Origin of the sequence: Methylobacter psychrophilus (genome assembly GCF_025583945.1) — a bacterium.
Taxonomy (GTDB): domain Bacteria; phylum Pseudomonadota; class Gammaproteobacteria; order Methylococcales; family Methylomonadaceae; genus Methylobacter_C; species Methylobacter_C psychrophilus.
On sequence record NZ_JAOEGU010000009.1, the window covers coordinates 57672 to 115342 of the forward strand.

39 protein-coding genes (2 of these 39 cut by a window edge) are annotated in these 57671 nt (G+C 42.9%); 14 read left to right on the forward strand and 25 right to left on the reverse strand.

Going from position 1 to position 57671, the window contains the following annotated elements; all coding sequences use genetic code 11:
- A protein-coding gene (recQ, locus tag N7974_RS06690) for a DNA helicase RecQ (RefSeq protein ID WP_262964860.1) crosses the window boundary here: on the reverse strand, window positions 1-1717 show its 5' portion. It extends 413 nt beyond the left edge of the window; the window shows 1717 of its 2130 coding nt (coding positions 1-1717); the start codon lies at window positions 1715-1717; its stop codon lies off the left edge, out of view.
- Window positions 1718-1811: 94 nt separating this feature from the next.
- Here recQ and gshA point away from each other — a divergent pair, with 94 nt between their 5' ends.
- From gshA to N7974_RS06730, 8 genes are all read left to right on the forward strand, one after another.
- Window positions 1812-3398 carry a glutamate--cysteine ligase gene (gshA, locus tag N7974_RS06695; protein WP_262964861.1) on the forward strand — a complete coding sequence of 529 codons (1587 nt, stop codon included), beginning with the start codon at window positions 1812-1814 and terminating at the stop codon, window positions 3396-3398.
- 120 nt (window positions 3399-3518) lie between these two features.
- The gene (locus tag N7974_RS06700) at window positions 3519-4256 is read left to right on the forward strand and encodes a phosphoadenylyl-sulfate reductase (protein ID WP_262964905.1); all 738 of its coding nucleotides are present in this window, start codon (window positions 3519-3521) and stop codon (window positions 4254-4256) included.
- Between the two features lie 1036 nt (window positions 4257-5292).
- Window positions 5293-6687 (forward strand): 3'-5' exonuclease family protein, encoded by a 1395-nt coding sequence (locus tag N7974_RS06705; RefSeq protein ID WP_262964862.1) that lies wholly within the window; start codon window positions 5293-5295, stop codon window positions 6685-6687.
- Between the two features lie 192 nt (window positions 6688-6879).
- Window positions 6880-7923 carry a tRNA (5-methylaminomethyl-2-thiouridylate)-methyltransferase gene (locus tag N7974_RS06710; protein WP_262964863.1) on the forward strand — a complete coding sequence of 348 codons (1044 nt, stop codon included), beginning with the start codon at window positions 6880-6882 and terminating at the stop codon, window positions 7921-7923.
- A gap of 88 nt (window positions 7924-8011) precedes the next feature.
- On the forward strand, window positions 8012-8239 hold the full coding sequence (locus N7974_RS06715) for a sulfurtransferase TusA family protein (RefSeq protein WP_243218881.1): 228 nt from the start codon (window positions 8012-8014) through the stop codon (window positions 8237-8239).
- Complete coding sequence (locus N7974_RS06720; protein ID WP_262964864.1) at window positions 8239-9393, forward strand: cation diffusion facilitator family transporter; 1155 nt, start codon at window positions 8239-8241, stop codon at window positions 9391-9393. The genes N7974_RS06715 and N7974_RS06720 overlap by 1 nt, the downstream gene beginning before the upstream one ends.
- A 3-nt stretch (window positions 9394-9396) precedes the next feature.
- Window positions 9397-10611 (forward strand): bifunctional glutamate N-acetyltransferase/amino-acid acetyltransferase ArgJ, encoded by a 1215-nt coding sequence (gene argJ / locus N7974_RS06725; protein WP_262964865.1) that lies wholly within the window; start codon window positions 9397-9399, stop codon window positions 10609-10611.
- 123 nt (window positions 10612-10734) lie between these two features.
- Window positions 10735-11688 (forward strand): Nudix family hydrolase, encoded by a 954-nt coding sequence (locus N7974_RS06730; RefSeq protein WP_262964866.1) that lies wholly within the window; start codon window positions 10735-10737, stop codon window positions 11686-11688.
- Window positions 11689-11773: 85 nt separating this feature from the next.
- Here N7974_RS06730 and ftsH read toward each other — a convergent pair whose 3' ends face one another.
- The 3 genes from ftsH to N7974_RS06745 form a co-directional block, all read right to left on the reverse strand.
- The gene (ftsH, locus tag N7974_RS06735) at window positions 11774-13690 is read right to left on the reverse strand and encodes an ATP-dependent zinc metalloprotease FtsH (RefSeq protein WP_262964867.1); all 1917 of its coding nucleotides are present in this window, start codon (window positions 13688-13690) and stop codon (window positions 11774-11776) included.
- A gap of 172 nt (window positions 13691-13862) precedes the next feature.
- On the reverse strand, window positions 13863-15242 hold the full coding sequence (locus N7974_RS06740) for a sigma-70 family RNA polymerase sigma factor (RefSeq protein WP_262964868.1): 1380 nt from the start codon (window positions 15240-15242) through the stop codon (window positions 13863-13865).
- Between the two features lie 496 nt (window positions 15243-15738).
- Window positions 15739-16134: a cupin domain-containing protein gene (locus N7974_RS06745; protein ID WP_262964869.1), complete on the reverse strand. Its 396-nt coding sequence runs from the start codon at window positions 16132-16134 to the stop codon at window positions 15739-15741.
- Between the two features lie 536 nt (window positions 16135-16670).
- On the opposite strand from N7974_RS06745, the gene arfB reads away from it, so the two are divergent.
- On the forward strand, window positions 16671-17087 hold the full coding sequence (arfB, locus tag N7974_RS06750) for an alternative ribosome rescue aminoacyl-tRNA hydrolase ArfB (protein WP_262964870.1): 417 nt from the start codon (window positions 16671-16673) through the stop codon (window positions 17085-17087).
- A gap of 40 nt (window positions 17088-17127) precedes the next feature.
- Here arfB and N7974_RS06755 read toward each other — a convergent pair whose 3' ends face one another.
- From N7974_RS06755 to N7974_RS06770, 4 genes are all read right to left on the reverse strand, one after another.
- Window positions 17128-17607, reverse strand: coding sequence for a carbohydrate-binding protein (locus N7974_RS06755; protein ID WP_262964871.1), 480 nt, complete (start codon window positions 17605-17607; stop codon window positions 17128-17130).
- 80 nt (window positions 17608-17687) lie between these two features.
- Window positions 17688-21815 carry a DEAD/DEAH box helicase gene (locus N7974_RS06760; RefSeq protein ID WP_262964872.1) on the reverse strand — a complete coding sequence of 1376 codons (4128 nt, stop codon included), beginning with the start codon at window positions 21813-21815 and terminating at the stop codon, window positions 17688-17690.
- Between the two features lie 84 nt (window positions 21816-21899).
- Window positions 21900-22334 carry a GlcG/HbpS family heme-binding protein gene (locus N7974_RS06765; RefSeq protein WP_262964873.1) on the reverse strand — a complete coding sequence of 145 codons (435 nt, stop codon included), beginning with the start codon at window positions 22332-22334 and terminating at the stop codon, window positions 21900-21902.
- Between the two features lie 114 nt (window positions 22335-22448).
- The gene (locus tag N7974_RS06770) at window positions 22449-23741 is read right to left on the reverse strand and encodes a flavohemoglobin expression-modulating QEGLA motif protein (RefSeq protein WP_262964874.1); all 1293 of its coding nucleotides are present in this window, start codon (window positions 23739-23741) and stop codon (window positions 22449-22451) included.
- A gap of 477 nt (window positions 23742-24218) precedes the next feature.
- Here N7974_RS06770 and N7974_RS06775 point away from each other — a divergent pair, with 477 nt between their 5' ends.
- On the forward strand, window positions 24219-24920 hold the full coding sequence (locus tag N7974_RS06775; protein ID WP_262964875.1) for a DUF882 domain-containing protein: 702 nt from the start codon (window positions 24219-24221) through the stop codon (window positions 24918-24920).
- 97 nt (window positions 24921-25017) lie between these two features.
- On the opposite strand, the gene N7974_RS06780 is transcribed toward N7974_RS06775, so the two are convergent.
- Entirely contained in the window at window positions 25018-26940 is a 1923-nt protein-coding gene (locus tag N7974_RS06780) for a L,D-transpeptidase family protein (RefSeq protein ID WP_262964876.1), read from the reverse strand.
- 186 nt (window positions 26941-27126) lie between these two features.
- Here N7974_RS06780 and N7974_RS06785 point away from each other — a divergent pair, with 186 nt between their 5' ends.
- The 3 genes from N7974_RS06785 to N7974_RS06795 all read left to right on the forward strand — a co-directional run bounded on the left by N7974_RS06785 (window position 27127) and on the right by N7974_RS06795 (window position 30525).
- Window positions 27127-28059: an LOG family protein gene (locus tag N7974_RS06785; protein WP_262964877.1), complete on the forward strand. Its 933-nt coding sequence runs from the start codon at window positions 27127-27129 to the stop codon at window positions 28057-28059.
- On the forward strand, window positions 28056-29456 hold the full coding sequence (locus N7974_RS06790) for an MBL fold metallo-hydrolase RNA specificity domain-containing protein (RefSeq protein ID WP_262964878.1): 1401 nt from the start codon (window positions 28056-28058) through the stop codon (window positions 29454-29456). The genes N7974_RS06785 and N7974_RS06790 overlap by 4 nt, the downstream gene beginning before the upstream one ends.
- An 874-nt stretch (window positions 29457-30330) precedes the next feature.
- Window positions 30331-30525, forward strand: coding sequence for a hypothetical protein (locus N7974_RS06795; RefSeq protein ID WP_262964879.1), 195 nt, complete (start codon window positions 30331-30333; stop codon window positions 30523-30525).
- A gap of 482 nt (window positions 30526-31007) precedes the next feature.
- On the opposite strand, the gene hypE is transcribed toward N7974_RS06795, so the two are convergent.
- Window positions 31008-32033, reverse strand: coding sequence for a hydrogenase expression/formation protein HypE (hypE, locus tag N7974_RS06800; RefSeq protein ID WP_262964880.1), 1026 nt, complete (start codon window positions 32031-32033; stop codon window positions 31008-31010).
- 221 nt (window positions 32034-32254) lie between these two features.
- On the opposite strand from hypE, the gene N7974_RS06805 reads away from it, so the two are divergent.
- Entirely contained in the window at window positions 32255-32440 is a 186-nt protein-coding gene (locus N7974_RS06805) for a hypothetical protein (RefSeq protein WP_262964881.1), read from the forward strand.
- Window positions 32441-32496: 56 nt separating this feature from the next.
- Here N7974_RS06805 and N7974_RS06810 read toward each other — a convergent pair whose 3' ends face one another.
- The 15 genes from N7974_RS06810 to N7974_RS06880 all read right to left on the reverse strand — a co-directional run.
- The gene (locus N7974_RS06810) at window positions 32497-33741 is read right to left on the reverse strand and encodes a S8 family peptidase (protein ID WP_262964882.1); all 1245 of its coding nucleotides are present in this window, start codon (window positions 33739-33741) and stop codon (window positions 32497-32499) included.
- Between the two features lie 7 nt (window positions 33742-33748).
- Window positions 33749-34474 carry a hypothetical protein gene (locus N7974_RS06815; protein WP_262964883.1) on the reverse strand — a complete coding sequence of 242 codons (726 nt, stop codon included), beginning with the start codon at window positions 34472-34474 and terminating at the stop codon, window positions 33749-33751.
- A 4-nt stretch (window positions 34475-34478) separates the two neighbouring features.
- Window positions 34479-35081, reverse strand: a complete 603-nt coding sequence (locus tag N7974_RS06820; protein ID WP_262964884.1) for an RNA polymerase sigma factor — start codon at window positions 35079-35081, stop codon at window positions 34479-34481.
- An 88-nt stretch (window positions 35082-35169) separates the two neighbouring features.
- Window positions 35170-35934 carry a TorF family putative porin gene (locus N7974_RS06825; RefSeq protein WP_262964885.1) on the reverse strand — a complete coding sequence of 255 codons (765 nt, stop codon included), beginning with the start codon at window positions 35932-35934 and terminating at the stop codon, window positions 35170-35172.
- 405 nt (window positions 35935-36339) lie between these two features.
- The gene (locus tag N7974_RS06830; protein WP_262964886.1) at window positions 36340-38802 is read right to left on the reverse strand and encodes a cytochrome-c peroxidase; all 2463 of its coding nucleotides are present in this window, start codon (window positions 38800-38802) and stop codon (window positions 36340-36342) included.
- 30 nt (window positions 38803-38832) lie between these two features.
- A complete protein-coding gene (locus N7974_RS06835) occupies window positions 38833-41172 on the reverse strand; it encodes a hypothetical protein (protein ID WP_262964887.1) in 2340 nt (779 codons plus the stop codon).
- Between the two features lie 327 nt (window positions 41173-41499).
- Window positions 41500-42150 carry an SCO family protein gene (locus tag N7974_RS06840; protein WP_262964888.1) on the reverse strand — a complete coding sequence of 217 codons (651 nt, stop codon included), beginning with the start codon at window positions 42148-42150 and terminating at the stop codon, window positions 41500-41502.
- A 35-nt stretch (window positions 42151-42185) separates the two neighbouring features.
- Complete coding sequence (locus N7974_RS06845) at window positions 42186-44159, reverse strand: multicopper oxidase family protein (RefSeq protein ID WP_262964889.1); 1974 nt, start codon at window positions 44157-44159, stop codon at window positions 42186-42188.
- Window positions 44160-45145: 986 nt separating this feature from the next.
- A complete protein-coding gene (locus N7974_RS06850; protein WP_262964890.1) occupies window positions 45146-46093 on the reverse strand; it encodes an SCO family protein in 948 nt (315 codons plus the stop codon).
- A gap of 26 nt (window positions 46094-46119) precedes the next feature.
- Complete coding sequence (locus N7974_RS06855) at window positions 46120-48897, reverse strand: multicopper oxidase family protein (RefSeq protein WP_262964891.1); 2778 nt, start codon at window positions 48895-48897, stop codon at window positions 46120-46122.
- A gap of 215 nt (window positions 48898-49112) precedes the next feature.
- Entirely contained in the window at window positions 49113-52442 is a 3330-nt protein-coding gene (locus tag N7974_RS06860; RefSeq protein ID WP_262964892.1) for an HYR domain-containing protein, read from the reverse strand.
- Between the two features lie 9 nt (window positions 52443-52451).
- A complete protein-coding gene (locus N7974_RS06865) occupies window positions 52452-53210 on the reverse strand; it encodes a hypothetical protein (RefSeq protein WP_262964893.1) in 759 nt (252 codons plus the stop codon).
- Window positions 53211-53399: 189 nt separating this feature from the next.
- Window positions 53400-55772, reverse strand: coding sequence for a hypothetical protein (locus tag N7974_RS06870; RefSeq protein ID WP_262964894.1), 2373 nt, complete (start codon window positions 55770-55772; stop codon window positions 53400-53402).
- Between the two features lie 1227 nt (window positions 55773-56999).
- Window positions 57000-57134 (reverse strand): hypothetical protein, encoded by a 135-nt coding sequence (locus N7974_RS06875; protein WP_262964895.1) that lies wholly within the window; start codon window positions 57132-57134, stop codon window positions 57000-57002.
- Between the two features lie 10 nt (window positions 57135-57144).
- A protein-coding gene (locus N7974_RS06880) for a sigma-54 interaction domain-containing protein (RefSeq protein WP_262964896.1) crosses the window boundary here: on the reverse strand, window positions 57145-57671 show its end. The gene runs 871 nt beyond the window's last position; the window shows 527 of its 1398 coding nt (coding positions 872-1398); its start codon lies beyond the right edge, outside the window; the stop codon is at window positions 57145-57147.

Here is a 57671-nt window from a genome sequence, read left to right on the forward strand (position 1 = left end):
GGTGATTGGTCGGTTTTTTCTCCATCATGGCCATCAGGGTTGCATCATTAAATATAATATAGGGCGGCACATCCTGGGCATCGGCAATCTCTCTGCGCTTGGCACGTAAAGCCTCCCATAACTCACTATTGATTTCGCCCTTGCCGACTGATTTGCCGGCACCTTTTTTGCCAAGCTTGCTTTTTTCGGGCCGTATATCTTTACGTAACATTAACTGTTGTTCGCCGCGTAAAATCGGGCGACAGACATCCGTCAGTTGCAACACGCCAAAATGATCAAAGTTAACGGAAACCAGTCCCCGCGCAACCAACTGCCTGAATACGGAAGACCATTGCTGCTCATCCAGCTCTTTACCCAGGCCAAAAGTGGCTTGTTTATCATGACCGGAACTGACAATCCGCTCGGTAATTTTGCCAAGTAACACATCAATTAAATAGCCCACACCATAACGTTGCCCGGTACGATAAATACACGATAAGGCCTGTTGTGCCGCCAGCGTACCATCCCAGGTATCGACCGCTTCCAAACAGGTATCGCAATTATTACAAGGCAGCTCCAAGTGATCACCAAAGTATTTTAATAACGCCTGCCGCCGACAATGGACTTGCTCACATAACGCCAGCATCGCATCAAGTTTGTGCATTTCCAGACGTTTATGGGCTTCATCGGCATTGGAATCAGCCAACATGCGCCGCAACGTGATAACGTCTTGTAAGCCATAAGCCATCCACGCATTAGCGGGTAAACCATCACGCCCTGCCCTGCCTGTTTCCTGATAATAGGCTTCCACACTTTTGGGCAAATCCAAATGGGCAACAAAGCGTACATTAGGCTTATCAATACCCATGCCAAAAGCGATGGTGGCAACAATCACCAGACTGTCTTCCATTAAAAACCGGTGTTGATGCTGATAGCGTAAAGCATTGGTCATGCCGGCATGATAGGCCAAGGCATTAATACCTTTTGATCTTAACCATTCGGCGGTTTCATCGACTTTTTTACGCGACAGACAATAGACAATACCAGCGTCCCCCGCATGTTCGGCCTTAATAAAATCAATTAATTGTTGCCGCGCATTTTGTTTCTGCACGATCCGGTAACGAATATTGGGACGGTCAAAACCACTGAGAAAAAGCGGCGCTTTTTCCAATTGTAGGCGCAGGATAATTTCTTGCCGGGTTTTTTCATCTGCGGTTGCGGTCAGGGCAATACGCGGAATCTGGGGAAATTGCTCATGCAGCAAGGACAATTGTAAATAATCTACCCGAAAATCATGTCCCCATTGCGATACGCAATGGGCTTCATCAATGGCAAACAGGGCAATCTGAATACGCTGAAACAGCGCGATAGTCCGGCCGGAAGTCAGTCTTTCCGGAGCAATGTATAATAAATCCAGCTCGTTATTCAATAACTGCCGCTCAATAGTTCGAACTTCTTCCTGAGATAACGTGGAATTTAAAAAAGCGGCTTTTACCCCTAACTGAAGTAAGGCGCTGACCTGATCCTGCATTAAAGCGATCAATGGTGAAATAACGATACCAACCCCAGGCCTTATTAAGGCCGGAATTTGGTAACACAATGATTTCCCGCCACCGGTGGGCATTAATACCAGCGCATCCCCTCCTGCCAAAATTTGCTCAATGACGTCTTGTTGCTGGCCTCTAAAACCATCATAGCCAAAAACGGCTTTGAGTATTTCGATGGACTTGTTCTTCACTGCCTCTCCCGTACGACGATAATACTTCTTCAATCAGGCAAACCATTTATAATGCATCAATTATACAGGACTGCAGGGAACACACGCCCACTCTATGACCTATTTTACTAATAAGCTTTCGACACGCCTTGATCAACTTCTGGCAAATGACCATCAACATCTGCTCTGCGGGGGCCTTAAAGGCATAGAAAAAGAAAGTCTGCGTATAGGCAAAGATGGTTTTATTGCCCAAACACCGCACCCGACCGTATTAGGTTCGGCACTAACGCATCCGACTATCACCACGGACTATTCTGAATCACTCATTGAATTAATTACCCCTCCGTTTGCCGATGTAAAAGACAGCCTGGACTATTTGCGCAATGTCCACCAGTTTTTTTATGACCATCTGGATAATGAAATTTTACTGGGTGCGAGTATGCCCTGCGGCATTGATGGTGATGAAAGTATTCCCATTGCCGACTATGGATCATCCAACATCGGTCACATGAAACATGTTTATCGACACGGCTTATGGCATCGTTACGGTAGAACCATGCAGGCCATTGCCGGCATTCATTTTAATTATTCGGTACCCGAAGCGCTGTGGCCGATTTTACACCAACAAGAAAACAGTCCACTGAGTCTGGAGCAATTTACCTCCGAAGCCTATTTTGGTTTGGTCAGAAACTTTCAGCGCATCGGTTGGATAATTTTATATTTATTTGGCGCATCACCGGCAATTTGTAAAAATTTCTTCAAAAGCCGCCCGGAGTTAATGGCCCAATTTGAAGAGTTTGACCAAGGCACCCTCTATCATCCTTATGCAACATCATTGCGCATGAGCGATATAGGCTATAAAAGCAAAAACCAGGCTGATCTAAAAATTGATTACAATTCTTTATCCGGCTATGTCAGTAGTTTGAGTAAGGCGATTAATACCCCCTACCCTGACTATGAAAAAATCGGCACAGTTGTTAATGGCGAATATCGTCAACTTAACAGTAATATCCTGCAAATTGAAAACGAGTTTTACAGCACTATTCGACCTAAACAAATCATCAAATCCGGCGAAAAACCCACACTGGCACTTAAAAAACGTGGCGTTCGCTATATAGAAATGCGTTCACTGGATTTGGATTTATTTAATCCCGTTGGTATAGATGAAGCCAAGGCACGGTTTATAGAAGCGCTGTTACTGACCTGTTTATTAAAAGACAGCCCCTGTATTACCGACGAAGATCACCAGATTAATAATGCCAATCAGTTGGCCGTTGCCAATTTTGGTAGAAAACCCGGCCTGCAACTGAACAAAGGCAATCAACAGATTCTGTTATCGGACTGGGCAACAGAAATACTTGAAGCCATGCAGCCCGTATGTGCCGTTCTGGATAAAGACAATACCGACAAACCTTATAGTACCGCCCTTGCCCAACAACAGTTATTAATCGAAAATCCGGATTTAACGGCATCAGCAAGGATATTAAAGGGCATGACTGAAACGCAACTGCCTTTTAGTCGTTTTGCTTTAAATAAATCTGCCGAACATGCCAGGCAATTTAGCTTGTCCAAGCTGGATAAAATCCATACCCAAGAATTTACCGAAATGGCTAAAATCTCACTGGCAGAGCAAAAAGATCTCGAAAGCCAAAAGCAAATCCCTTTCGATGATTTCCTGACACAGTATTTTTCACAACAATAAAAACTAACAGGCAGGTTGGCCTATAGCCATGGCGTAACCCAACCTGCTTTTTTCCGCTGCATAGCCATTCAAGGTACTTTACCGGTATTTGATCAAACAGAAAAAGGACTCCGCCCCCTCATGACAGCCTTTAATATTCAGCAATTACAAACCGACTTAACCAATAAAAACCCACGCACCATTCTTAAAAAAGCCCTTGAGTTATTTGATAATATCGCTATTTCTTTCAGTGGCGCAGAAGATGTCGTATTAATCGACATGGCACTTAATATCAGAAAAGATATCCGGATTTTCTCTTTGGACACCGGGCGATTGCATCCGGAAACCTACCGTTTTATAGAAAAAGTCAGAAAACATTACCAGATAGAGATTGAATTGTTAACGCCTGACCGGGATGTGCTGGATAATTTTGTAACCAACAAAGGCCTGTTCAGCTTCTATGAGGATGGCCATCAGGAATGTTGTGGTATTCGTAAAGTTGAACCCTTAAAACGTAAGCTGGCAACTGTTGATGCCTGGATTACCGGTCAACGTAAAGACCAAAGTCTGGATACCCGACAGGATATTCCTGAAGTGCAAATAGATAGCGCTTTTTCTACTGAAGGACACCCACTGATAAAATTTAATCCGTTACTCAACTGGAATTCGGCGCAAGTTTGGGATCACATCGAAGCCTATCAAGTACCCTATAATGAATTACATGAAAAAGGCTTTATCAGCATAGGTTGTGAGCCTTGTACCCGCGCTGTCCTGCCCAATCAGCATGAAAGGGTTGGCCGCTGGTGGTGGGAATCCGGAACTAAAAAAGAATGTGGCTTGCATGCCGGGAATTTAAAACAAAGTGATATCCAAGAATAAATATACCGGCTACTCACTTAAAACGGGATAATTTAAGGCTAAATCGTTCGCTGAGCGGAGTCGAAGCGAGTTGTCCGCTTCGACTCCGCTCAGCGAACGGTCTGTTTTGATGATTTATCATTAGGGAGGGTTAAGCCTTTTTGCTTGTCCCGTCAAAAGTGGGTAGCTAATATACCCAAGTGGCACAGGATTTTTGCTTATTTACAACGACTGTAAGGACAGATAGTTGATAACGCAATAAATAGATAAAAAGACCAGCAAACCGGATATATTATTCGCAGAAAATCACCTAAGGTAAATATGGACTTTTTTGCGCACCTTGGCAAACTTGCAAAATGAGCGCCATAGACTACACTTTCAGTTAGCTTCACTGTAGTTGGGTAGAAGAGAGCCGGTAATTGCGCCTTACCATCCGCTCTATTATATCCCTAAATAATTGACTACCATCCAACTACGGGTAAGTTAACAGCTCGTCCCGAATACACTGAGAAACAACAAGACCTGCTGTCTAAAGGTGACTCAATAATCGAGGCCAGTACTTTAAATAACGATCGGATGGTTGGTGAGAACCATAATAATTAGAGCAAGAGACTATAGATAGCTAACACTTTAATCGAGAAAATTCAAGTAACCTTTAATTCCCGAATAGATTGTAAAATATGTGCTACTTGTTCAAATTAATATCGATACCGCAGTGCAATAATAACGCCTTGAGATCGTTCAAAGCGAAGAGTTGTTGGTTTAAAATACGCTGTTATCGCTCTCATTAACCATCCTGATTTAAAACGGAGAGAGCCTCAATGCACCAAAAAATTCATATGCAAGATCAAGTGTTCAATAAAATTGAAGATATTATGAATCATTACAAAAAAAAGTCTGGTGGGGGAATAATACGACTATTTAAGCAGCTTATGAAAAAACAATCAGCGCATTAATGTAGTGCTAATTAATATCTGCCAAGACGTTCTTGGCACTTGGTAAATAATATAACAGGGGAAACAGATATCGGCGACATTGATTTAATGGGATTGGCATCGTGACCACTTTGTTTCCACGCTTGGCGTTTGTTGATCTGGAAACCACCGGTGCCAATGCGACAGTCGATCGTATTACTGAAATCGGTGTCGTATTGATGGATGAAAATGGCGTACGTGAGTGGAGTCGGTTAATCCAACCACAAGCACGTATCCCGGCCTTTATTGAAAAATTAACCGGCATTACCAACGCCATGGTAGCCGATGCACCACTGTTTGAAACCGTGGCAGAAGAACTGCATGCACTGTTACAGGGTTATTTGTTTATTGCACATAATGCCCGCTTTGATTACGGCTTTCTGAAAAACGAATTCAAACGTTCAGGCCTGACGTTTCAACCCTCTGTATTGTGCTCTGTCAAATTATCCAGAGCGCTGTTCCCACAATACCAGCATCACAATCTTGATAGCCTGATTGAGCGCTTCGGTTTAACCGTAAAAGCCCGACACAGGGCACTGGGTGATGCCCAACTCATTCATCAATTTTGGCAGCAAATCCATTTAAGCCAAGATGCAACGCTCATCACCGATACCGTACAAAAACTGATTGCACGTTCCAGTTTACCGTCAAATATTGATCGTCGCCTGATCGACGAACTTCCCGAGTCACCAGGCGTGTATCTGTTTTATGGCGAAAATGACTTACCGTTATATATTGGTAAAAGCATAAACATTAAGCAACGGGTATTATCACACTTTTCAGCCGATCACAGCCATGGCAAGGAAATGAGTTTATCGCAGCAGTTACGCCGCTTCGACTGGATAGAAACCGCCGGTGAATTAGGAGCTTTATTGTTGGAGGCGAAACTAATCAAGGCCATGCAACCCATACATAATCGTCGTTTACGACGCAACAACGGGTTGTGTGCCTGGCAACTCCAACAACAGACCGAGCATCTGCGTCCGGTATTGGTTTGGGCCGATGACCTTGATTTCGGTGTGCAGGACAACCTACATGGTCTTTATCGCAACCAACGCGATGCGCAAAAAGTACTCCGCAGTATCGCCGATCAAAACCAGCTTTGTTTAAGTGCGCTCGGCCTTGAAAAACCTATCAAGGGACGCCCTTGTTTTGCAAGGCAGTTAGCAAAATGTAAAGGTGCCTGCATCGGCGAGGAAGCGCCACTTAACCATGCCGCTCGTCTGATCATAGCGATGAACAAACTTAAACTGGCCTCCTGGCCTTATCCAGGAATTGTCGGCATTAAAGAAGGTGGCGATGTACATCTGATTGACCATTGGTGTTATCTCGGCACCGCGAAAAATGCCGCCGAAGTGGATGATTTATTATTATCCAGTCAACCGGTTTTTGATCGCGATACTTATATGATACTCAGTAAAGCCTTGAAAAAACCCAGGCAATTAGTTCATGTTGACAGGCAACCGGCTTACCGGTAAAAAATGCGTCAAACATTCCTCTGTTTTTTCATCACAACTTATGCTTTCTGCATAAAAATCGAAGCCTTTAACTACAAAAATCTAAAATTAACCAAGGTTTAGTCATAAGCAGAATGGCTAAAACGGCAGAAGTTGAAGCCCTATTAGAAAATACCTGAGTATAATGGTCTAATTTTTAGAAATAAAGGCGTTATGAGTAAGCAAAGAAAAGCAATAGCATTGATTTCCGGTGGTCTGGACTCAATGCTGGCGGCAAAAACAGTAATGGAACAAGGCATTCATGTTGAAGGCATTAATTTTTTTACCGGTTTTTGTGTAGAAGGCCATACTCATGCGATTCGTGAAAGTGACAAAGCAAAACCCAAGCGCAACAACGCCTTATGGGTTGCCGAACAACTAGGCATAAAACTGCATATTATCGATGTTGTCGAAGAATATAAAAAAGTGCTGATTAATCCCAAGCACGGTTATGGCGCACACATGAATCCTTGTCTGGATTGTAAGATTTTCATGGTTAATAAAGCCAAACAATGGATCGTTGAAAACGATTTTGACTTTATTATTACCGGTGAAGTGATTGGCCAAAGACCCATGTCACAAACCAAATCAAAAATGCCCATCGTATCCAAACAGTCAGGTGCTGATGATTTATTACTGCGGCCTATGTGCGCCAAGAATCTACCGGCAACCCGGCCGGAAATTGAAGGCTGGGTAGACAGGGAAAAACTGCATGATATTACCGGGCGTTCCCGCAAGCCACAAATAGCGATGGCTGAGCAATTTGGCATAGATGATTATTCGCAACCAGCGGGTGGCTGCTGTTTTCTGACGGATAAATACTATTCGGCAAGATTGGTCGATTTATGGAAATCACAGGGTAGCAAAGACTACGAACTGGATGATGTGATGTTACTAAAAGTCGGTCGACATATCAGACCACAAAAAAACTTTAAACTGATCATAGCCAGAGAAGAAGGTGAAGGACGGTTTTTGGAAGGCTATAGAAAAGAGTTTATCAGTATGAATTGCACAAGCCATACAGGGCCATTGGCGCTAATTGACGGCGAGCCTTCTGCTGAAGATTTGTATTTGGCAGCCAGCGTTGTGGCCCGTTACGGTCAGGGCCGACATGCCGAACAGGTCGATATTAAAGTCATGGAAAAAGACGGTTCAGAAAGAACCATTCAAATTAAGCCCTTAAAAAGCGAAGACATCCCCAAAGAGTGGTATGTTTGAGGTTAAAGATACAAGGCGAAAGGCAAAAGGGATTGCCCTTTGCCTTGCACCTTGAGCCTTGCCCCTTTCACCTTAAACCTACCCTTATATGATTAAAGAAACCCTAAATGCACGGCGCCTGCTTTGTCCATTGCCGGTTATACGTACCCAAGATAAAGTCAAACAACTTAAAGCGGGTGACCAACTGGAAGTTATCTGTACCGATCCTGGCGTTATGCAGGATATTCCGACCTGGTGCCGTATTAATGGTCATAAAGTACTGGAGACAAAATCCTGCAACCATGAATATAGCATTACCCTGGAAGTCGGTGTGTAATGGCTGATATTCTTGATCCGGCAAGAATCGCAAAACTCAAAGCCAGAGCCAGCTATGTCGGCGCGGCAGTTAATGTTTTTCAAACGCTGATCAAAATCAGTTTTGGCATTCTGGGGCAATCAGCAGCCTTAATCGCCGATGGGATTCATTCTTTATCCGATTTACTGAGCGATCTTTTAGTCATTATTGCCGTCAGATTGGGAAGCCGCGAAGCGGATCATGAGCATCCTTATGGTCATCGCCGTTTTGAAACGATTGCAACCGTCATTTTAGGCGTCAGTTTAATAGCCATTGGCGGTGCCATTAGCTGGTCGGTAATGAATCGAATGGCGCACCCAGAACATCTGCCAGTGCCCAATGTTCTGGGCATGGGCGTTGCAGCGGCATCCATTTTGGTTAATGAATGGCTGTACCATTACACCAAACGTATTGCTAAAAAAACCCGATCCAAGTTATTAATGGCCAATGCCTGGCATCAGCGCAGCGATGCTATTTCATCGATTGTCGTCCTGTTCGGTATAGGCGCTGTTATCTTGGGATATCCGCTGGCCGATGCAATTGCCGCCATCGTGGTGGCATTAATGGTTGCCAAAATTGGCTTGAGTCTGGTTCTTGAGAGCATCAAAGAATTGGTTGATACCTCGTTGCCACCCAAACTTATCTCCGAAATTCGCAAAACCATTATGAGTATTGATGGTGTTGAAGGTATTCATTTATTAAGAACCCGGCAAATGGGCGAAGACGCGTTGATTGATGCTCATATCGTTGTTGATCCGCGCATCACCGTTTCCGAAGGTCATAGCATCGGCGATACCGTCAGGGATGAATTAATCAGCCGTTTTGATGATGTTATGGATGTTTTGGTGCATGTAGATCCTGAAGATGATGAAGGTTTGTTTGAATCCGGCAAACCGCTAACCCGTGCAGATGTTCAGGTGTTATTGGACAAATATCTGGTAGAGTTTAAAACAGCGATAGAAGATTTTAGAATCCATTATTTAAACGGACAAATTGAAGTCGAAGTTATTTTACCGTTTACCCTTAGCCAACAACCGCTGTTATTAGCCTTGCTAAAAAAGCAATGCAAGCGCATGAAGATAAAGGTAAACAAAATTAAAAACGTTACCCTATTTTTTAAACACAACGAGGATTGATAAATGGCAGTAGGACAGTGCGATTTCCCAAACATGCTTAACGTCGCTGGAATAGCCTTGGGCACAGCTTGCGCAGGTATCAAGCAAACCATCAAAGATGATATTTTGGTTATTCAAATGGCCGAACAATCAACCTGTGCGGCCGTGTTTACCCAGAATGCCTTTTGTGCGGCACCTGTCCATGTTGCAAAAGCCAATCTCGCCCATGGACCGCGCTGGTTGCTGATTAATTCGGGTAATGCCAACGCGGGAACCGGTGAACAAGGCATGCAGGATGCTTTGCTCTCTTGCGCTGAACTGGCAAAAGTTGTGGGCGGTAATGCCAATCAGGTACTACCTTTTTCTACCGGCGTGATTGGACAACCGTTACCGGTAGCCAAACTTACAGCAGCTTTACCGGCAGCGCTAAAAAATCTGTCACTGGCTAACTGGGATAAGGCCGCTCGTGCGATTATGACCACCGACACTTTCCCTAAAGGTATTTCTAAAACCATTACCCTTTCAGGACAGCCGGTAACAGTTAACGGCATTTCCAAAGGTGCCGGTATGATTCAGCCTAATATGGCGACCATGCTGGGCTTTATGGCAACCGATGCCAAAATTAGTCAGGCGCTATTACAGAATTGTTTGGCCTTGGCTGTTGAACAATCCTTTAACCGCATTACCGTTGATGGTGATACCTCGACTAATGATGCCTGTGTATTGATGGCGAGCGGTTGTTCAGCCGCCCCGGAAATTACGGCAAACAGTGAAAATTATATGATTTTTGCCGATGCGGTAATGCACGTTTGCAAACAACTGGCAGAAGCCATTGTACGGGATGGCGAAGGCGCAACCAAGTTAATACGTATCGTTGTTAAAGAAGCCTTGCACAATGAAGAAGCCGTACGCGTCGGCAAAACGATAGCTCACTCACCGTTGGTAAAAACCGCTTTTTTTGCCAGCGACCCTAATTGGGGACGAATTCTTGCCGCTGTGGGTCGTTCTGGTGTCGAAAACATGGTACTGGAAAATGTGCAGCTTTTTTTAGACGACGTCTGTATCGTTAAAAACGGCGGCCGCGATGATAACTACACCGAAGAAGCCGGCCAGCAAGTCATGAATCAGGAAGAAATTACCGTAACAGTTAAATTAGGCCGTGGCATCGCTGTTCAGGAAGTTTTAACCTGTGACTTGTCTTATGATTATGTAAAAATTAATGCCGAATACAGGACTTAAGAGCAGGTTAGAGGTACAAGGCGAAAGAGGGATTTTTTTAAAAATCTTCTCTATCCCCTCTCTTTCAAAGAGAGGGGACTTGGACAATTACTTTTGATTTAATTCCATTCTAAACTCCCCGATATGAAAGTACTTCAAGTTGCCGTAGGTGTCGTAAAAAATACTGAAGGACAAGTTTTAATTTCCCTGCGTGATAAATCTTTGCATCAAGGTGGCTTATGGGAATTTCCCGGTGGAAAAATAGAACCGGGGGAATCGGCAAAACAGGCCTTAAGCCGAGAACTTAAAGAAGAACTGGCCATTACCGTAATAACGGCAACACCGCTGATTACCATTAAGCATCAATACCCGGATTTAGCCGTACAATTGCATGTATTTTTAGTCGAGCATTTTTCAGGTAATGCGACAAGCTGTGAAGGACAAGCCTTCAAATGGGTTAACCCCGGCGAATTGATAAATCATGCCTTCCCCGCTGCCAATCAAGCCATCATTACTGCCGCCCAATTACCACCGTATTATGCAATATTGGACGATACAGAAGAATCTTTGTTATTAATAAACCTGCAAAAAATAGTAAGTCGCGGCATTAAGCTGATCCAGTTACGGCTAAAAACCCTATCACCCCAGACCCTACAGACGTTTCTTGAACAAGCCTACCCTTTATGCCGGCAACAAGACGTCTTGTTGTTAATTAATTCTGCCGTAAACAATGCAGCCAATTTTGCCGTTGATGGCATTCATTTAACCAGTCAGCATTTAATGTCTGCAAGCAAACGACCTGCCTTCGCTGCAAACACATCAAAAAAGATAAACTGGGTTGCAGCATCCTGTCATAACCTTCAGGAATTACAACACGCGCAAAACATAGGCGTAGACTTTGCCGTTTTAGCACCTGTGTTAGTGACCAAAACACACCCGGAAACCCTGCCTTTAGGCTGGGAACAATTCAAAACACTGGTTTCTCAAGTCAATCTACCCGTTTATGCATTGGGAGGTCTTTGTGACTCGGATTTAGATAAGGCTCGACAGTCTGGAGCTCAGGGAGTTTCTGCAATCAGGGCTTTTTTGGAAGGATAAACATCAGAAATTTTTATATGGCCAATAGTGCTAATTAACAGGCAAAAAAAAGGGGAGCCTTATGGCTCCCCCGAATGAGCGCACCTCAAACTTGTCCGGCAGGTTTATTTTTGTTGATGTTGATTTTTACTGGTTTGTTATCAACTTTATCCTGCTTTGTGTACATTGATTTACTGGATTCATTATCATCTTTTGGTGGTCGTGGGTCATTACCTGCCATCAAATCATCAATCTGATCTTTATCGATAGTTTCCCATTTCAATAAAGCGTCAGCCATTTTATGAAGAATACTGATATTTTCCTGCAAAATAGCTTCTGCACGTTGATAGTTACAGTCGATGACCGCACGTATTTCTTGATCAATATGCTCGGCAACGATGCCAGATACCTTACTGCCTTGCGATCCGGGATAACCCATGAAAGCCTGACCATTTTCTTCGCCATAAACAAGAGGACCCAATTTATCGGAAAAGCCCCAGCGAGTAACCATATTCCGGGCCAATTCAGTCGCTCTTTCAATATCGTTGGATGCCCCTGTTGTGACGCGGTCACCACCATAAATCATTAATTCCGCAATTCTGCCGCCAAATAAACTGGCTATTTGACTTTCCAGTTTGCGTTTGCTGGCACTGTATTGATCTCTTTCAGGTAAAAACATGGTCACACCCAAAGCTCTGCCTCGTGGCATGATGCTCACTTTATAGACGGGATCATGATCAGGCGATGATTGACCAACAATACAATGGCCGGCTTCATGATAGGCAGTTAACAGCTTGTCATCTTCCGTCATTACCATGGTATGCCTTTCAGCACCCATCAGGATCTTGTCTTTGGCTTTTTCAAGATCGCTCATGTTGACTTGTAGTTTGTTGGATCTTGCCGCAAACAAGGCCGCTTCGTTGACTACGTTAGCTAAATCTGCACCTGAAAATCCGGGTGTGCCTCTGGCAATATCTTTTAATTTAACATCATCAGAAGCAGGTACTTTTTTGATATGTACATTCAGAATTTGCTCACGTCCACGTACATCTGGTAAGCCAACGTTTACCTGACGATCAAAGCGACCCGGTCTGAGTAATGCTTTGTCCAGAACGTCGGCACGGTTGGTTGCAGCGATAACAATAACGCCTTCATTTCCGGTAAAACCATCCATTTCGACGAGCAACTGATTGAGTGTTTGTTCACGCTCGTCATTGCCGCCACCCATGCCGGCACCACCTCTTTGGCGACCGACTGCATCTATTTCATCAATAAAAATGATACAAGGTGCGTGTTCTTTGGCCTGGGCAAACATATCCCTGACTCTGGAGGCACCGACACCGACAAACATCTCTACGAAATCTGAACCTGAGACAGTAAAGAACTTAACACCCGCTTCACCGGCAATTGCTCTGGCAATCAGGGTTTTACCTGTTCCTGGAGGCCCTACCATTAAAATACCGCGTGGTATTTGTCCACCCAGCTTTTGAAATTTCTGTGGGTCAGCCAAAAAATCAACCAGTTCAGAGACATCTTCTTTAGCCTCTTCGCAACCTGCTACATCAGCAAAAGTCGCAGTCAATTTGTCTTCTTCGAGTAACTTGGCTTTACTTTTACCAAAAGAGTTACCTCCCATACCCGCACCCTGGCTTTTACGCATGTAGATTATCCACACTGCAATCAACAACAGCATCGGAAACCAGGAAATAAACATTTGCATAAACAGCGATTGTTGCGCTGGTGGTTTGGTTCTTATTTGAACACCGGCATTTAAAAGATCATCAACCAGATGAGGGTCATTAGGATTAAATGTTTCCAGATTTTGACCATCCGAAGTTCGCAGCTTAATCGATTGACCGCTTATTTCTACACGATCAATCAGTTTATTCTTAACCTTGCCGATAAATTCCGAGTAGGCGATGGATTCATCAATTGGTGGTGTCGTGTTTACGCGGTTATATATTAAAAATGCACCTGCCAACACAACGCTCCAAAGAAGCGTGTTTAGTATATATTTTTTCATGTTTTAATCTCCTGGCCCTCTAAGTAAGGTCGATGTAAAGCGTTGCGGTTACTTACAGCTGCATTTAAAACTCGATGCTTTCGGTCACCCTGTCATCAGTCTGAAATGATTACTTACTAATCCTACCATTTCAGTAGGATTTAATATTAACTATCTTTTATACTTTTGTACATTATAAAAAACTTATTAATTGCTCGCCAAAACTACGTTTTATTTTATCAAGCGCCATTACCTGAATTTGCCTGACACGTTCTCTGGTTAGGTTAAGTTCTACGCCAATTTCCTGTAAGGTCATTTCATTATCAGTATTCACACCAAAATGGCAACAAATGACTTTAGCTTCTCTGGGATTAAGCACTTTAATCGCTTTACTGAGCAAATCTTCAAGATCAGTTTTAGCTATTGACATAAAGGAAGGCGTAAAAACCTGTTGCTCCAAAAAATCAATCGGTGCAAAAGAGTTTTCTTCGTCATCTTCAAAGCCTTCAAGGGACATAGCTGTTTGTGAAATTGATAAAATAGAATGAATTTCATCATTCGATAATTTTGCACATTCAGCCAATTCTTTAATACTCGGTTCTTTGCCTTGTTGCGTAGTCAGCTGGTCTTTGGTGCGAAAAACTTTATTAATAGTAGCAACTTGTCCGCATGGAACACGCACAACTCTCTCGCAGCGTGACAAAGACCTGGATATAGACTGCCTGATCCAGTAACCGGCATAAGTTGAGAATTGAAAACCCAACCGGTAATCAAACCTGTCAACCGCTTTTAGTAAACCAATCTGACCTTCTTGTACAAGATCATCAAAATTTAAAAAACAACCCTTATATTGATTGGCAATAAACAAAACTAATCTGGAATTTGCTGTAGCGAGTTGTTGCCTCAATTTTAACCAAAAGTGTTCGGAAATAACCACCTCGGAAAAATATTTATGCATGTCACTGCTGGACAAAAATAGAAATTGCTCATCGTAAGCCGATAATATTTTTGACCATTTAGAGGATTTATTAGTGCTACGCCGGCTTAAACCTTCCAGACGTTTAAGAATTAAATCAGAATTATTATCGATACTATGCGGAGATTGATAACAAAGGCCTCTAAATTTATGAGCATATACAATAATATCAACCAGTTTTATTAAATCATTAAAAGAGAATTGAAATGATTGCAGTGCTGTAAAAAGATTTTTTTTGTCAACGACATAGGTGGCATCTGATAATGTTTTACCAGACAGGCAATGAAAGTACTTTTTTATATCTATTAGCGTCGTGGTTAATTCTGATTCAGAGGTTGCTTCATCATCTGATTCAGTCGCATAAGATTTTTGTTCATATTCGTTAAGTAACCATAAAGCTGTTACCGGGAACTGACATAGCACATTTATGAGTCTGGATTTCTGGTCTTTTAACTTACGGGCTATTTGGAAATTACCATTCTCCACATAATCTGTTGGAGCAGCAATATTACTTTCAACTTGTTCATTTTCAATAGGAATGTTTTTAGCAACCACACCTAATTCTTGCTTTGACAACTGTGTATTTAAATAAGCCATAACACCAAATCCTCGCAAACAGAGTGTCTTAAAAACTTAAAGTTAGTTACCGCCATGCAGAAACCATCATTCACTAACTTAATCTCTTTATAACAAAATACAAACTTGCATAATTTCATCACTTACAACCACTATGAAACTAGCTATTAACGATTTGTTTACTAATCATTTCACGATAATGTAACAATTAGAAAGAATGTTGTCAAAATATAGTTTAACAAAACCTGAACAAGCTATATAAAATTTTATATATAACGAGATAAAAACCACTTATAACGACTGTTTATCCTGCTTTATGACTTATATAAAAATCCGTTAAAACCATATTTATCAAGCATTAAAGAAAGAAAAACTCTAATTAAATAAACAAAAGATAAACCTTGTACAAGGAAGTGAAGATCGATGAAAATAATCTTGTGGGAATGGCTTTAGTTGCGATTATCTTGTCTAAAGCCATGGAAAAAGACGCTGAACAAAAACTGTTCAGCAAGTTGTTTTATTTTGCAGATGCCAATTCAAAAATAATTAATTCAGCGGCCTCTTCGCCAACATTCTCAACCGACATTAAATCTCCGGATTCCCAAAAAACGTCACCGACAGAGTATGTGTTGGTTTTTCCTCCCTCAATGACTTTTAGTTTGCCCTTAACAACATAACGAGGTCCTGGCCCTTCATGGGTATGCCAAGGTGTTTTAAAAGCAACCGGAAAGATGACTCGAATTATTTTTGTGTTAACATTTTTACTGGAAAGCTCAAGCTCCTGCGCTAGCAGCACTGTTTTGTTTAGCGCTGGTTTTTCCTCAGCTGAAACCGTTTTACTCATCATAAAAAGTACCGCTGTAAACGTTACCAAAATTAATCCGGCTGATTTAATGGTTTTTATTTTTAACATCTGCTTGTTACCTTTTCTTATATTGTAAAGATCAAATCCGGCTATAAAATCAGCCGAACTCAATGTTGTCTGCGTCAAAAATCATTATCGCAAATTTCTATTTTTCTTTTCAGCATAACACTTCAAAAGATATCAAGTATTATCTATCGCTAATCCTGGATGCAGATACTTACATTTAATCAAGTCGTGATATCGAAGAATTAATATCCAAGTAGCACAGGATTTTTATTTATTGACAACAACAACTGCAAGGACAGATATTTTCTTCTGCAAACTCTGCATTCACCACATCTCTGTGAGAGATGCAAGAAGTGCGTAGCCGTCGATAACAGAAGGTAAAAGCGCATCAGAAACAGCGATTGAGAGCGCCAAAAGCAGGCACTTTAGGAAACTTAGGAAATAAAAAAAAGACCGGCAAGTCGGATATATAATTCGCAGGAAATCATCTTATGTTACTTCCCGATAATTATTATCCGGATAAGCATAGCATTAACTCAAAACACAATAATGTCATATCATCAAAAAGGCAATTAGCAATGTTACAAATATCCGGTCAATTGAGCATTCCAGACAATGAAGTTGAAGTTTATGCCATTCGTGCGCAAGGTGCTGGCGGTCAGAATGTCAATAAAGTATCCTCTGCCATTCATTTACGTTTTGATATTAATACCTCATCCTTACCTGAGTTTTATAAAGAAAAACTGTTGGCTTTAAATGACCAGCGTATATCAAAAGATGGTGTGATTGTGATCAAGGCACAACAATACCGCACCCAGGAAAAAAACAAGGAAGATGCCTATAGCCGACTACAGGATTTAATAAAAAGTGTCACGATATCCCATAAAAAACGTAAAGCAACCAAGCCGACTAAAGGATCAAAGCTAAAGCGTCTGGACAGTAAAACCAGACAAGGCCAGCTTAAGGCATTGAGAGGAAAAAGCAATATTCAATAGTTCCGGCCTTATAAACATGTAGTAGCGTCCAAATTGCTGTTTACGTTGCCGAAATTCGCAGTCGGGTAAGTTTTGCCCAAGCCTCGCCGCCACTAATATCTGGAATAATTCGTAACTCAAGTGCTTTTACCTGCTTGAGATCAACGCTAATATTCTCGATTTCCTGAGTCGTCAGTGGCTGACTAAAATTATATTGCTGGCGCAAGATTTCCCGAAAAAAATCATCCTTATCCATACGCCAAAGTAAAACAAATTCTTGCGTCCGGGACATTTCCGGCTCATCAAATAACAGGACTATTTGTTTAATAACCTGGGGTTGATCAAAAACAAGCCGTATTATTTGTTCACCAGAAGAAGCTGCCTGCCAGCCTAAGTTTGAACCTTCCACCAATGCCGATTCAATAGGATGCTCGTGACACTCCGAACTTATTTCTACCTGTGCCAGATGTTCCAAATCCAAATAAACTATATCAGAATGGACTATATTTTTTACGGATTGATCGATATGTATTTTACGCATTATTGAGCCTTTTGGATTATCGTTAACTTTTTTATTTATCGTTCCCAAGCTGGAACTTGGGGACTAACAGCCTTTAGCCTCTAATCAATGTCTTTAATCAAAGCCATCATATCTTCAGCAGACATCTTACCACTCACTTCACCGCCTTCGAGCAAGCTATTGGCTAAATCCCGTTTATGTTTATGCAAATCGACAATTTTATCTTCGATGGTATCTTTTGCGACCAACCGATAAATGGTAACAGGTCGCTTTTGTCCCATACGATGCGCTCGATCGGAAGCCTGATCTTCGACGGCCGGATTCCACCAGGGATCCATATGAATAACATAATCTGCAGCCGTTAAATTTAAACCGGTTCCACCGGCTTTCAGGCTGATTAAAAATAAATCACCGTCCCCGGCCTGAAATAAATTAACGGCTTTTTTGCGCTGTGGAACCGGGGTTGAGCCATCCAGATAATGATAAGGAATACCTTTTTTATCCAATAATTCGCGGATAAGCGTCAAGTGTCCGACAAACTGACTAAACACCAGAGCCTTATGACGATTATCCAATAATTCATCCACCAACTCTTCAAAAGCTTGTAGCTTGGAACTACCCAGCGTACTTTCTTCCATCACCAGACGAGGATGACAACAAGCACGTCGTAGCTTCATAATTTCTGCCAATATCTTCAGCTGTTTGTGTCCGGGCTGAGTAGTGTCTTCCATCATGGTCTGCATGGCATTACGGCGCAACGCTTCGTAAAATGCCCGCTCACCGGGGCTTAATTCAACGTGCAAAGTCACTTCAGTACGTGATGGCAATTCAGTGAGCACATCATTTTTAAGCCGGCGTAAAATAAATGGCCTTAACAATTTTCGCAGTCGTTGCTGAACTTCATGATCTTGTTGATTTTCGATAGCCTGCGCATAGCGCTCGTTAAATTTTTGCAAAGAACCGAGTAAGCCCGGATTAATAAAATTAAATAAATTCCATAATTCACCCAGATGATTTTCTATGGGAGTACCGGTGGTAATTAATTTAAAATCTGCCTGCAATGCCATCGCCGCTTTCGAGCGCTTGGTTAACGCATTTTTAATCGCCTGCGCTTCATCAGCAACGATGGTATGCCAGTGTTTTTGCGTCAAACGATCGGCCTCGGTTTGTAATAATCCGTAACTGCAAACAATTAAATCAAAGGGACCTGCAGCATCCAACATATCCTGCCTGCCACCCAACCCAAATTGATAAATGTTCAAGGTAGGCGCAAAACGCTGCGCTTCTTCCAGCCAGTTAATACAGACCGAAGTAGGTGCCAAAATCAAGGTAGGCCCTTTGGATGCACGGGCTAAAATCAACGCTAAGGCCTGTACGGTTTTACCCAAGCCCATGTCATCGGCCAGACAGGCACCGGCTCCCCAATGCGCCAAACGCATCATCCATTGAAAACCTTCGCGCTGATAATCGCGTAATTCACCTTGCAGGGTTGACGGCAAGGCAGGGTTTAAATCACCCATTTCATTAAGTCGCAGTAATTGATCTTTCCAGGGCTTACTGGCGGTAACAGCCATACCGTTGGTAATTTCATCCAGCGCCAGTGCAGCTAAAGGATGAAAGCGTACTTTGTCTTTTTGTACATCACCTAAACCGGATAAATCATCCAGACGTTGGCGTAATTCCTGGGTTAAGGCAATAATCTGTCCGTCTTCAAGCTTAAGAAAGCGACCTGATGAGCTGCTTAACAGGCTCATTAATCGCTGCATATCCAAAACCTGCTCAGCATCAATCTGGATACTGCCTTCCACACTAAACCAGTCTTTTTCTTTGCGTACCGAAAACTGCACTTGGGAAAGCCCTGCTTCACGACTGAGTTGAATTTTTTTACCTTTGGGCCACTCAAGTACGGCAAAATCGCCCAAAGCCTGTAAGTGTAATAGCGCTTCCAATGCCGACTCGGCATCATCCAATAACCATTTAGCCTCTTTAACGACATATAACTCAGGGCATTCATTTAAAATTTGCTTTAAATAACGGTTTTCTAGCTTAAAATCACGGGTAGTCTGTAACTGTTTGCCGTCAATTTCAGCCAGTACCGTTGTGCCGCCGACACCTGGTTTATATAGGGGCCCGCCGTCGCTAAACGGTTGCGCAAATATTTCTATTTGTATGCCCTGCCCGACTGGTTGTAAATGAATGTGTAAACGACTATCCGCTGCAACACTTTGTGCATGACTGGAGGTACCGCCAATATCGGATTGTACCGTCAGCATTGAGGAAATAGAAGCGATAGAATCTATCACTTGTTGCCGTGCGGTAGCCGGCACCGTTAAACCATTGATCCCCAAAATTTCGGCAACCTGACGATGCGACTCGTTAATGACATACACTATCAAGCCATTACTCGCAGTTTTTTGGGTAATAACTTGTTGTGTGGTAATTTGCGGTATTAATGAAATATGCAAATTTTCTTTTTGTTCCTTAACCAGCAATTGCGGCTCTGCCAGACTGATATCAACAGGGATGTTTAACGCTTCCTGATTAAGCCAATAAACATGCGGATGTCCTGATGCCTCAATAATAGCTTTACCCGGCAACACATAATACTCCTTACTTGAATAGCCGTAATAAGCCGGTTCTTTTTCAAGTTCAATGTGGGCACAAATACGGCGATCTTGCTCAGACAGGTAATCAAAGTCAGCCATATCATGGTATAGCCTTTTTAAAGCAATGGGTCGGCCTTTTGTCCAACGACCACTTTTACCCAGACTTTGTTCTTTCGGCGTTAACGTGATGTAATTATTATCCAGACTTAATGACCAAATCAGGCGTAATTTTTTTTGGACGGATGCAACAGGTTCAGCAGTTAATTGCGTTAAGGCATCCAACGCTCTTTGCCATGCTGACACTTGCGGTAATAAATCAATAATTTCAGTAAATGGCGATTGTAAATACTGCTGTGCTATCTGCCGGCAAGCATTATTTTTATACTTTAAGCGTTGCAGTAACGATGAACTGACAGCCGCATACCAAGCATAACCTAACTGCTCTGCCTGTTGACAAAACCCGGCTAATTCGGATAAAAACCCGGTATTTTTTGGATTACCCGTCATTATTTCAATTTCGCCTACCCAATACAACAGTAAGGCGTGAAACAAACGTTCGTAGGCAAAGTTATTGGTCTTAAATAAATATTCACTGTGCTCGGCAGTAGATTTACCCTGATAAATATCTACCACTTCCAGCAAAATTAAATTTAATAGATAAAACTCATTTTGCCAGCCCTGTTTAATTGACAAGAGTGTCTGTTGTTTAAGCAACTGTAGGTTGCCCGGATTACGACTACGTAGCAATGCCATATTAAAAAAATAACCGTGTATATCATCAAAACCAACATTACGTTTACCGGTTTCTTTTTTAAGCGTCTTAAGTGCAGCATTAAACAACTCAATAGCCTCATCATTGCGATTTTGCAAGAAGCGAAAAGTGGCCAGTAATTTAAGTCCTTCGACTGACAAATCGCCGGCCAACCACGATTCAGCATCTTTAAAGTCGCCACGGAAGATACGTTCTTCAACGACCGTATGTACGATAGCCGAATGTTCAGGCTTTGTTACACCAAAAAAATGCTCAAGCAGTTGAGAATACTTCGATACGTCATTAAGGCGCGCCCGGCCATCATGCAAAAAATAACGTAAGGCCAAAAATTTAATCTGGTCAGATAACGAGGTAAACCACTCGGCATCATAATCATTAAAGAAAATCCGGTTAATATTCTCTGCGAACTTTTGTGGATACTCGATATGCAAGCGTTCAATATTAGCGGCAAATGCGGAATCATTACGCTGATATAAAAAAATGCGTAATTGCTTTATGGCATGATAAATACTGATACTGGCAGGGTAATAATAGTTAGGCTCGGCAATAAGCAGTTGCGCTAATTTAGTAAACCAAGACTCATTCAATGCACGTCGTATCAACGGTTCGGCAATCTCTTCATTACAACGCCAACCATCCGAAGTAATAACAATTAATTTGGCTTTTTGTAATTTTTCCCGCAAGGGTTTATCAATTGTGGCTATTATTTTTGCTTCAAAAAGACCTGTTGTCCGTAATAAACGTTGCAGGTTGGATTGACCTATCGGGGCATAAATAACGGCTAAAACCAATAAAATATTTTGCTCATCAGTTGATAAAGCGCTAAAAAGAGTCAGTAATTTGCTTTTCATTAATATGTTGTTGCATTGTAAAATTGGAACAGCCAGATAACTGGAAACGCTATCTGGCTGCTGATAAAACCGTATTGGGTTAATTTATGTTCGCCACGGATGTGCAGGTAAGTCGGTAACTCCGATGACTTCAACGCCAGCTTTCGCAACTTGATGGTCGTTTTCAACCGAGCTGCCACTCACTCCGACTGCACCAATTAGCACACCATTTTCATCGACTATAGGCACGCCACCTGGAAAAGTAATCAAGCCGTTGTTGGAATGTTCTATGCCAAAAAGTGGTCCACCAGGTTGCGATAACGCACCGATTTGCCCCGTGTTCATGGCAAAAAAACAAGCTGTTTTGGCTTTTTTAATGGCAATATCAACGCTTCCTACCCAGGCACCGTCCATACGTACAAAAGCCTTTAAGTCAGCACCCGAATCAACCACCGCAATACACATCTGGGTGTCTATTTTTTTTGCCTCAACTATGGCTACAGCTATTGCTTTTTCGGCTTGTTCGAATGTTACATGCATAATTTAATCCTCTTCATTGTTGGTTAACTTTAAATTGATAAACTGATCGATGAAAGTATCGCTAACAGACAGGATAATAGATGCGCACACACTATACTGCCAGGTTTATGTCCATCACAAAATATTCGCGTAATCCTTCTCTAATTGCCGAAAATTCAGCGATGACATGAAGCGGCTAAAGCTCAGCCAACAAGATAAACCCATTAAATCCCTAAATTGCGGCGGTAAGAAGCGGGGCGCTATAACAGTACCCTCATCTACCAAATCAACCAGTACTTTCATATCCTCAATCATGGTTTTACCACAAAACAATAAAGGAATACGATCCGGCTTACCTTTACTAACTGCCAGACGCATGAAATTATAAGTCAGTACGAAGCCTTTAATATAAGTCAGATCTTTGGTAAACGGCAAGCCATCCGAACTACTGCCTCTAAATACACGACTACTCAGCGTATAACTTTCTTCTTCATCAAGACCTTTATCTCTGAAAAAAGTAAATATATCCATAAAATCGGCCCCCTCTTCAGCTAGCGTAATGGCCCGGACCCGATTAATCAGGCGCATAAGTCGACTGGGTGTAGAACTAAAAGTTAATATTTCCATTAATACTGCCAGGCCTTCCTGAGTGACTGTCGCGGAAGGTGGGCCTTTGCCAAGAAAGGTACAATAAGGCTGGGCAAGACCATTTAAAGTCGTCCCCAAATGCACCCATATTTCATGAACTTCAAGAACCCGCAAATCACGCATATTAAACAAGGCATCCGCGCGTAATTTGATATAGTCAGTGCCTGCTGCGGCATCAGCAACAATTCCATCGCTAAGCATTGCCCGTAGACCATCACCAGGAAATACACTTTCAATTTTTTCGTTAAGAATAGCGACCGCATCTTTTGCATTAATCGTCTTGGGTTCTTCTGCTAAAAAATCAAGTTGCACGAGTTGAGACAGTGTTGCTTCCATCATACTACCGAGATTGGCAATGGTTGGATCTCCGACATGAAAAACATCTTGGGATGAGCCATACAATTCCTGCGATATATTCGAAAAAATTGGCGTCCCCCTAGCCTCAAGCATACGGACAACATCTTGATATTCACGGCAAATCCTGCGCATGATAACGCTAAGCGGGTTGAGTTGACCCAATTTTCGCACTAAATCACGCTCAATCTGATAAAACTCGTATTTTTTCTCGGTAGGGTCAAAGCCCAACGAACGATTTTGATAATAATCAGTTGTTATTACCGGTGATTTTTGACAGTGTCCTTTAAAAAACTCCTGTTTGATACTGTCATCCCATTTAATGGCATCAAGGATACGGATCGGTTGCTGTGCCTTAACAATGCGATCAGAAAGCGATTTAACCTCAATCAGATAAGTTGATGGTTTAACAATTTTTTTACTCATATCTATGTCGTCCGTTAGCTGTGCTAAATTAGTATGGCAATAATTCTAAAAGATCAGCAATACATAGTGTAAAACCAGGCCCAGTATAGCAATAGATTAAGAAAGCCCAAGAAATTCCAATGCGGACCAATTTAAAAAAGCAGCACGTGCGCTATCAACTCAACTAATGCGCTAGACCAAGAGACTACAGTATATAACGTGTATTCCATCATTGCTGGCCTGTACTTCAATACGGCTATTCAGATAAATCCCTGTAACCAAGACTATTAAAGGTAGTTTCATTACAATCTCAATTAATCGATTAAATATTTAAACACAAGACTCCAACCAACTGTTCTATATTATTATTTATCACTTCTGAGACACTATTCATTGTTTACAAGATAATACTTAATTAACTATATAATTATTCATTTAAGATTAATTTAAGACTTAAGCGTGCACAATAGCTAAAATAAGTAGCACCTGAGATAACACATGAACGAGCAACTATTAAAAAATACTGCAATTGACGAAGACAGTGCAATAGCATCAAGACGTAAGTTTTTGAAGCAGTTAGCTTGTGGATCGCTACTGGCATTGGGTGGATCAGAGGTTGCAACTGCAGCAGTTCGACATGTTATTCATCAAGGTCGACATAACTATGCTCTACCTCGTAGAACCACCACCCAACCTATTCAGTCGCGCATTTTTACCCGGCACAGCCAAACTGACTCACTGGATATTAGTTACCCTGCATATAAAACGCTGTCTTTTGAACATGCGCACACTGGCGACAAATTAAAGTTAACTTATTTTGAGCAGGGTCGTTATATTAAAGACGCACTACAAGAAATAAATTACCTGATGCGTGATTATCATAACGATGATATTCATCCCATTGATACCGCATTACTGGATCAGTTATTTGATCTGAAGCAGACGCTTGGCGTTACCAAACCTTTTCATATCGTCTCCGGTTATCGCTCTCCGATTACTAACGCCCAGTTACGCAGACATAGCAGTGGAGTTGCAGAACATAGTTTTCATATGCAGGGAAGAGCGATAGATATACAGGTCCAAGGTGTCGCAACAAAAACAATTAAAAATGCGGCCATAGCAATGGCAAAAGGTGGCGTCGGTTACTATCCACGCAGTGGTTTTGTCCATCTGGACACCGGCGAGATTAGAAGCTGGTAATGAAATGCACTTGTTGCCAGATAACTATTAATACTCTTATCAGATCAAACTAAAGCCCGGTCTACTGAATAATTAGATCGGGCTTCTAAAATCGTTGTTATTGTGCGGTAATAGCCTCAATAGGCTTAACACTTTCACTAACAAAAATTGACATATCAGACAAGTCTTCGGGTTTGCGCAATGCCTCAAGCAAAACCGCATCATGGTCATAAATGTCTTTATAGAATAAGAGATTATTATTCTGATCAAAAAAAGAGGTGGTGTAAAAAAACAATACCGGGATTGGCTTTTTTAAGATAACACGCTGTGTTTTAGGGGTGTTCAGTGCTTGATGTATAGACTCTTTGTTCCATTGATTTTTAAGCGCAAAGGCAGCCAGACCTTCCGGATTTGCAACCCGCACACAACCATGACTAAAATCTCTCCGTGATTTATTAAATAAGCTTTGAGATGGCGTATCGTGTAAATAGACATCTTCCTTGTTAGGAAAAATAAACTTTACCCTGCCCAACGAATTCTTCTTGCCTGGACGTTGCCTAACTTTCAAAGTCCCTTGCTTAAGCTCTGCCATTGATGAGGCCGTAAAAGGAACCGCCTTGATCTCATTACCAAAAGTAGTCACCATCTCCATATTCTCTATATCCAGGTAATCAGGATTTTGCATTAGCTTGGGTAATATTTCTTTCTTTACGATACTGTAAGGCAAATTCCAGTAAGGCATAAAATCAATAAAACTCATTGTTGCCATCAATACTGGAGTTTCATTTTTTAGCGCCTTACCAACAACAACTTTCATGCTGGGTATCTCTGCATTGAAATGATCCTTGTCATCAAAGGCCCATAATTGAAAGGCCGGAATATTAACAACAAGATAGGGCCCGGTATCAAGTTCAGGCAACCATCGCAATCTTTCCATGGCTAATTCAATTTGCTTTACCCTTTGATTCAACGGTACATTCATCGCTGCGACAGTTTCCTTACCGATAATACCATTTGCAACCAAGGCATGCCGAAGCTGAAACTTTTTAACTCCAGCAACAACGCCGCCGCTATAGCGCGTGGGTTTCTGGTTGCCACTATCGCTTACGATAGCCATATCACCGACAGATTCTAAAAATTGTTCCAGTTCAGCAAGTTGCTGAAAATTCTCACCGGGATTTAAGGCTTTCGCAATACGTAACTGAAACGCTGGAAGTTTTTTTGCCAATGGACGATAAGTCGCTAATGCCGTTTTTAACTTTTGATATTGTTGTAATTTTGGCTCTACCAACAGCGGTAGTTGCTTGATAGTCCCCAAGGCCAAACTTTCTTTAATCAGCACAGGTAAATCAATCAACTGTTTCCCTCTTAAATCGAGTTTATAGTTTATGCCTTGTGGATTTACTCGACCATAATGCAAATCATGAAGAAAACGCAGTAAAGTCAAACTAATAGCCGTATCATAAAGTGCCAATTGCCGACCATTATCCGTCGTATTAATAGCCAATACTTTTGGCAGTTTTTGCCGTAGCATTTCGGTATCATAGCTTGCTGAAATCAAGCCATTATCTGCGGCGCCATCCAATAAATTGAGGACATCAAGAATATTTTTTTCTGCATCGGTATTGTCGAGCCATAACAAGTGATAATCTGTCGCTTTATAAAGCGCTTCAAGATCTTTAGCGCGATTAATAAAATTCGACAGCAGCAAATAAGGATGCTGTTTTGAAGCAAAAATAATATTAAGTTCATTCGCCAAACCGGTATTTTCGTTAGCAACGGCTTTAATATCGACATCCGCTACAGAGCTAACGACAACATCTTTTTCAGTCGCTATATCATCAGTTACCGGGTTGGTAATTTGATTATTGAGATCTGCCGCCAACAGCCCTTGAACTGAAAAACTCAGGCAAAAAAACACCAAAAAACGACTTAAAATAACCAAGATAATTTTCTTAAAACTGATACCTTGTTCATTACGCCAGAGCCAACTTTTTAAAGCACTTTTTTGCGAAAAAAATAATTTTTTCGAATCAAGCATACACTATCCCCTTTACTAATATACTTAACTGCATACAACACATTCTAATCTATAAAATAATCAGCTTTTAATTTCAGCCAATTTCTACTGTTACAATTTTAACACTAACAACCCTTTTAAATGGCAATAAGAACAAATACGTAGAATAAATATTTCAATTTATATTAACTTATATAAGTAAATCCGATGGCAAAAAAAACCTTAATACCTAGCGAAAGCCCCTTTCCCACAGCCAAGCAGGATGCTGTTACCAGTATTTCTTATGATTACGGCACGGCACAAAGCCATTCGCCATCTTATCGGCTGGCTTATGATGATTTTGACTTCATTATGCGCGATGAATTACGACCGGTACGCTTACAGCTTGAACTACTCAAACCTGAACTCACTCAGTTGGAACAAAATATTCAAGCCACTGTCGTCATTTTTGGCAGTGCGAGAGTTTATGATAATGAAGCTGCGCTTCAAGCAGTCCATAATGCCGAAGAAGCACTTGATAAAAACCCCAGTAACCCCGAGCTTGAAAATACTGTGGCGATTGCTTGTCGTCTGTTGAATAAAAGCCGTTATTATGATGAGGCCCGTAAACTGGGCGCTTTAATTACTCTGGGTGCCAAAAACATAAAACCAACATTAACGGTGGTCACCGGTGGTGGCCCCGGGATTATGGAAGCTGCCAACCGTGGTGCGGCAGATGTGGGTGGCAAAAGTATGGGACTTAATATTGTGTTACCGGGAGAGCAAAAACCTAATCCTTATATCACGCCCGAACTGTGCTTTCAGTTTCATTATTTTGCTATCCGTAAAATGCATTTTTTAATGCGAGCCGTGGCACTGGTAGCTTTTCCGGGTGGTTTTGGAACAATGGATGAGCTTTTTGAAGCACTTACCCTAATTCAAACCAAAAAAGTCAGACGAATCCCTGTTATCTTGTTTGGCGAGCAATATTGGAATAAACTCATTAACTTCGATATGCTGGTAGCAGAAGGTGTTATCACACAAGATGATCGCAACCTTATTCAATACGCTGAAACGGCTGAACAGGCTTGGCGTCTTATCCTGAAAAGCTACACCATAAACGGCGACAACCTTAACCCTACTAAAAAGGCCACGTCATGACCAGTCTAACTTTTTATGGTGCAACAGGACAGGTAACCGGCTCCTGTTATTTACTGGAAACAGGTTCCTTCCGGATATTACTGGATTGCGGATTATTTCAGGGTTCAAAAGAAACAGAGCAACAAAATACAGCAGATTTCCCTTTTGATCCGGCAAGCCTGGATGCCGTAGCGCTCTCTCATGCTCATCTTGATCATTGTGGGCGCCTGCCAAAACTGGTTAAAGACGGCTTTAAAGGTACTGTATTTTTAACCGAGGCCAGCTTTCCTCTATTGGAATTAATGCTTAACGATGCCGTGCATCTACAATTAAGAGATACCGAATGGGAAAATAAACGCCGTCAACGTGCCGGAAAAAAACTGCTAGAACCGCTTTATAAGCTGGAAGATGTACAGGCTCTTTTGAAACTCAGGCAACCAATTGCCTACAGTGAAGAAAAAGAAATTCTTGCCGGCATAACCATTTCTTTCCATGAAGCCGGACACATACTGGGCTCGTCCATTGTGCGTCTGCGTATAAAAGACCATGATAAAATAAAAACACTGGTTTTCTCAGGCGACTTGGGTAACCCAAATTCACCGCTGTTACGTGACCCTAGCATTTTAACGGAAGCGGATATCTTATTACTGGAATCTACCTACGGTGACCGCGATCATAAACCACTACAAAATACCCTCAACGAATTATGCGAAACCTTGGCAGAAGCGGCAGAAAGCGGCGGTAATGTCATTATTCCTGCATTTGCTGTCGGCCGAACCCAAGATTTAATTTATTGGCTGGGTAAAATTCAAAGACTGGGTAAATTACCGCAGCAACAGATTTATCTGGATAGCCCCATGGCAATCAGCGCCAGTGAAATTTATGCTGCCAATGTCCCACTTTTTAATATTGACGATCCTGAATTCACCAAAATAGCTCCACAGGGTTGGCATACCTGGCTAAAAGGCCTGATTTATTCACAGACTGCTGAAGAATCCATGGCCGTCAACCGTATTGCCGGTGGTGCAATTATTATTGCTGGTAGTGGCATGTGTAATGGTGGGCGCATCCGCCATCATCTTAAATATAACTTATGGCGTCGCAACGCCCATATTATTATTACCGGTTTTCAGGCAGAGGGTACCTTGGGTCGAATCCTTGTTGACAGTAAAAAGAAAGTATTAAAAATCCTGGGCTCTGAAATCAAAGTAGAAGCAAAAATCCACACACTTGGTGCGTTAAGCGCTCATGCCGACCAAAGTCAGTTATTACAATGGGCGAGTCATTTTAAAGCGCCCCAACCACGGCTTTATCTGGTTCATGGTGAAAAGGCTGCCACCTTATCCTTGCAAACCTGTTTTAACCGCATGGGATGGAATGCCAACATTCCCAAAGTAGGAGAAAAAATTACTTTTTAAAGTGATTTTAATAATAAACTCATCCAGCTTATACAGATTTCTACTTCACATCGCTGTAAGCATTAAAATTATTTACCTGAAAATGTACCGAGTATAAAATATTCTAATTACAAAATGTTTCTGCCAGTGACACAAACACGTAACCAAGCAACCGTAAAGCCGCTTTTATTGGACGATAGATAACTTAACAGGCTATAGAAGCCGATTTTTATATACGGAATACCAGTTTTAAGTCGCATCTGAGCACTTTTTCGCCTGTAAATACCAAGATTACGCCAATAATTGCGCTGTAATGGTCAGTTATCAGAGCGCAGTGAAAAAGCCGTTAAGCTTTAGCTATCAAGGCTTGCAAAGGCAACTGTTTTATAAAATACTACCTACACGCGGAATCAGGATTTTTCTGACGCAAACTAAAAGCCTATAAACAACCACCATTAACCCCACTACAGAAGGTAGAGCCATGCCCAAGTCTAATCTTATTCCCCACTGAGATCATAATTTTATAATCTGGTTTGAGCATTTCATTGCCGGTTTAACACCTGAATACGAAACCGCAGAAGCTGACCTAAAAGCTTTAATTGCCGCCAGCAAAGACTTTAGAGCCAAATCAATCCATACTAACGATGCCGCCGCTGCCAAACAAGCCACTGCAGAAAAAAAAATAGTCGGCAAACAGCACATGCCTTGATAAGAAGCGAGGCCGGCTGAATCAAAGCTCGCTCGGTTTATACCGAAGCCCAAGGCTCACAACTGGGTATTGAAGGGCCGGAACATAATACCGACCTAAACGACTCCAGTCCGAATATAACGGCTATAGATAAAACCGGCGGGATGGTTGTTATAAGATTTACCAAATATTCCAGTGAGGGTATTAATGTTTACTGCCAACGCAGCGATGATATTGATTGGGTATTACTGGGTAGGGCTACACTCTCGCCCTATACAGATAATCGGCCGCAGGGGGGAGACCGGCAAATCCGAACTACGTCGCTATACCGCTATTTTTATGCTAAAGGATAAAGAAATTGGCAAGTTCAGTAATGATCTTATTGTCTCCTGCACACCTTAATTTAATGACAAGTCAATACATGGTTGTATAGTCTTTCAGAAATCAAACGTTTATTAGATGAAATTTTGAGCCCACGCGGATACCATCCTTTAAAGCATAGGTATCCATGCGAGCTCAAAATTATTTATCTAAAAACTTATAACTATTTTGCAGGATTTTTCAGGAGGTATTGTGTGATTTCATTAGCGGCTATTTAAAAGTTGCTTGGCTTGATATATTGGATTACCATCTAAGAAAAATGGTTATAAATTCCACTTTAAGGATGCAAATATGGAAATCCATCAATTATTAATGCAAACTTTCATAAAAACCGTATTTTCTCAACAAATAGTAATGTCAAAAATCTTGCATGAACTCAATGGACATGATTCATCTAAAGAAGAGAAAATTAGCTTGTTAAAGTTGTGCATTGAAACACTAGAAAAAAAATAACCTTGCTATTATATTTGTCATGTCTTTCGTGGATAGTGCAGTAAATTTCCTTAACAAATACGCGGCAAAGGATCTTCTTCAAGCTCTTGTAAAATACGCTCTCCACCAAGCACCGTTTCAATTAGTGCATGGGGATATCCGGCTTCAATCCGGCCTATTATTGCAGCATCCAAATAACCTGAATTATGCAGATTCTGTATGGCTTTTTCAGCATAAGCCGTATCTATAACAGCCAGTACACGGCCTTCGCAGGCCATATATAAAGGATCATAACCCAGCATATCGGCGACGGCTCTGACCTGCTCGTTAACAGGAATTTTACACTCATAAAAACGTACCGCGTTATCGGTTGCTTGGGCAATTTCATGCGCTATTGTCGCAATACCGCCCCGGGTTGGATCGCGCATAAAGCGTAAGCCGGGGGTCTTAATTAAGGCTTGGGTGATAGGAAAAACACTGGCGGCATCCGATTGTAAACTGCCACTTAAACCAAACTGCTCACGTGCCAGCATCACCGCAGTACCATGATCGCCAGCCGTACCGCTCAACAAAATCGCATCACCGGGTTTTATTTGATCAATCCCCAACTGTAACTGTGGATCACGCACGCCAATGCCGGTTGTCGCAAAATAAATACCGCCACCCTGCCCTCGCCGTAATACTTTAGTATCACCGGCCACTATTTTAACCCCGCATTCCTGACAGGTTTTTGCCATACTTTGAACAATCCGGTCAAGAACAGCAATTTCCAGTCCTTCTTCGATAAAAGCATTCAGTGTCAAGTAAAGCGGTGTGGCACCGGAAACCGCTAAATCATTGACAGTACCATGCACCGCCAGACTGCCAATGTTGCCGCCAGGAAACTCAAGCGGCTCAACGGTAAAACCATCAGTAGTCATAACCACATCACCAGCATTAAGATCTAGTGGAATCAGCGCAGCATCGGTGCGCGTATCCAGTAAATCGTTTTTTAGATGGCGGGCAAAAAGCTGATCAATTAGCTCCCGCATCAAGCGCCCCCCATTACCATGAGCGAGACTGATATGGGTGTCAGACAAGGTATATTCCGGGTTCATTACTTACTCAACTTTTAAATAATTATTATCAGGCATTCTAACAGTGCCAATCAGCATCGGCTATTTTTCTTGTGCAGATTCTAATCTGTTTATTGAATTGGCCGGATATTACAAGCATTGTAAGAAGTATTAAAAAGATGTTCACCCCAAGCCGCCAGCCGCCCGTATGGAAAACAAATCGCCTACGTATACCTATAGGTACCCTGCAAAGAAAATCTCAAATGGATGTGCTGCTCGAATTTATCAATACTTTGCTGGAGCACCAGAATTCAGCAGAGAAGTTTAAAAAATGGACTTTACTTATTGACGATGTTTTTCAGTTAATGCCTTCCGACAAGCATATGGTTGGGAGAGATTTAGTCCGACTGGAACCAACGGCTTCGCTACAGTATCATGCTGCGGTATGATTTCCCATGAATCAGAATGCCAAAAATTTAAAAACTTGAACATCGAGTTCAACCTATTAATGTTCTTTGGCAATAACTGTCACCGCATTAAGTACTCGGGCAGTCAATAAATTAGAATCACTAATCAACCATTGCTTGATATCATTTGCTTGCCAATCAGGATGCAGTTGTAGCAACAGCGCCGTCACACCAACGATATGGGGCGTTGCAAACGAACTACCGGTCATGAAGTCATAGGCTTGATGCGGAACAGTGGTCAAAATATCCAGACCGGGGGCAACAATTTGTAAATTATCAGGATTATTGGCTTCGCCACCCTGCCCTACGGCTATTACACCCGAAATATTAGCGGGAAAACCGCCTGCTTGATGTTTTCCAGATACTGCAGCGATTACGATAATGCCTTTTTCCAAGGCTTTCTCAATCAACTGCCGCAATAAAGGATCTTCAGCTCCACTAAGGCTGAGATTTATTATCCGGCTATCCAGTTTAATAGCTTGATTTAGCGCCAGTGCCAAGGTAAAACTGTTGCAATGAGCGGCTAACGAACCGGGCTTATTAGGCCAGCACGCTCGCAGAGCAAAAACTTGAGCATCCGGTGCTATGCCTACAATACCTATGCCATTGTCAGGACGCGCCGATAAAATGCCGGCAACGGCTGTACCATGCACCTCGGCCATGTTGTGATCTATAGGTTCGGGAGCAAGATTTTCCGTATAGTTGATTTGACCTTGAAGATCAGGATGATTGAGATCGACACCCGTATCAATTAAAGCGATACGAACTCCACGACCGGTGGTAATTCGGTGCAGATCCGTTATCAGCAGTGATTGTATGCCTGATTGCAAGTGTAAATAAGGATCACTGTATGGCTTTGAAGAGGATTGCTTATTGCCCATTACCTGAAAGTTGTGCATCTGTTGAACCAATGAGACCTGATGGTCTTTTTGCAAATCTGCCATCACTTGTTGCAACTGTAATTGTGTCGGCACATTATAAACCACACAACTCACGCCCAATGCAGTAACAGGCCATTGAGCAATAAGCTGTAAATGATGGCGATCAGCCAGTTCATTAGCAATGCGCTCACTCCAGCTAGAGTTATTATAGTGGCCGCGAATCCTATAACCGTCTATCGCGTTACCGGGTAATTGCCGATTGATAGTCCGGTCGACAAAAGTAACCAGCAAGCGGCGATCAACTGTTGCACTGTCACCCAAACGAGGAAAATCAGTTGTATTTGCACAAGCAGTTAATAGTACTAACAAGCCGAGCAACAAAATTGATCGCAATAATGTCATAATTGGCTTAGGGTTCGATTACAGGTTCAACCAACAACACATTTTTTTGGTTGCGCAAAAAGGCAATGGAGGTGGTTAATTGTGAACTATCTTGGCCATCACCCAAGCTTACCGTATAGGCACCAACACTATTAGGGCCCTCGACAATTTTTCCGCGAACCTTTTCAAGTAGAGAATCAATGACAATATCCGGCAAAGATTTGGAAAAAACGATGCGCAACTTGGCTCCTTTCGGCGACGCCGGCTTGGCACTTGATAATGTGTAATAATCCATTATTACCGGGGAGCTCTCGAATTGCATGATTAGCGGAATCATCACCAGTAGCATTAATACCGCAATGGCAAAATATTTTCCAGGGCCGCCGCGAAAGCGCAATAATCGTCTAACCCGACTTGCAGTATTATCAGACAAGCCTGACATCAGGCTTGCAGGCTTTCCAAGCCGGCTAAGGTTCTGCTGATTGATAGATGACCTGACTGGTTCAACTGCTAGCAATTTTGCCCGCAATCCTGCGAAAGACGCATCGGCCGCCACATCCAAAACAGAAGCTTGATTGATTTCAGCGGATAATTTACGCAAGACAACCAATTCCCGACTACACAAAATGCAACTACGAAGATGGCTTGCCACCTGCTTGCGCTCATATTGTTCCAGGCTATGATTGACATACCAAGGTAACAATAGCTGTATTTGTTGGTGATCATCAGTTAATGGAAAAGTATGTCGATTCATGACCTTAGTTCTCTTGAGTTTCTGCAAAAATCTGAAGCTTTTTACGAGCATGAAACATGCGTGTTTTTACGGTGTTTTCAGGACAGTTCAATATTTTGGCAATCTCCTGATAAGGCAGACCGTGATAATAGGTCAGCTCAATCACAGCTCGCTGATCCGGTTGAAGTGTTGCCAATGCACAACGTAACCAGTCAGTACTTTCCAGGTTTTTAGCTGGATTGGATGCGTGATCACCGATAGTGTCAATCAAGTCATCAACATTAACATCATTACTGCGACGTGCATTTTTGGATATCAACTTAAGTGCTTTGTTATAGGCGATACCAAACACCCATGTTGATATTTTACTGGTATGATTAAAACTCTCGGGTTTTTGCCACACTACCAATAAAGTTTCCTGGATAAGTTCCTCAACTGATTCAGGCTGGTTGGTCATTCGTACAATAAAACGAAACAGCTTTGTATAGTAAATTTTGTAAAACACTTCGAATGCCGAAGTATCCCCTTTGATAATACGCTTAAGCAAAGCATACTCATCAACAACCTTAGCAGTATCGGACTGGTCAGAAATTGGTTGTCGATTCTTGGAAGACACTAAACTCAACATTTTTTTAACCAACACATTTGTGTTTTTAGATTCATCATAAGTTATATTCCTTAGTAAGATAAAAAGGTTCAAATGCCGCAAGAAAATTCTAAAATCCTACAGTAATAGACAGCAAATATTTATTCTCTAAAGGACTTGGATAGAACGCATTCAAATCAAATTCCGATTCATTGTATTGATTTAAATGAACATCGACGTAACGGGCATCAAGTGTCAGATAGGACGTCAAAAACCAGGAGGCCCCGAAATTCCAATAAAAATAGTCCTGATCGAGTAAATTCCAACTTTGTGAATAACCCAGCCCCCCTGAAATCTGTACTGTATCCAAAATATCACGGCGAAAATTAATTTCATAGCTAGGCACAGTGGTATGACGTTGATAAGCATTGGGAGCAACAGAAACCTTACCGCTGAACCATTCTTTATAATGCAAGGTAGCACTAAGTTCTGCGTAATCAGCACGCTGCCCAAACAGTTTGCCGTTATAAACATAACCGTTAGCGGAAAGCTCGGTTCTCCAATTAACGGATAGCGGTAATATCCAGCCCAAATAAGGCTTAATTTCAATCTCGGCACTATTGGTATTGGGCTGACTATTAAAATTAACTTTTGAAAGTCCTAAACCGACAAACCACCCGGAAGCATTCTCATAATCTATGAGACCTTGCACTACCGGATTGCCCTGGCTTTTGGAATAACCCCGATAAACGTAGTCACTCCGAAAACTTAATTCACCGTGCCAATCAGCATTGACAGGCGAAAAGCCAAGTAATAAACCAAACAGCGACAATGCACGAAAAAAAAACCGTAGCGGAGCTTCTGACGCTTTAAACAGGTAAGCATTTGTCTTCATAGGTAAGATAATATAAAAACGCAAATTACGGTAAAAGTCCTCAGCGCCAAGTGCTTTTACCGAGAAAATAGTATTTTTTTATAACGGATCCATTACCTCCCGGCACAACACTTTGGAATATATGTTTTTATAATATTAGTATTCATTATGCTGAATTTAAAAATGCCCCACATATAAAATTACGCGGCAGTAAAACGATATTCAACCTCCTTGGCAACACGCTCCTGCGTCTGTTAAGGAGCCAATTGTTAGCGCTCTACCTACTGTATTCATGTAGCCGCACCCCCAGCGCTCTCGTTGGATGAAAGAGCGCTTAACGTTACTTTACTTCCAATCCCCCCTCTATTAAAAAGGCAAGTCAAGGTGTGCAAGTTATAAAATCACCACTCCATATAACAGGCACATTTATTTCAGTCCAATATCAAAAGATTGTAGTGCCGGTAAGCCTTTAGATTTTCGTCCCGCCGCTCCAACGGCTGGCATCTCTAAACTTTGCTCTACAGCAGGATTTAATTTCACTTTATTCTCATCGCCTACATGGCCATTAGGTATCGTTAAGGAAGGATGATCGAAAGGAGCCTTCTCCCAACGAACACGTTCATCGGTCAGTGACTTCATAAAAGCAACCATATCATCCACATCCGAACTGCTCAAACCCAATGTTTCCTGAGACGATTGACCTGGATTACACGTTCTGTTAAGCAATTCTTTAGTGCCTGCCATATCCGGTGACATATTACTGGCCTGACCGGAACTTCCCTTCAAAAAACCGCTATTGTCCATCAATCCGGTTACCGGATCAGTGGCAACCACGCTATTACCGTATGCATCAATAGTTAATAACGCCCCACCACAGTTTGAATCTATTAGAAACAAGTCTTTACGATCCCCTCCCCGATTATAAAATTGAACGACTTGTTCCAGGGTTGCCTGGCCACCATTGTGAAAATAAGGTCCAGTCAACTCGACATTACGCAATGTCGATGTTTTGAACGCACCGTCAACCGCATCACGCTCATCACTCACAACAGGATCAGTACCACACAGATAACCCCAATTTGAAGTGACAGGATTCCAGGAAATACAACCAAGATTTGCAAACAGGAAAGAATTATTTTGAAATGGGTCGGGAAATAAACTGGAAATATTAGGAGCTGCAATAGAGTAATCGAACGGATCATTCGCTTTATTCTTTGCATTACGGGTAAACGATAAGGGATAACCATAGCCATCAGTCGCCCCCACACCAAGATCTTCTTCTGTAGGACGTACACCAATATTGTAGAAACCCTCATCATAAAGGGCAATTCCACCATCACCCATCAACATACGCAAAGTGTATTTACCAATCTCTGGCACATTACGGACATTCTCCACATGAGTAACTGACGCAGACGTAAATTCGGAACCCAGATGACAAGCAATACATTTACCTTGATTCACAAACAGGTTTAACCCTCTTTGCTCTTGGTCAGTGAGCTTATCGCGCCCATTAATAGCCTGATCGAAACGGGAGTCATCAGATACCAATGTTGATTCATAAGCTTGAACGGCCAACCCCCAAAACAAGGAAAAATTATTTTCAATCAGTTTATAACCGTCTACCGTTTGCGTATCCGACACATCCCAATAGGCATTATTAAAAGCACTTTGTATCAATAACTTATAAGTATTTACAGGCTTAATATTTCCGGCAGTATTAGTATATGGACCCAATACGCTATCAGATACGTCAACTTTTTGTTTTCCCAACGGCTTGACTGCCAGTATTTTTTTGCCCAACTCAGAAAAATCTTTCCCACCACAAGACATTTCAAAATCACTTAGTGCCGGGCCAACGGCTTGCGAGGCAAGGCTGGAGTTATAGATGGTAATCCTGTTTTTAACGAGCTTACCATTAGCATTTTTTCGGTAGATCTCATCAGATGGCGTCAATAAAGGATCAGCAAACCGCCTCAGTCCAAATGGATCCAGCCCGTTAAAAACGTTATTTGCCCGTCCATCCCAAAAATTACGGAAATTATAAACCGCATTAATAATGGTGGGTGTATTACGAGGCTCGACCTGACGCACCGATCTTCCTCCCACATTAAACAGCGGCATATCAGGACCCGATTTAGGAAACCTTTTTTTACAAAGTTCTTTTTTACCTGAAGGTGTCAAACCATTAAATGTTGAATAATAAACTCCCTGAGATGACACCACGTCATCACTATCATAGACAATTTGAGCATTTCGATCCGCTTGAAGTGCTTGGCCTGCGACAGGATTTTGTGGCTCCTGATATTGCCGTAGCGGAAAATCTTTCTTTGTCAGTGTGTAATTGGGACCTTTTCCAGAGGTGGGTAACAGCGGATCCAGGTTGGTTGTGTTGGGATACGAGGCCATGAAATCGAAAACTTTGCCGATTGGGGTAATACCGTCACTGGCAAACTTGCCGCCGGCATTTCTTAAGCCCGGGTCAATCTGATTTTTTATGCGGTTATCCGCACCTGCCTGAAAATGACAACTGGCACAGGCAATACCGTCGCTCCCTACCTGACTATCCCAGAATAACATTTTCCCCAAGGCTATCAATGCAGCTTTGTTTTTAATAATACTCGGTGATATTGACACTTTATTACCACTACCATCAACCATGTATGGCTCTGGCACTGGCGTACATTTAAGTGAACCGGGTACTTCCGGAAAGTTAACCCTATCCATGGCATTGGCAGCACAAAAAACCTGTAGTGCTGTTGGCTTGCTGGCAACCGCTGCCATAGCAGGTTGAGTAAAAGTAACCAGTAACGCAGTCACCCCTAGAAAAACAGTCCATTCGAAAAGATTAGTTAAGCCTTTTCGACTTAATTTAAATACAGTGTTCATAATAAATTCTCTCTGGGGGGAATTACTTGGTTAAAATTGGCAAGTATTCACAACACCTACACTGGTGGTGATAACACCGCATATCAGTGTTGGCACAATATTCCCAACCCCACCTCGGCTTGAATAGACAGTGACTGACTCTGGAAGTGTATAGATATTGGTAGGTAACGCTGGATTTCCACGCGGATGCAAAGGATCTAAAATGGTTCCGGACGCTGAATAGACCCAGCACGGATTGTTTCCAGCGGGACATGGTAATCCGCCGGCTGGAACTGTAGCAGGATTGCTTACCAACTGCATCGGTTGAGGGTCATTAGCCAGCTGAAGACCCGACAGACTAGTAGCCTGTACATATAATTGCAGGTTAGATGTCGCGTTTGGTAGCGAAGAAGTTGCAGTAACTGTTAGCTTGCCTTTATTTTGTTTGTTGTCCCAAGTAGCTTTAAGTACAGTAACCCTATCAGGTATTTGTGTTACAGGAACAGTCAACTGGTTAGCCAACTTGCCCGCACATTGGTTTGGAGCCGGCATAGGCTGCGCCCATGGTGCTGGATCAAGTGGTTCTACAATAGGTGGATTACTACCTGCGCTCGGGGTAGTAAGCAGCCCGGAACCACAGGCCAAAAAAGCCAAATCCTGAAAGTTATTGGGAACTACCGGATCACCCAGGAACAAATTTTCAGGGAAAATATACTCAAAGTTCGGTGCATTATACTGACCGGCAACCAAGCCATTGGCATATTTACCAGCGGGATTTTTTGGATCCAGATAAGCTTGGGGTATATAACAAGCAATTGATTTACTGTTACATAGCGACCGGCTAACAATACGCATATTTCGCGTTGGTGGAGCATAAGCACCGGTGGCTGGGACAAAGCGAACGCGCCCGATAACTGGTGGACCTGAAGGATTCACACTACTTAAAAACCGTTCAGTCACCAATCCGCTTACCTTATCAACATCCATGGCAAAAATATCGACCAAAGTACTAGGGTCGGTAGTAAAGCCCTCAACCTTAATTTTTGAGGTCACTTCCTGTGGAATATTTTGGATGGGCAACGCATTAGTTCCTGCCAACAAACCTTCAATCATCACATAGACCGGCTTGGTACCGGGATAGGTATAGATGCCGGTATGGTTATTAATAGTATGCGCAGAAATGTAATAAAGCGAAGTAACCGGTTGGTTTGGAACATAATTATCAACCAACAAAGTACCTGAGTAATCAATATAATCGCCTACTTCAAAAGGCGCTTGTCGATCCGGGCGCGTTGTGCACGGGTTAGTAATAACGCCTCCTTTAGAGTCTACAAACGTTCCGCAAGGGCCTGGTGGTGGCGGTGGATTGACCGGTAATGCATCCATTACGAAGCTGTGACAATAGCCATCCTTTTGTGCTGGGAAAGCGGGAAAAGTAATGCCATTGGCGATAGGTAAATTTGTACATTTAGAGCCGTTCTTACCTTGTTTGGGACGATTCTGCTGAGGACAAAGCGCATCTGTATCACCGCCGATACCAAAAGGATAAGCTCGGGGAATACACATAGGAAAACCGGTAGCAGCATGAATCGTAGGATTATCCGTATCTACCGTAAAACGTTGATCATAGTGACTTTCTTCAACATCACAACGCTCTGCGTCTGGTAATAAAAAACAACCTGGCCCGCCATGTTTTAAGCCAAAACGGCCTATAGCATCGTTAAGCCGAACCCGAGCGTTTGGAGCCAGACATTGTGGGTTGGCTGTTGATTGCCCCTGAAGTCCGTTAGTAGGCAAACCCGAAGAGACACAAAGCTCACCAGTTGTGTAATCAATGGACTTGATATAGCCCTGTCCAACATTAAGGCTTTGTTGTGAAATAAAAACTAACCCGGCGATATGCTGGTTATCCCCAGTGACAGAATCATTGACAATATTTCCTTGTATATGAATCTCATAAGCCGGTAAAGCCAACGAATCCGGTGTCATGTTTTTATCGTCCAGGGTCAGTCCTGATGTACCTGGCGCTGTACCGACTGGTGTCAATAATGGATCAAAAAGCTCTGCCCAGGTTAACGTAGTGGCTGGCATCTGCAGGATAGTATTACAAGGAATTATTATATCAACACCATTCACGGTAACCCTACCGCCCCATAGACGCGGATCAATGTAAGTGCCTGAATCCGTACACACATAGGGATCGACACTAGCATTTTGCATGTAACCTGTTACATCAAACTGCGTTGGTACAGTCGGAGGTGGAGTAATGGGGCTAACATCAAAAATAGCAGGTTTGAAAATGTTTTGATTACCTTGCGCGGCAAATATAGAATCGACAGCAGTCAATGTACTTATCAAACCAAAAATAAAGCTAAGGTATTTAAATTTCATGGCAGAATCTCTTTTAATTTTTTTTAAAAAATCTTGGTTGCTTTATTGATGAGGATATTCATACCCTTCCCCGATATTTGGCTTCATCCCAAAGGGATCCCCTTATTGCTGTCGCTAAATTCTGCGTTACTGACACTAAATTATTTCTATTTGCCGACAGTCTCTGCCAGCACCCCTTCATCAGTTCAAAAAGCTGGTGTAACTCTCAACCAAGTTATTATTTTTTGCCTTTGGTAGCCTTAATCTATAGACTTTCAAAAATTAAATTTCCAATTCATATCGCTGTGTGCGTAGAAATTATTTATCTGAGAATCTATAAGTAATGCTTTAACCCATCATTTCCGATAAAACAGGGCGACTGCCGTTGGGTTCCATCCAGCGAATATATTCAGCAAGGTATTTAGGGTCACCCAAAGCCGGAGCCATGCCCCATCGCTCCAAGGATTCAATACCAAATTTAACGACTCCCAAATGCTGGCTATTGTCTTTATCAAGGCCCGGATCAGAGTTTTTATAGCCAAGATGTTCCCTAAGCAATTCAATATTGGCTTTGGAACCGGTCAAGAATGTCCAACCCGATTTAATCTTGTGCAGTTCGGTAAAAGCTTTTAAAACCGCAGGCGTATCGTGTTCCGGCTGTAAAGAAATTGAATACATAAAAATATCTTTACCCATCCGCGCACCAAATTCCTTATAAACCTGCTTCAGGTTGGCGATCATACCAGGACAAATACCGTCGCAATTAGTATAAGTAAAGTTAATCATGACGATTTTATTCTTGATTAAATCATCATAAAAATGCACGACCTTACCTTCATGCGTTACCACAGGAACGTTAGGGAAAGTTCTTTTACTACGACTAACCTGATTACCAATAACCGGCGTAACAGAAATGGCAAAACTCTCTGGAATACAGGCTAAAGCAGCAACGCCCAGAGAAGCGCCGGTCAAATTTTTAATAAACTCTCTTTTGTTCATGGCTGGTTACTCTTTGAATGGTTGGTTTAGGGACATTACTTGCCGGCATTAGGATCAGTCGGTGGCACAATCTTAAAGCGAATCATCATGGCGTGATCTTCGTGCACCACGTTATGGCAGTGCATGGGGTAATCGCCAATCCAATCACGAAACTGCATACGGAAAGTAATACTTGAAGTCCCTGCTGTACCCTGAGCTCCATCACCAATACGCACGACATCTTTTCTGGATAAATCATCGATAGCGGGTGCTTTACCATTACGGTTAATAACCTCAAATTCTTCATGATGAATATGTACCGGATGCGACCAACCGCCAGGTGAAGTCAGTGTCCACTCTTCCTGAGAACCCTCTATTGGGTAAGCGCTGACAATAGTTGGATTAAAGAACTTTCCATTAACGTTCCAGGCACCATTACTGGTACCAAAATCAAATTTACGCTTTATTTTAATCGGATTTTTAGTACGATCAGGCATAGGTACCATAACCTGTGTTTGTAGCGTCGCTAACGAAGCGCTGTTATCAACCACAGTGGCACTTGAAACAATGAATTTAAGCAATTGAGTTTTGCTACTGGAGGCTAAAATCTTGCCGGTAGTCCCTTTGCCGTTGAGTTGTTCGAGACGATTTTCCAGATAAATAACCGTACCTGGCTTATAAGTACTAAAATCAATAATAACGTCAGCACGCTCTGCAACGCCCAAACGTATACTGGATACGATTTGCGCCTTGGGCAACAAATTACCGCAATTGGCGATACGGGTAAATTTGGCAGCATTACTTAACGACAATTCAATATAGCGTGAAGGTCCGGCATCCAGAAAACGGAACCGGTATTTACGCCGATCAACCGTTAAATAGGGTTTAATTTTAAAGTTAACGGTTTGCTGATCGCCAAGGATTCCGTCAATGTTAAAGGTATCAAAAAACATCTGTCCTGTTTGGTCAAATACCTTGTCAGTAAATAACAAAGGTATGTCGTATTTACCACTAGGCAACCTTAAGCCGATCGTTTCATCATCGGTATCCAGGTTAATATCTTTACTAAATAACGTATAAAAAGAAGCCATGCCCTTATAAACATTTTGTGCGGTAAAATCCATCCGATGGTCATGAAACCACAGTGTGCTTTGGGTTTCCTGCCAATCACCAGGACACCACAAACCCTTTGGATTAGCTGTATCGGTACGGAAGGTACCAGTTTTGTGGGTACTGGCAAAACCGGCACGAATATTGGGATACCAATAATCCCACCATTTACCGGAATCGAAAAAGCGCATGGGGCCGCCATCGGACTCTGGAGGGTTATGAGCATTATGAAGATGCGGTGAACACTGATTGATACCAAAACCTTGCGTGTCCCGGTCGCCTTTAGGTAAGCCGTTGTACATGCGCATTAAAACCGGCGAGCCATACTGTGCCTTTAAACGCAATACACCGGTAGCAAACTCGCCATTACTATCCGAATTCATGTCGACGTAAGTCCACACCTTGGAATTAAAGGCAGGATACTCAGCTAGGGAGTAAAAATTCCAGTCAATTTCTTTGGCCATCAACTCATATTTGGTACAAGCAGCCAATCCGCCCAATTCATCCCAGCGTTGATGCTCATCTGCACGCGCTTCGATAAAATCCTCGTAATCGCCAATGGGGCCATTGCCGGGATTATAAAGATTCTGTTTTTCCAGACACTGTCCTTTATCAGCCTCAGGCCCTGTAAAATTACCTACAGAAACAGCTGTTTTCGGGATAGGCAGTGGCTCCGTCCAAGGCTTGTTACAGGGTGGACTGATAATGCTCGTTGATGAACTGGCAGCTTGTGCCAAATTAGGCAAAAATACACCGCCGCCAATAGTAGTAAGCCCCCCCACACCGGCAGTCAAACCCATTTTAAACAATTCCCGTCGAGATATCCCGGCCGCCTGAATATCATTGACCTCTTTCATATAACGTTCAACAATCTTCTCTTGCTGGCTAAAACTTGTCGCTTTTATAATTTTTTTAAACATGATGTCTTCCCCCCTAAATTTTATTTGGTCTATTGCACTACATCTACCTATACGGTTTTAATACGTTACAGCTTGGGTTAGCGATTACGCAGAGGTAACCTGAGTGCCATTTTTTAAAATAATTTTCTATTACTCTGAACCTTTGCTTGTTACTTCAGAATTAATCATTAACAAGCCAAAAAGGTGTTAGCAATTAATCAGGCATATCCAATACCAAGCAATAGCTATGCCAACAACTATAAGTTAATAATTACTATTGATTATTTATTTTTTATCGGACAAATAATAGCTTCATTGATGGCAGCACTGTAATATTTATGATACAAAAGCAGTCGGACTTAAGAATTACGCCAAATATAACTGTAATATTTTTATTACATAAAGATTGGGAATCTAACAGCCGGGCTTTGGGCAATCTCATTACGTTACTGGATAATTTTGCTAACGTACCGGAAATATAAATAATGCGGGTATTTAAATCCGAAGCTTTGCGGGATTATTGAATCATTAGCGAGGTATAAAAAGTCATCACAAAGTCTCTTAAATCCCCCATGGCGAGACTGAAAAGACTGGATTGGATATTATTTTGAACTGTTACAAAATTGATACACTAAGCAATCCCGGTTGGGTTGGTACTTTTCCAGTACCAATATTATCCATGCTCATTGCAAAACCATGTTGCAAATCATGGATGCATGAGCTGAGCGTCATGCACCCTACCAGCAATGTAGTTATTTACCTCCCCTTTGAAAAAGGGGATTGAGAGGAATTTATCTAATAAAATCTCCCCTAACCCCTCTTTTTCAAAGAGGGGGACTGAATAAATACCCAGCAATGAGGAAAAATCCCGCTGGGGATGAAGCCAAAGATCAGCAAGGGGTTTGCATCCGCGCCCAATAAAACAACTTCGCTATGCTTATTGCCGGACGCTCCATTGGGCTAAAGGCCGAGATTTAAACCAGTAAGGAAAATTGATTAATTACGGATTAGTTTTTAACCTTTAAGCTACCCGCTTCCATGTAAGCAATCAGCGCTTCCACATCGCCATCACTCAGCCTTAAATTAGGCATCACTATTTTTTCGTAACGGTTATACAAATCCACTGCAATTGGATCTTTATCAGCCAGTAATTTATCAGGAGTTTTAATCCAACGTGTCAACCAAGCCCTATCACGCATTTCCGTAACTCCCTGTAAGCCGGGACCCAAGCCATCTTCTTTGCCTGTGCTGTGACAAGCTTCGCACTTGGAACGGAACAGCGCCTCACCGGTAGATTTAGCCGGAGCTCGAACTGCCTCGAGGTTATCCGTCGAAGTAACGACAGATTTGGCTTGTAACCGTGTTCCCAGTACACGTACCAAAGCTTTGGTTTCTTCAAAGGGTGAACGCTTGATCCACTGCCCTGCATGTTCATTGCCCATCAAAATACTGATTCCATGTTCACTAAGCTCTTTTTCAGCTTGACCATCGCTACGATACATGCCCAGCTTTTGGCGCAACAAAGTGACATCTTCCGGACGACCCGTCAAAAATGTCCAACCCGGCCCTACTTTAAATCTTGCTGCATAATCTTTTAATTCGTTAGGGTTATCCCGATCACCATCAATACTGATTGAATAAAACACCACGTCTTTCCCCATACGATCACCCAGCGCCTGTTGAACCTTTCGCAGCGCGGCGGTTTCCAGCGGGCAACTGTCGGTGCAGCGTGTGTAGATAAAATTAATCGCAAACACTTTGTCCTTGATCAGATCGTCATAAAAACGAACTTTTTTACCGTCTTGGGTCACTAATTCCACATTCGGAAAATAGTTGGCTCCCCAGGCAGAGCCTGGTGGAGCAGCCCATGCCAGGCTGCCCCCCAAGTTTACCGCGAGACCGGTCAGTAAGATTAAGAAGGCTCTAACGCCTGTTCTTGCGATCTTCGCACTCATCAATATAACTCCTTAAGCCAAACAACCTACGGGTTAGGTACGGAAGTAACAGAAACATCCGCTGCACGTTGACCAAAGGTGGTCGGTATGACTAACTGTTTAGCCTGCGTGGTGGTAGTGCTGCCTGTATCAGCCGTTGGCAGTTTATAGGTTTGCCCATAGCCGGGCGCATCATATTCCACCCCCCCCCACTCCGGATAAGGTGTGCGCACCCATTTGGCGTGATCGGCATTTTCTACATCCCAACGCAATAACATGGCATGGTCTTCGTGCTGGGTATTATGGCAATGTTGCACATAGGTACCCGTAAAATCACGGATACGAATGGCTACATCAATATCGCCAGAGGAATTAATTTCAGGCCCGAGACGATACATATCCTTACGACCCAGACGCTCCCAAGGCGGCGGTGTTAAACCGTCACGTTTAATGATTTGACCTTCCTCGAAATGGATGTGGGCAGGATGTGACCAACCACCGGCGTTATTAACCAAATGCCAGATCTCCACCGAATTTTTGGTTGGCGCTGCTGAAATTCGATCTATATCCGCGGTCAAACCTTCACCGCCATCAGTGGCAATGGTCCACGGCACACCATCAGTAATCGTATCCGGTTTTTTACCATAAATAAAGGTGCGATGTTTGGCAGAAGCCAGTTCAGCCTTTGTAAAGGTTGGTAACGGCAACAGCACTTTACCGGGTACGGTTTTCTTGGTCTTGGTATCGACCACCATTTCCGTGTACTCGGCAGGATTTAAACTGTTGTCAACCTGTCCGGCAGGCATCGGACGCAAACGGAACTCCATGAACTTGCCAATAGCCAAATCAGTGTCGTTATAGGTGTTTTTCGCACCGTTAAAAGCATTAAAAGCGGCTGCCACGGTAACTGGTTTGACCTTTGGCCCCGCTCCGGTTGTGTGTTCCATCAAGTTAACCAAATACACTTTACGGACACCTTTGGCATACAGTGGCGCAAAATCGACCACAATGTCATAGCGCTCGGCAATTGATTGTGTGGGCAAGCCCTGCCCCGCTACCGCGTTGGGATAAGCTACCGCGTGCTGCATGATATTACCGTCATTGGCAATCTGGTGGAACGGAACCTGAACGCCGTTTTGATCGACCACAGCAATCTTCATATAGCGCGACACACTGCCGTTAAGCATGCGAAAACGATATTTACGGGCACGCACGTCCATATAAGGTTTGTAGACCCAGTTTACCGTCATGACGTCGCCCAAGAATCCATCAGTAATCAAGGGGTTAAAGTAAAGCTGACCAAACAGATCAAACGCCTTGTCAGCCAATACCAAATTGACGTCATAATCGCGGTTACCCCAACTTTTCGCCGTGCCGCTCGGTAGACGTAGGTTAACGCCGTCATTAATTTCTTCGTTGCCGCGATCAATCGCACTGTAATAGTTCATCATCGCCGCATTGCCTTTGTAGACATTTTGCGCAGTGAAATCAAGCATGTGGTCGTGAAACCAATGGGTACTCATGGTTTCACGATAATCACCAGGCACTTGAATAGTCCCGGTTGCCGGACAAGTCACTTTGTCTATCACCTCTCCCGGCGTACAAGGCATTGCCGCGCGTTTATCGGTTGCTGCCGTGTTAATGGTATCGTGACCGGCCAACACCATCGGCCAACGATAGTCGTAAAACTGCCCCGGATAGAAGTAAGCGCCAGCAAAACCGTCACTTTCAGCAGGATTGTGACCGTTATGCTCATGAGTACTGATGGTATGGGTACCGAAACCATTATTGGTCGCTTGGTCAATCGGCAACGCATTATGGTGACGGAACAAAATGGTTTCACCGTAACGAGCCATCAACAATTTAGGCGGTATAGTGCCATCAAAAGTCCATACCGAGTTTTTATCCTGAACAGGCATTAAAGGATGAACCTGGACATCAATGCCCTTGGTTGTGCCTTCGAATTGTGGAAGATAGCCTGTTGCGCTGACTTCAGCGGTGGCAAATTTATCCCCTGCCAGCGTGCTGGCCAGTGGACCGCCTAGTAAATAAGGCGAAGTCACCGTATTATAATTAAGACCACCCGGACCAAACTCACTCCATTTGCCAACGGTCTGACTATAGCCATGTAACTGGAGCTTGTCGCGTGCCCCACGGCTGGTACGAGCACCGGCTTGAACGGATTGAAAAAACTTTACCGGTTGAAACTCATTCCATCGCTGATGTTTAAAATCATCTTCACCCGGACGACCATCCATGGGCATGGATAATAAAGCGGCAGTATTTGGATCACAATTTTTAATATCATCTGACCAAGGATTGGCGTAGATAAATTTACCGTCAGCATCTTTTTCGGTATGGGCAAATTCACCCGGCAATGGATACAATTCTTTATTTTTAATAATCGAATCAAGGCCGGAGTTATCGACATTACCGGTACAGTCTACATTACCAGCCGAATTGAGGGGTCGTGGCAGTGTTGTCTTACTAAGATCTTCTTTAGGAAGACCATTGGAGTCTTTATAATCTTGCAAACCAAACTCCTCGAACAGCACTACGCGAGCACTGAAGGGTTTGGCACCGGATAACGGGCTGGGTTGATTGAGTCCGGAGGGAACCGTCAATACCCCTAAGGCTTCCGCAGGACTAATTGACAGTAAACTACCCGCCAATAAAATGATAGCCACACCTAAATTTGAAACAGAATTCCTGTCGATAATAACAAAAAGACTGTTAACTACTAAGGGATTTTGAGCTTTATAAGCTAACTCCCCGAGTCGTTTTTCAGCAATTTTATTGCTGCTAAAATTTATTATTTTATTCATAGTAAATTCCTCTCATAAAAGCTTTATAAACGCCCCAAGGCGGTAAAACCATTCTTAATGTACTTCAACTTTAATTAAGGTAACGCTGAACAACCCCAGAATGGATGTGTTCAGCGCACGTAAATTTAAAACCGGTTATATTTTTTATTACCTATTTTGCCCAACAAGATCCTTTTATAAACAGACCCTTACAACACTTACGATAGTGTTTTTTATTACCTTACAATCACTCTGATATTTTCTAAAATATTACCTGTAGCCGTTGATCGTAGACTGATTGGTGTTGTAGTACAGGCTTTACCCGATTTTTGAAATGACCGCCAAATACCATTAATTACAGGAACAGTAGCACTCAAAGTATTACTGGCCAGATTAAGTGGAACAGTAGCCGTCGAATACAACTGTATTTGATTATTGGTAGAGTTACTGCTGAAGCCTTCTACCGACCAATCACCAGCTATCGCACTCACCCTTCTGCATTCAGCCTTGGTAACCGAAACAGAAGCTCTGGTTGCAGGCAATGTCTGATTGGCGACAGTCACAGTAAAACTGGCGCTACTGCTATTACCGGCAAGGTCGCTAACTAAACAATTAACGGGGGTGGTTCCAATAGCGAAAGTAGCTCCGGAAGCGGGAGCACAACCAACACTGGCAGGACTGACACCGGAGAAGGTATCAGTGGCAATTGGTGCAGTGTAAGTCACCACTGCGCCGGTTGCACCGGTAGCCGTTTTTGTGATCGCCGCAGGAACACCAATAAAGGTAGGCAGTGTAGTGTCTACTTTTATACCAGGTGTAGTCACTAAGGCTGCCATACCACCAGCACTGGTTGCCGAACAGGAAAATATTTGACCTGCAGACGTGGTATTACCTACCAAAGGTACATCGGTACAACCCAGCTTGGATGAAATAACCGACTGCGTATCAGTCACAGACCAAGCAATAGCGGGTGCCGTTTTATACCATCCGGACGCACCAGGCGCGGCCGGTGTAACCTGATAACTGACTAATGGCGGAGTCTGATCAGCGGCAACATTAACTATAAAGTTGGCGCTACTAGCATTGCCGGCAAGGTCGCTAACCGAACAGTTAACGGGAGTGGACCCGATAGCGAAAGTAGCACCCGAAGCCGGTGCACAACTGACACCTGCAGGACTGACTCCGGACAAGGTATCAGTAGCAGTCGGTGCGGTGTAAGTTACCACTGCGCCGGTTAAACCGGTTGCAGCTTTCGTAATCGCTACCGGAACACCGACAAAAGTTGGCAAAGTAGCGTCTACATTAATAACAGGCGTTATGATGGGGCCGTTAGTACCACCGGCACTGGTTGCCGTACAAGAAAGTGCCTGACCATTAACAGGCACCAAGCTACAACCCACTTTAGATGAAATAGCCGACTCCGCATCAGTCACAGACCAGGCAACACCCGGTGCCGTTTTATACCATCCGGATGCAGGTGCGATAGGTGAAATCTGGTAACTAATCAGGGGCGCTGTCTGATCGGCAACAATCACAGTAAAGCTGGCGCTGCTGCTATTGCCGGCAAGGTCGCTAACCGAACAGTTAACGGGAGTGGACCCGATAGCGAAAGTCGCTCCGGAAGTCGGTGCACAACTGACACCTGCAGGACTGACACCGGACAAGGTATCAGTAGCAGTCGGTGCGGTGTAAGTTACCACTGCGCCGGTTAAACCGGTTGCAGCTTTCGTAATCGCTACCGGAACACCGACAAAAGTTGGCAAAGTAGCGTCTACATTAATAACAGGCGTTATGATGGGGCCGTTAGTACCACCGGCACTGGTTGCCGTACAAGAAAGTGCCTGACCATTAACAGGCACCAAGCTACAACCCACTTTAGATGAAATAGCCGACTCCGCATCAGTCACAGACCAGGCAACACCCGGTGCCGTTTTATACCATCCGGATGCAGGTGCGATAGGTGAAATCTGGTAACTAATCAGGGGCGCTGTCTGATCGGCAACAATCACAGTAAAGCTGGCGCTGCTGCTATTGCCGGCAAGGTCGCTAACTGAACAATTAACGGGAGTCGACCCGACAGCGAAAGTAGCTCCGGAAACCGGAGCACAACTAACACCGGTAGGACTGACACCGGAAAAGGTATCTACGGCAGTCGGTGCCGTGTAAGTTACCACTGCACCGGTCAAACCCGTTGCCGCTTTTGTGATTGCAACCGGAACACCTGCAAATACCGGCGGCAGGGCATCCACTTTCAGTGAGGGGGTGTTTATAGCAAGTGCTGTGCCGCCGGTACTGGTCGCTGCACAAGAAAATACTTGGCCTGCAGCAGTTGTATTACTAACCAATGGTGCATTAGTACAGCCAATCTTGGACGAAATGGCTGATTCTAAATCCGTCACAGACCAGGTTAAGCTCGGTGCAGTCTGATACCATCCGGATAGACCAGGTACTGACGGTGTAATCAAAAAACTGATTTTAGGTGGCGTCGCATCTGTAATCTGACTCTTGAGCAAAAATGCATGACGCTCACCATTAACCATACCCACACCGGTAATATATCTGCTGTCTTCACTAATGGCTTGCGCCTCCATTAGTGTCCATCCGCTGGCAGGGTCAATCAAGGTATTGAGATCCTGAAGGCCCAAGCCACTTTGCCATAGAAAAGCTTTCTGAACGGCATTATTGGCAGTAGTAGAAACACCAACCACATCGCTATTACTGCTAATACCATGCGCTTCACTAAAAGTACCACCTAAGGTGCCCAAATCTTTCATCTGTGGAAACTGATTAGGTTGCCACAAAAAAGCATGTTGGGCAGCATCCAATACGGTTGTCGCGCTACCCGCTACCTCGCCGAGTGCATTAATGCCATAAGCTGCACTATGGCTACCACCTAAAGTACCTAAGTCTTTTTTGATGCCGCTGGACCACAAGACAGCATGAGTCGCTTTGTTACCGGTTAACGATGAAAAACCGGCTACCTCGCCGGTCGCGTTAATAACGCTGCCGGAGCTGTTACCGGTGCCATCAAGAGTGCCCAAATCCGTTATTACTCCGGTATTCTGCCAAATAACTGCATGCTCGGTTCCAACAGAAGTAGACGAAAAGCCCGTAGCCTGCCCCCTGTCATTAATCGAAAAGGCCCGGCTATTCCCGGAAGCAACCAGTGCTTTGAGGTCCTTTAGTGCAACCAGTGGCGGCGCTGCACCACCATCCCATTGAAACGCATGATAAACCGTATCCCCTAAAAGCGCAGCGGAACCAACTACCTGTCCCAGGTTATTAATGCTATAGGCTTGACTATAACTTCCACCCAAACTGTCGAGATCTTGCGGTAAGGATAGAGCTTGGCCAACGATAGCGTGTTCAGATGTATTACCGACAAGATGCGAAAAACCACTGACCAGTCCGCTGTTATTGACACCCAAACCTATACTGTAGGTACCTCCCAAGCTGCCAAGGTCGGAAACACTATATTGGGGCGCGGCATTGGCCAGGGCAAAAGGTAAGCAGGTTCCGAGACAAACCGTCCATAAAAAATTGTTTTGTGCATATTTAGTTTTCATCTATTTTCCTTAGAAAGCGGCCAAGGGCACAAAAGAGAAATGGTCAGCAATCCAGGCGCGCGCTTCTGTTGTAGAGCCGATTTCACCCGAGGTAATGATGGTGACATCGGTAAAGCCTGCAGCGTCTTGTACTCCAGTGAAGATGGGTATACCCCCTGTTAGCGTCTGTACCTGAGTTGTTTGACGATTAACGAGAAACTGAATGCTACTAACCGATGGTGCGCCTGCCTGGCCGGCATCGACCAAGAGTCCGAATTGCGCCACACGTTGTTTGAAATGAACATTGACCACCCGACCGCTAGTATCACCTGGAATAATTTGGCCGACAGCATTAGTAGTCGAAGAAAGAAAGTTTGCTCCCTGAGTTTCAAGAAACAGTGGTTTCAAGGTTTTACTTAACGGAAAGACCGGAATATTTGAAGGTATGTTGTAGGTGTAAAAATCGGCATTACGAAACTGAATTGCACCGTTACCGCAATTAACAGGGGTAATATTAAGATCACCCGCCACGAAACACGCAGTTAATTTAGGCGTACTTGTATTCAAATTCAAATCAGTTTGGAGAGCACTCTGCGCTTGTGCGACAGTCAAACCCGCCTTAAGAGTCTTTGCGTTATCCACAATAAACATGGAATAGGTCGTTGCCCCATTCCCCATTGCGGAAATCAACTTCGGTGTTGCCTGCGTCTGAGAACTTAGCCCGGCGCATATGACCGCCAGAGTAATTAGTTTTAATTTTTTCATGCTTATTTCCTTATGAGTGTTCATTCGAGTCTAATAATCTTGGTATGAGTAGATCATTCTGCAGGGGTTGGCATTAAGTAATTTGGTTAAAGTTTCTTCAGTATTTATTACATCTACCCTTAAAGCATCTGCCTCCCAAACCGTTTAAACTGTCCCACCGGCCTCTTTCGAATACCGGTGGGAAAGCTTTACGGCATAGAAATCCGCGATTACTTATTTAGCCACTGTAACTCCGGCGGCCAATCCGCCATTCGAGGTCTTACATCTCAAGGCGCCATTATTAATACCTACAGGAGCAGTTCCCACTGATGCCAGTTGAAAATTGCCGGTATTATCAACCGGAACGGTACCGATCAACGTCGCACTGGTTGGAGCCGCGCCAGTACCCGTCCAGCAGGTGGCGTCCGTTTGTGTCAGATTGGCACCGAACCAGCTTGTTGTGCCGACGACAACCCACTTTCCTGATGCTATCGTGTATCTTGCGCTGGTCACACGAACTGCTTCCGCAGCGGAAAAGTTGGTAATATCCACTCTTACCGTATTGGACGTCAGAGCCGGAGTAGAAGAGTTATTCACCGTGTAATCAAAGAAATCTGCACCACCCGACGTTGCTGTGGCTGTTTTCGTTACATAAGTGATTTGGCCTGACGCAAGTTTGACCAAATTACCTTTGGTAGGTTGGGTCACAATAGTCAAGCTGGCAGGATTGATTACATCAAGCGCATTGGCAGAAGCCCGTTTATCATTACCCAATATTGTCATCGTTTTGGTTCTGGCGGCCACAGTTCCGGCGTAACTCGCCGCGAACTGATCCGCAACAGCCGTAGGCGCAGTTGGATTAAAAGCAATCGTCAAATTGCCGGTAGCTACGTTGGAAACCGGTGCATTATTAGCTGCTTGCCGGACAAACTTGAAGCTGTCGGTACCGACTATAGCGCTTGCATTAGGGGTAAAAATCCAATCACTGTTAACGAAAGCGATCATTCCGTTTGCCGGTTGCTTAATAATCAACGCGTCAACTGGCAGAGCACCCGTTAGTGCAGTTGATCCACCCGTACTTACAGTAAGCCCGGGGGCTGCAATATTTGTTGCAACCGGTGGATTCGCCGGATTTTGCGGAGCGCCGTTAATGCTTAACAAATGATCAGCATGAAAACCTGCTTCAGTAGACAATACCGAAATACTTTCAGGTGGTTCTATCGTATCCGGCAAAGAACCCGTGAAACAGACGCTAACCGGATTGGTGACCGTAGCAGGACATTGCGCTTGCGTCATTGCCGTAGTTATTGCAGGTGGAGTAACCGGCACATTAGCTATTACGTCAGTTAAACCTTCTACCACCAAACCTGGATTAGTAACTTCATCTGAGGAATGCGCTACAATTAAAATTTGACGTGTTGTGGTCTCAAAACTCGCCTGACTGATTTCCACACCATCTTTGAGCCCCATCGATACACTATTCACCGGGTTACTGCTCAGATTGGTCACGGTAATTTGCGGAGGAACTGCTTGTGTCGAAGGATACTCGATATGACCATGATATTTACCGGCCACTTTACCGCTTGGGAACAGTTGTAGACTTGGCATACCCTCACCCGTGACGATTAATCTTTGGTCGGGCGTTGACGTTGCCCAAACATCAACACCGTTGATGCCCGACTTACGAACTTTATAAGCTGCATCGACTTTCAACGCCTGAGCAATCGGTGCAGTCCATTTCTGACCGAGAACATTACCCAAGGATTCCTCAATAAAATCGTTACCTAACCCATCCAAGTTAGATCCAACCGGCCCCTGTATTCGAATAAAATTGGTGCCGAACGGACTGCCGGTAAAGGTATGTGGAACAGTGGGATCACCGACAAATTCTTCTGCACCGGAAACCAGCGGAAGATCCGTATCCCATTTAATAAAGGGACCTAACGGCCCTGCCAACGCACCGTCAAATCCAGTTCCCAGAGGAACATCCACGGTGAAGAAATTAGCAGCTTGTGAGCCTTGCAGATTGGACTTGGTGGTCGCCTGCACATTTTCAAAAGTATGAACGCCGAAGGGATGCGTTATCGTGTAGGTACCGTTTTTATTGACATCGTTAAAATTGAAGGTGATCCTAATCCGGGCAAACACAGTTTCATCGCCACGCTTGGGCGTTGGACCTGGTAAATAAGATGCCTCCAAAGCGCCAAGATAGCGATATTCAAAATCCGATCCCGTGGCTGTATTCTTAAACTCAACCAAGCTGTAAAAGGCCTCATCACCAATATTTCCCACAAACCCGGCCGGATTGGTAGCCAAAGGAAAACAGAAGGCTGATGTTGATGTACACAAGCCCAGTGCCAATCCTTCAGTATCACGATACCACTGCGGGAAAGTGATAACTGAATCAGATGGCCCATGATCCAGTAGTACCGCTGAGGCCATACCGCTAGCCAGCATGGAACCTGCCAATGCAAATTGAATGGCGCGACGCAAGGTAACCTTGTTTAAATGGACATTGAATCTTTGGATCAGGTTATCTTTATTTTCAACTGTATGTATATCAAAGTTCGCTGTATCTAGCGCATCTACAACTTGTGTTTGTTTCATGTTGACACCTTCATTAAATCAGGATTTTGAATCAGAGAAATAACTTTAATAAGTCATATAATTTAGCCATGCTTCCTATATTTAGGTGCATCATTCCTGCCAAATCGAGGTTAAGTCTATTAAATTAGATTTGACAAAATGATGGCTAAATTTTATTTAGCAAATGCTGTGCCAATGAATACAAGAAATAAGGAAATTACAGTTGGGATGAAGCCAAAATTTGGGAAGAGTTATGCAGTCCCGCTTCCAATACACGCGCAATAAAGCAACCTCGCTTCTCTTATTGCGGGGCACTCCATTCGGCTTAAAGGTCGAGGTTTAAAACAACAAGGGAGATTGATCAATTGATTTTCAAGCGATAGTGTTTCAGAAATTAACTTTCCAAATCTAACAGTTAAAGTCTTTTAAAATCAATGTAGTTTGGTACGATAATTGGAAGTTATTTATCTGAAAGATGTTATTTTAACGATGACGTGATGAGAACTGGAGATGTAAAAACAGAAAATAACTGTACTGTTTTTGATACAGAAGAAAAGGAAAATTTAACTGGCGTGGGCAAAATTAGAAAGCCACTGAACGATGTGAATTACGGCTTTTACTTTTTTAAATGCACCCTAAAATTCCGGTGCCTTTAATGATTAGTAGGATTTCGCCCACAGAAAGAGAATAGCTTTAAGAAATTTGTCCCTAAACTAAATGGTCAGATAACTAAAATTGTTATTACTGTGCTGTATTTTAAAAACTGTAACATAAATGTTACAGTTTTAAAGAGATTGTTCGCTTATTAATGCTGCAAACCTTTTGAGGATTATCTTTCCTGTCAATTATCAGAAAACATTAATTGTGTATTTTTTTTGATACATCTATCTCAACGTCTTATTATTTTAACAAGCAATGGATTGTTTTTTACATACTCTAAAATCTGTAGCAATTTTTGGTTTTTCAGTAATTATAAAATTAATTTTTACAGCTTTGAACTTTTTCTAACTTACCTGGAATTAATAAGTCAGGAAACAAAAATACTTTTTTAATTTTATCAGGTGCTGCATTTAATTAAAAACCCTGCAATCTTTAAATCCTTGCCAATATTTCTTAAGCAGGATGTTAGCATAACTAAATTTAATTATCACGACAAATTTAAGCGCCTTATAAAAAATGGCAGCTTGTCCACAAGAATTAGGACAGAAAACAAGTCATCGCAGGTTTTTGTATAAAAAAAACATATCCTCAAGTACTCCCAAGATACCTGACGGAAAAAGTAAAAAGCCGGGTAGAGGCATTATCCAAAACGATAATTCGCCCTACATTCCAGGTTCCGGTAAACGTACTATTACCTGAAATAAAAACTTTATTTTTACGCATAGACAGGATTTTAAAAATCCAGATTATCTATAGCATACTTATTCATCAACCGGTAGAGGCTTACACGCGAAATACCCAGCAATTGGGCAGAGCGACTAATGTTATTGTGGGTATGGCGGAGACTTGCAAAAATTAACGCACGATCGGTAATTGCCCGACCCTGCTCAAGGGTCTGTAACGTGCGATCTTTATGACGCTTCTCCAGACCTAGATCAGCTGGGGTAAGTAGACGATTTTCGGACAATACAATAGCATGACGAATAACATTCATTAATTGCCTGACATTACCAGGCCACTCGTAATTTTTTAATAGAAAAAGAGAATCCGAATTAAATCCTGTCGACTTGTAAACTCCACTCGCAGAAAATTTATTAAAATAATAATAAGCAAGCAGTTCTATGTCATTTTCTCTCATTCGTAATGATGGCGTTTTTATTTGCAATACTTGAAGACGGTAATAAAGATCTTCCCTGAAGGTTCCGTTTAGTACCGCTGCTTTTAAATCTACATGGGTTGCAGCAATTACCCTCACATCAA

What these genes read in the sequence shown, in the direction of transcription:
- N7974_RS06825 (WP_262964885.1), bottom strand. Translation starts at nt 35,934, where the DNA reads ATGAAGACAAATGCTTACCTGTTTAAAGCGTCAGAAGCTCCGCTACGG.
- N7974_RS06820 (WP_262964884.1), bottom strand. Translation starts at nt 35,081, where the DNA reads ATGTTGAGTTTAGTGTCTTCCAAGAATCGACAACCAATTTCTGACCAG.
- N7974_RS06790 (WP_262964878.1), top strand. Translation starts at nt 28,056, where the DNA reads ATGACCAGTCTAACTTTTTATGGTGCAACAGGACAGGTAACCGGCTCC.
- N7974_RS06860 (WP_262964892.1), bottom strand. Translation starts at nt 52,442, where the DNA reads ATGAAAACTAAATATGCACAAAACAATTTTTTATGGACGGTTTGTCTC.
- N7974_RS06865 (WP_262964893.1), bottom strand. Translation starts at nt 53,210, where the DNA reads ATGAACACTCATAAGGAAATAAGCATGAAAAAATTAAAACTAATTACT.
- N7974_RS06720 (WP_262964864.1), top strand. Translation starts at nt 8,239, where the DNA reads ATGGCTGATATTCTTGATCCGGCAAGAATCGCAAAACTCAAAGCCAGA.
- N7974_RS06765 (WP_262964873.1), bottom strand. Translation starts at nt 22,334, where the DNA reads ATGCATGTAACATTCGAACAAGCCGAAAAAGCAATAGCTGTAGCCATA.
- N7974_RS06785 (WP_262964877.1), top strand. Translation starts at nt 27,127, where the DNA reads ATGGCAAAAAAAACCTTAATACCTAGCGAAAGCCCCTTTCCCACAGCC.
- N7974_RS06715 (WP_243218881.1), top strand. Translation starts at nt 8,012, where the DNA reads ATGATTAAAGAAACCCTAAATGCACGGCGCCTGCTTTGTCCATTGCCG.
- N7974_RS06840 (WP_262964888.1), bottom strand. Translation starts at nt 42,150, where the DNA reads ATGAACAAAAGAGAGTTTATTAAAAATTTGACCGGCGCTTCTCTGGGC.
- N7974_RS06740 (WP_262964868.1), bottom strand. Translation starts at nt 15,242, where the DNA reads ATGGCTTATTTAAATACACAGTTGTCAAAGCAAGAATTAGGTGTGGTT.
- N7974_RS06850 (WP_262964890.1), bottom strand. Translation starts at nt 46,093, where the DNA reads ATGAGTGCGAAGATCGCAAGAACAGGCGTTAGAGCCTTCTTAATCTTA.
- hypE (WP_262964880.1), bottom strand. Translation starts at nt 32,033, where the DNA reads ATGAACCCGGAATATACCTTGTCTGACACCCATATCAGTCTCGCTCAT.
- ftsH (WP_262964867.1), bottom strand. Translation starts at nt 13,690, where the DNA reads ATGAAAAAATATATACTAAACACGCTTCTTTGGAGCGTTGTGTTGGCA.
- N7974_RS06830 (WP_262964886.1), bottom strand. Translation starts at nt 38,802, where the DNA reads ATGAACACTGTATTTAAATTAAGTCGAAAAGGCTTAACTAATCTTTTC.
- N7974_RS06795 (WP_262964879.1), top strand. Translation starts at nt 30,331, where the DNA reads ATGTTTACTGCCAACGCAGCGATGATATTGATTGGGTATTACTGGGTA.
- N7974_RS06730 (WP_262964866.1), top strand. Translation starts at nt 10,735, where the DNA reads ATGAAAGTACTTCAAGTTGCCGTAGGTGTCGTAAAAAATACTGAAGGA.
- arfB (WP_262964870.1), top strand. Translation starts at nt 16,671, where the DNA reads ATGTTACAAATATCCGGTCAATTGAGCATTCCAGACAATGAAGTTGAA.
- N7974_RS06760 (WP_262964872.1), bottom strand. Translation starts at nt 21,815, where the DNA reads ATGAAAAGCAAATTACTGACTCTTTTTAGCGCTTTATCAACTGATGAG.
- N7974_RS06775 (WP_262964875.1), top strand. Translation starts at nt 24,219, where the DNA reads ATGAACGAGCAACTATTAAAAAATACTGCAATTGACGAAGACAGTGCA.
- N7974_RS06805 (WP_262964881.1), top strand. Translation starts at nt 32,255, where the DNA reads ATGGATGTGCTGCTCGAATTTATCAATACTTTGCTGGAGCACCAGAAT.
- N7974_RS06770 (WP_262964874.1), bottom strand. Translation starts at nt 23,741, where the DNA reads ATGAGTAAAAAAATTGTTAAACCATCAACTTATCTGATTGAGGTTAAA.
- N7974_RS06835 (WP_262964887.1), bottom strand. Translation starts at nt 41,172, where the DNA reads ATGAAATTTAAATACCTTAGCTTTATTTTTGGTTTGATAAGTACATTG.
- N7974_RS06700 (WP_262964905.1), top strand. Translation starts at nt 3,519, where the DNA reads ATGACAGCCTTTAATATTCAGCAATTACAAACCGACTTAACCAATAAA.
- N7974_RS06710 (WP_262964863.1), top strand. Translation starts at nt 6,880, where the DNA reads ATGAGTAAGCAAAGAAAAGCAATAGCATTGATTTCCGGTGGTCTGGAC.
- N7974_RS06855 (WP_262964891.1), bottom strand. Translation starts at nt 48,897, where the DNA reads ATGAATAAAATAATAAATTTTAGCAGCAATAAAATTGCTGAAAAACGA.
- argJ (WP_262964865.1), top strand. Translation starts at nt 9,397, where the DNA reads ATGGCAGTAGGACAGTGCGATTTCCCAAACATGCTTAACGTCGCTGGA.
- N7974_RS06755 (WP_262964871.1), bottom strand. Translation starts at nt 17,607, where the DNA reads ATGCGTAAAATACATATCGATCAATCCGTAAAAAATATAGTCCATTCT.
- N7974_RS06780 (WP_262964876.1), bottom strand. Translation starts at nt 26,940, where the DNA reads ATGCTTGATTCGAAAAAATTATTTTTTTCGCAAAAAAGTGCTTTAAAA.
- N7974_RS06745 (WP_262964869.1), bottom strand. Translation starts at nt 16,134, where the DNA reads ATGTTAAAAATAAAAACCATTAAATCAGCCGGATTAATTTTGGTAACG.
- N7974_RS06875 (WP_262964895.1), bottom strand. Translation starts at nt 57,134, where the DNA reads ATGCGTAAAAATAAAGTTTTTATTTCAGGTAATAGTACGTTTACCGGA.
- N7974_RS06815 (WP_262964883.1), bottom strand. Translation starts at nt 34,474, where the DNA reads ATGAATCGACATACTTTTCCATTAACTGATGATCACCAACAAATACAG.
- N7974_RS06870 (WP_262964894.1), bottom strand. Translation starts at nt 55,772, where the DNA reads ATGAAACAAACACAAGTTGTAGATGCGCTAGATACAGCGAACTTTGAT.
- N7974_RS06810 (WP_262964882.1), bottom strand. Translation starts at nt 33,741, where the DNA reads ATGACATTATTGCGATCAATTTTGTTGCTCGGCTTGTTAGTACTATTA.
- gshA (WP_262964861.1), top strand. Translation starts at nt 1,812, where the DNA reads ATGACCTATTTTACTAATAAGCTTTCGACACGCCTTGATCAACTTCTG.
- N7974_RS06845 (WP_262964889.1), bottom strand. Translation starts at nt 44,159, where the DNA reads ATGTTTAAAAAAATTATAAAAGCGACAAGTTTTAGCCAGCAAGAGAAG.